This window comes from Marinomonas communis (assembly GCF_004363305.1).
GTDB lineage: Bacteria > Pseudomonadota > Gammaproteobacteria > Pseudomonadales > Marinomonadaceae > Marinomonas > Marinomonas communis.
Genome location: NZ_SNZA01000008.1, coordinates 1 through 55,613 on the forward strand (window position 1 = coordinate 1; position 55,613 = coordinate 55,613).

62 protein-coding genes, 4 tRNA genes and 1 rRNA gene (1 of these 67 running past the window's edge) are annotated in these 55,613 nt (G+C 46.8%); 62 read left to right on the forward strand and 5 right to left on the reverse strand.

Features of this window, described 5'->3' with window-relative positions:
• Both rrf and C8D85_RS17435 read left to right on the forward strand, forming a co-directional pair.
• Nucleotides 1-93, forward strand: a 5S ribosomal RNA gene (gene rrf / locus C8D85_RS17430); the annotation flags it as partial.
• 186 nt (nt 94-279) lie between these two features.
• Nucleotides 280-1,932 carry an OpgD/OpgG family glucan biosynthesis protein gene (locus C8D85_RS17435; protein WP_133565162.1) on the forward strand — a complete coding sequence of 551 codons (1,653 nt, stop codon included), beginning with the start codon at nt 280-282 and terminating at the stop codon, nt 1,930-1,932.
• Between the two features lie 22 nt (nt 1,933-1,954).
• Here C8D85_RS17435 and C8D85_RS17440 read toward each other — a convergent pair whose 3' ends face one another.
• Complete coding sequence (locus C8D85_RS17440; RefSeq protein ID WP_133565163.1) at nt 1,955-2,398, reverse strand: GNAT family N-acetyltransferase; 444 nt, start codon at nt 2,396-2,398, stop codon at nt 1,955-1,957.
• Nucleotides 2,399-2,470: 72 nt separating this feature from the next.
• On the opposite strand from C8D85_RS17440, the gene C8D85_RS17445 reads away from it, so the two are divergent.
• The 48 genes from C8D85_RS17445 (at nt 2,471) to rplQ (ending at nt 36,826) form a co-directional block, all read left to right on the forward strand.
• Nucleotides 2,471-3,655, forward strand: a complete 1,185-nt coding sequence (locus C8D85_RS17445) for an alpha/beta hydrolase (protein ID WP_244937049.1) — start codon at nt 2,471-2,473, stop codon at nt 3,653-3,655.
• Between the two features lie 20 nt (nt 3,656-3,675).
• On the forward strand, nt 3,676-4,629 hold the full coding sequence (locus C8D85_RS17450; RefSeq protein WP_133565165.1) for a biotin--[acetyl-CoA-carboxylase] ligase: 954 nt from the start codon (nt 3,676-3,678) through the stop codon (nt 4,627-4,629).
• The gene (locus C8D85_RS17455; protein WP_162847622.1) at nt 4,613-5,353 is read left to right on the forward strand and encodes a type III pantothenate kinase; all 741 of its coding nucleotides are present in this window, start codon (nt 4,613-4,615) and stop codon (nt 5,351-5,353) included. Before C8D85_RS17450 ends, C8D85_RS17455 begins: the two co-directional genes overlap by 17 nt.
• Nucleotides 5,350-6,066, forward strand: a complete 717-nt coding sequence (locus C8D85_RS17460; RefSeq protein WP_162847623.1) for an SPOR domain-containing protein — start codon at nt 5,350-5,352, stop codon at nt 6,064-6,066. Before C8D85_RS17455 ends, C8D85_RS17460 begins: the two co-directional genes overlap by 4 nt.
• A 74-nt stretch (nt 6,067-6,140) precedes the next feature.
• Nucleotides 6,141-6,224: transfer RNA gene (locus C8D85_RS17465), tRNA-Tyr, on the forward strand.
• 3 nt (nt 6,225-6,227) lie between these two features.
• Nucleotides 6,228-6,302: transfer RNA gene (locus C8D85_RS17470), tRNA-Gly, on the forward strand.
• Between the two features lie 6 nt (nt 6,303-6,308).
• Nucleotides 6,309-6,384, forward strand: a tRNA-Thr gene (locus C8D85_RS17475).
• A gap of 120 nt (nt 6,385-6,504) precedes the next feature.
• A tRNA-Trp gene (locus C8D85_RS17480) sits at nt 6,505-6,580 on the forward strand.
• 40 nt (nt 6,581-6,620) lie between these two features.
• Nucleotides 6,621-6,989 carry a preprotein translocase subunit SecE gene (gene secE / locus C8D85_RS17485; protein WP_133565170.1) on the forward strand — a complete coding sequence of 123 codons (369 nt, stop codon included), beginning with the start codon at nt 6,621-6,623 and terminating at the stop codon, nt 6,987-6,989.
• Nucleotides 6,990-6,998: 9 nt separating this feature from the next.
• A complete protein-coding gene (gene nusG, locus C8D85_RS17490) occupies nt 6,999-7,532 on the forward strand; it encodes a transcription termination/antitermination protein NusG (RefSeq protein WP_133565171.1) in 534 nt (177 codons plus the stop codon).
• Nucleotides 7,533-7,581: 49 nt separating this feature from the next.
• Entirely contained in the window at nt 7,582-8,016 is a 435-nt protein-coding gene (rplK, locus tag C8D85_RS17495) for a 50S ribosomal protein L11 (protein WP_133565172.1), read from the forward strand.
• Nucleotides 8,016-8,711, forward strand: a complete 696-nt coding sequence (rplA, locus tag C8D85_RS17500; RefSeq protein WP_133565174.1) for a 50S ribosomal protein L1 — start codon at nt 8,016-8,018, stop codon at nt 8,709-8,711. The genes rplK and rplA overlap by 1 nt, the downstream gene beginning before the upstream one ends.
• A 213-nt stretch (nt 8,712-8,924) precedes the next feature.
• Nucleotides 8,925-9,425, forward strand: a complete 501-nt coding sequence (rplJ, locus tag C8D85_RS17505) for a 50S ribosomal protein L10 (RefSeq protein ID WP_133565175.1) — start codon at nt 8,925-8,927, stop codon at nt 9,423-9,425.
• 79 nt (nt 9,426-9,504) lie between these two features.
• A complete protein-coding gene (gene rplL, locus C8D85_RS17510; protein WP_133565177.1) occupies nt 9,505-9,879 on the forward strand; it encodes a 50S ribosomal protein L7/L12 in 375 nt (124 codons plus the stop codon).
• Nucleotides 9,880-10,063: 184 nt separating this feature from the next.
• Nucleotides 10,064-14,164, forward strand: a complete 4,101-nt coding sequence (rpoB, locus tag C8D85_RS17515) for a DNA-directed RNA polymerase subunit beta (RefSeq protein WP_133565178.1) — start codon at nt 10,064-10,066, stop codon at nt 14,162-14,164.
• A 67-nt stretch (nt 14,165-14,231) separates the two neighbouring features.
• A complete protein-coding gene (gene rpoC / locus C8D85_RS17520; RefSeq protein WP_133565180.1) occupies nt 14,232-18,434 on the forward strand; it encodes a DNA-directed RNA polymerase subunit beta' in 4,203 nt (1,400 codons plus the stop codon).
• A gap of 132 nt (nt 18,435-18,566) precedes the next feature.
• Nucleotides 18,567-18,938 carry a 30S ribosomal protein S12 gene (gene rpsL, locus C8D85_RS17525; RefSeq protein ID WP_013659444.1) on the forward strand — a complete coding sequence of 124 codons (372 nt, stop codon included), beginning with the start codon at nt 18,567-18,569 and terminating at the stop codon, nt 18,936-18,938.
• Nucleotides 18,939-19,034: 96 nt separating this feature from the next.
• Nucleotides 19,035-19,508, forward strand: coding sequence for a 30S ribosomal protein S7 (rpsG, locus tag C8D85_RS17530; RefSeq protein WP_133565181.1), 474 nt, complete (start codon nt 19,035-19,037; stop codon nt 19,506-19,508).
• Nucleotides 19,509-19,526: 18 nt separating this feature from the next.
• Nucleotides 19,527-21,620, forward strand: coding sequence for an elongation factor G (gene fusA / locus C8D85_RS17535; protein ID WP_133565183.1), 2,094 nt, complete (start codon nt 19,527-19,529; stop codon nt 21,618-21,620).
• A gap of 34 nt (nt 21,621-21,654) precedes the next feature.
• On the forward strand, nt 21,655-22,878 hold the full coding sequence (tuf, locus tag C8D85_RS17540; protein WP_133565184.1) for an elongation factor Tu: 1,224 nt from the start codon (nt 21,655-21,657) through the stop codon (nt 22,876-22,878).
• 199 nt (nt 22,879-23,077) lie between these two features.
• Nucleotides 23,078-23,389 (forward strand): 30S ribosomal protein S10, encoded by a 312-nt coding sequence (gene rpsJ / locus C8D85_RS17545; protein WP_012071937.1) that lies wholly within the window; start codon nt 23,078-23,080, stop codon nt 23,387-23,389.
• Between the two features lie 127 nt (nt 23,390-23,516).
• Entirely contained in the window at nt 23,517-24,155 is a 639-nt protein-coding gene (rplC, locus tag C8D85_RS17550) for a 50S ribosomal protein L3 (protein WP_133565186.1), read from the forward strand.
• A gap of 12 nt (nt 24,156-24,167) precedes the next feature.
• A complete protein-coding gene (gene rplD, locus C8D85_RS17555; RefSeq protein ID WP_133565187.1) occupies nt 24,168-24,773 on the forward strand; it encodes a 50S ribosomal protein L4 in 606 nt (201 codons plus the stop codon).
• Nucleotides 24,770-25,066 (forward strand): 50S ribosomal protein L23, encoded by a 297-nt coding sequence (gene rplW, locus C8D85_RS17560; protein ID WP_133565188.1) that lies wholly within the window; start codon nt 24,770-24,772, stop codon nt 25,064-25,066. The genes rplD and rplW overlap by 4 nt, the downstream gene beginning before the upstream one ends.
• Nucleotides 25,067-25,080: 14 nt before the next feature.
• Nucleotides 25,081-25,905, forward strand: a complete 825-nt coding sequence (gene rplB / locus C8D85_RS17565) for a 50S ribosomal protein L2 (RefSeq protein ID WP_133565190.1) — start codon at nt 25,081-25,083, stop codon at nt 25,903-25,905.
• A 15-nt stretch (nt 25,906-25,920) separates the two neighbouring features.
• The gene (gene rpsS / locus C8D85_RS17570) at nt 25,921-26,196 is read left to right on the forward strand and encodes a 30S ribosomal protein S19 (RefSeq protein ID WP_055462806.1); all 276 of its coding nucleotides are present in this window, start codon (nt 25,921-25,923) and stop codon (nt 26,194-26,196) included.
• Between the two features lie 16 nt (nt 26,197-26,212).
• Nucleotides 26,213-26,545, forward strand: a complete 333-nt coding sequence (rplV, locus tag C8D85_RS17575; protein ID WP_055462807.1) for a 50S ribosomal protein L22 — start codon at nt 26,213-26,215, stop codon at nt 26,543-26,545.
• A 14-nt stretch (nt 26,546-26,559) separates the two neighbouring features.
• A complete protein-coding gene (gene rpsC, locus C8D85_RS17580; RefSeq protein WP_133565192.1) occupies nt 26,560-27,240 on the forward strand; it encodes a 30S ribosomal protein S3 in 681 nt (226 codons plus the stop codon).
• A gap of 10 nt (nt 27,241-27,250) precedes the next feature.
• Nucleotides 27,251-27,664 (forward strand): 50S ribosomal protein L16, encoded by a 414-nt coding sequence (rplP, locus tag C8D85_RS17585; RefSeq protein ID WP_055462809.1) that lies wholly within the window; start codon nt 27,251-27,253, stop codon nt 27,662-27,664.
• Nucleotides 27,665-27,856 (forward strand): 50S ribosomal protein L29, encoded by a 192-nt coding sequence (gene rpmC / locus C8D85_RS17590; protein WP_055462810.1) that lies wholly within the window; start codon nt 27,665-27,667, stop codon nt 27,854-27,856.
• Between the two features lies 1 nt (nt 27,857).
• Entirely contained in the window at nt 27,858-28,124 is a 267-nt protein-coding gene (gene rpsQ, locus C8D85_RS17595) for a 30S ribosomal protein S17 (RefSeq protein WP_133565194.1), read from the forward strand.
• A gap of 51 nt (nt 28,125-28,175) precedes the next feature.
• Complete coding sequence (rplN, locus tag C8D85_RS17600) at nt 28,176-28,544, forward strand: 50S ribosomal protein L14 (RefSeq protein WP_055462812.1); 369 nt, start codon at nt 28,176-28,178, stop codon at nt 28,542-28,544.
• Nucleotides 28,545-28,561: 17 nt separating this feature from the next.
• Nucleotides 28,562-28,879 carry a 50S ribosomal protein L24 gene (gene rplX / locus C8D85_RS17605; RefSeq protein ID WP_133565196.1) on the forward strand — a complete coding sequence of 106 codons (318 nt, stop codon included), beginning with the start codon at nt 28,562-28,564 and terminating at the stop codon, nt 28,877-28,879.
• A 17-nt stretch (nt 28,880-28,896) separates the two neighbouring features.
• On the forward strand, nt 28,897-29,436 hold the full coding sequence (gene rplE / locus C8D85_RS17610; protein WP_133565199.1) for a 50S ribosomal protein L5: 540 nt from the start codon (nt 28,897-28,899) through the stop codon (nt 29,434-29,436).
• 12 nt (nt 29,437-29,448) lie between these two features.
• Nucleotides 29,449-29,754, forward strand: a complete 306-nt coding sequence (gene rpsN / locus C8D85_RS17615) for a 30S ribosomal protein S14 (RefSeq protein WP_055462815.1) — start codon at nt 29,449-29,451, stop codon at nt 29,752-29,754.
• 129 nt (nt 29,755-29,883) lie between these two features.
• Nucleotides 29,884-30,276: a 30S ribosomal protein S8 gene (rpsH, locus tag C8D85_RS17620; protein ID WP_133565201.1), complete on the forward strand. Its 393-nt coding sequence runs from the start codon at nt 29,884-29,886 to the stop codon at nt 30,274-30,276.
• Nucleotides 30,277-30,284: 8 nt separating this feature from the next.
• Nucleotides 30,285-30,818, forward strand: coding sequence for a 50S ribosomal protein L6 (gene rplF, locus C8D85_RS17625; RefSeq protein ID WP_133565203.1), 534 nt, complete (start codon nt 30,285-30,287; stop codon nt 30,816-30,818).
• A 13-nt stretch (nt 30,819-30,831) separates the two neighbouring features.
• Nucleotides 30,832-31,182, forward strand: a complete 351-nt coding sequence (gene rplR / locus C8D85_RS17630) for a 50S ribosomal protein L18 (protein ID WP_133565205.1) — start codon at nt 30,832-30,834, stop codon at nt 31,180-31,182.
• Between the two features lie 10 nt (nt 31,183-31,192).
• Nucleotides 31,193-31,693 (forward strand): 30S ribosomal protein S5, encoded by a 501-nt coding sequence (gene rpsE / locus C8D85_RS17635; protein WP_133565208.1) that lies wholly within the window; start codon nt 31,193-31,195, stop codon nt 31,691-31,693.
• Nucleotides 31,694-31,699: 6 nt separating this feature from the next.
• Nucleotides 31,700-31,885: a 50S ribosomal protein L30 gene (gene rpmD / locus C8D85_RS17640; protein ID WP_055462820.1), complete on the forward strand. Its 186-nt coding sequence runs from the start codon at nt 31,700-31,702 to the stop codon at nt 31,883-31,885.
• Nucleotide 31,886: 1 nt separating this feature from the next.
• Entirely contained in the window at nt 31,887-32,321 is a 435-nt protein-coding gene (gene rplO / locus C8D85_RS17645) for a 50S ribosomal protein L15 (protein WP_133565210.1), read from the forward strand.
• The gene (gene secY, locus C8D85_RS17650) at nt 32,322-33,653 is read left to right on the forward strand and encodes a preprotein translocase subunit SecY (RefSeq protein ID WP_133565212.1); all 1,332 of its coding nucleotides are present in this window, start codon (nt 32,322-32,324) and stop codon (nt 33,651-33,653) included. It abuts the gene before it with no gap.
• A gap of 19 nt (nt 33,654-33,672) precedes the next feature.
• Nucleotides 33,673-33,786 carry a 50S ribosomal protein L36 gene (gene rpmJ, locus C8D85_RS17655; RefSeq protein ID WP_055462823.1) on the forward strand — a complete coding sequence of 38 codons (114 nt, stop codon included), beginning with the start codon at nt 33,673-33,675 and terminating at the stop codon, nt 33,784-33,786.
• A 120-nt stretch (nt 33,787-33,906) separates the two neighbouring features.
• Complete coding sequence (rpsM, locus tag C8D85_RS17660; RefSeq protein ID WP_133565214.1) at nt 33,907-34,263, forward strand: 30S ribosomal protein S13; 357 nt, start codon at nt 33,907-33,909, stop codon at nt 34,261-34,263.
• Between the two features lie 68 nt (nt 34,264-34,331).
• Nucleotides 34,332-34,724, forward strand: coding sequence for a 30S ribosomal protein S11 (rpsK, locus tag C8D85_RS17665; RefSeq protein ID WP_133565216.1), 393 nt, complete (start codon nt 34,332-34,334; stop codon nt 34,722-34,724).
• Between the two features lie 14 nt (nt 34,725-34,738).
• Complete coding sequence (gene rpsD, locus C8D85_RS17670; protein ID WP_133565217.1) at nt 34,739-35,359, forward strand: 30S ribosomal protein S4; 621 nt, start codon at nt 34,739-34,741, stop codon at nt 35,357-35,359.
• A 36-nt stretch (nt 35,360-35,395) separates the two neighbouring features.
• Complete coding sequence (locus C8D85_RS17675; protein ID WP_133565219.1) at nt 35,396-36,400, forward strand: DNA-directed RNA polymerase subunit alpha; 1,005 nt, start codon at nt 35,396-35,398, stop codon at nt 36,398-36,400.
• Between the two features lie 42 nt (nt 36,401-36,442).
• Nucleotides 36,443-36,826, forward strand: coding sequence for a 50S ribosomal protein L17 (gene rplQ, locus C8D85_RS17680; RefSeq protein ID WP_055462827.1), 384 nt, complete (start codon nt 36,443-36,445; stop codon nt 36,824-36,826).
• Nucleotides 36,827-36,953: 127 nt separating this feature from the next.
• Here rplQ and uvrA read toward each other — a convergent pair whose 3' ends face one another.
• Complete coding sequence (gene uvrA, locus C8D85_RS17685) at nt 36,954-39,773, reverse strand: excinuclease ABC subunit UvrA (protein ID WP_133565220.1); 2,820 nt, start codon at nt 39,771-39,773, stop codon at nt 36,954-36,956.
• A 154-nt stretch (nt 39,774-39,927) separates the two neighbouring features.
• Here uvrA and C8D85_RS17690 point away from each other — a divergent pair, with 154 nt between their 5' ends.
• The 7 genes from C8D85_RS17690 to C8D85_RS17720 all read left to right on the forward strand — a co-directional run bounded on the left by C8D85_RS17690 (nt 39,928) and on the right by C8D85_RS17720 (nt 48,310).
• The gene (locus tag C8D85_RS17690; protein ID WP_133565221.1) at nt 39,928-41,283 is read left to right on the forward strand and encodes an MFS transporter; all 1,356 of its coding nucleotides are present in this window, start codon (nt 39,928-39,930) and stop codon (nt 41,281-41,283) included.
• Nucleotides 41,284-41,325: 42 nt separating this feature from the next.
• Nucleotides 41,326-42,000, forward strand: coding sequence for a single-stranded DNA-binding protein (ssb, locus tag C8D85_RS17695; RefSeq protein ID WP_133565223.1), 675 nt, complete (start codon nt 41,326-41,328; stop codon nt 41,998-42,000).
• 145 nt (nt 42,001-42,145) lie between these two features.
• A complete protein-coding gene (locus C8D85_RS17700) occupies nt 42,146-42,583 on the forward strand; it encodes an MgtC/SapB family protein (RefSeq protein ID WP_133565225.1) in 438 nt (145 codons plus the stop codon).
• A gap of 191 nt (nt 42,584-42,774) precedes the next feature.
• On the forward strand, nt 42,775-43,356 hold the full coding sequence (gene smrA / locus C8D85_RS17705; protein ID WP_133565227.1) for a DNA endonuclease SmrA: 582 nt from the start codon (nt 42,775-42,777) through the stop codon (nt 43,354-43,356).
• A gap of 129 nt (nt 43,357-43,485) precedes the next feature.
• Nucleotides 43,486-46,407: an insulinase family protein gene (locus tag C8D85_RS17710; protein WP_133565229.1), complete on the forward strand. Its 2,922-nt coding sequence runs from the start codon at nt 43,486-43,488 to the stop codon at nt 46,405-46,407.
• A 35-nt stretch (nt 46,408-46,442) separates the two neighbouring features.
• A complete protein-coding gene (locus tag C8D85_RS17715) occupies nt 46,443-47,555 on the forward strand; it encodes a 1-acyl-sn-glycerol-3-phosphate acyltransferase (protein ID WP_133565231.1) in 1,113 nt (370 codons plus the stop codon).
• A gap of 20 nt (nt 47,556-47,575) precedes the next feature.
• A complete protein-coding gene (locus tag C8D85_RS17720) occupies nt 47,576-48,310 on the forward strand; it encodes a lysophospholipid acyltransferase family protein (protein WP_133565233.1) in 735 nt (244 codons plus the stop codon).
• A gap of 74 nt (nt 48,311-48,384) precedes the next feature.
• Here the strand turns inward: C8D85_RS17720 and fabB are convergent, their stop codons facing one another.
• Entirely contained in the window at nt 48,385-49,599 is a 1,215-nt protein-coding gene (gene fabB / locus C8D85_RS17725) for a beta-ketoacyl-ACP synthase I (protein WP_133565235.1), read from the reverse strand.
• Nucleotides 49,600-49,634: 35 nt separating this feature from the next.
• A complete protein-coding gene (fabA, locus tag C8D85_RS17730; protein ID WP_133565237.1) occupies nt 49,635-50,150 on the reverse strand; it encodes a 3-hydroxyacyl-[acyl-carrier-protein] dehydratase FabA in 516 nt (171 codons plus the stop codon).
• 282 nt (nt 50,151-50,432) lie between these two features.
• On the opposite strand from fabA, the gene C8D85_RS17735 reads away from it, so the two are divergent.
• On the forward strand, nt 50,433-51,371 hold the full coding sequence (locus C8D85_RS17735; protein WP_162847624.1) for an alpha/beta fold hydrolase: 939 nt from the start codon (nt 50,433-50,435) through the stop codon (nt 51,369-51,371).
• On the opposite strand, the gene ispB is transcribed toward C8D85_RS17735, so the two are convergent.
• A complete protein-coding gene (ispB, locus tag C8D85_RS17740) occupies nt 51,355-52,344 on the reverse strand; it encodes an octaprenyl diphosphate synthase (RefSeq protein ID WP_133565241.1) in 990 nt (329 codons plus the stop codon). The two genes, C8D85_RS17735 and ispB, sit on opposite strands and share 17 nt — an antisense overlap.
• Before the next feature lie 283 nt (nt 52,345-52,627).
• Here ispB and rplU point away from each other — a divergent pair, with 283 nt between their 5' ends.
• The 4 genes from rplU to proB all read left to right on the forward strand — a co-directional run.
• Nucleotides 52,628-52,936, forward strand: a complete 309-nt coding sequence (gene rplU / locus C8D85_RS17745; protein WP_133565243.1) for a 50S ribosomal protein L21 — start codon at nt 52,628-52,630, stop codon at nt 52,934-52,936.
• A gap of 37 nt (nt 52,937-52,973) precedes the next feature.
• A complete protein-coding gene (rpmA, locus tag C8D85_RS17750) occupies nt 52,974-53,234 on the forward strand; it encodes a 50S ribosomal protein L27 (protein ID WP_055462841.1) in 261 nt (86 codons plus the stop codon).
• Nucleotides 53,235-53,342: 108 nt separating this feature from the next.
• Complete coding sequence (gene cgtA / locus C8D85_RS17755; protein WP_133565245.1) at nt 53,343-54,533, forward strand: Obg family GTPase CgtA; 1,191 nt, start codon at nt 53,343-53,345, stop codon at nt 54,531-54,533.
• A gap of 22 nt (nt 54,534-54,555) precedes the next feature.
• On the forward strand, nt 54,556-55,613 hold the 5' portion of the coding sequence (proB, locus tag C8D85_RS17760) for a glutamate 5-kinase (RefSeq protein WP_133565247.1). The gene runs 67 nt beyond the window's last position; 1,058 of the gene's 1,125 nt are visible here — the first part of the coding sequence; its start codon is at nt 54,556-54,558; the stop codon falls past the right edge of the window.

Sequence of the window (55,613 nt, forward strand, 5' to 3'; positions counted from 1 at the left end):
AACCACCTGATCCCATCCCGAACTCAGAAGTGAAAAGCGCCATCGCCGATGGTAGTGTGGGAGATCCCATGTGAGAGTAGGTCGTCGTCAAGCTTTTAATTAAGAAGCCCTGATCGCTAACGCGGTCAGGGCTTTTTTGCGTCCGTCGAAAATGCCTCGACTTTTATTGTGTATATGAGTACGCAGTTCTTTGAAATTCTTTACCGCTTGTCAAGTATTCGTCTGCGTCGAAGCTAGGTAGCATTCCAGCTAATATTAGAAAACTACAGGATATATACGATGCGTAGAAGCTTGTCTTTCCAAACATTGGAACATCAAGGCTTGCAAGCGTTGCTAAAGAGTAGCATGCGTCTGGTAAGCAGATTGGCACTCACGGTGAGTGCTTTGGTAAGTGTTACCGCGTGTGCGGTCACACAGCCTACTGTGAACCCTGAGAAGGGAGAAGCGTTCAGCTATGCATGGCTGAAGGGGCACGCAAGAAGTCTCTCAGAAAAGCCTTTTGTGAGTCATGAAGGTGACGTGCCAAGTGTTCTTTCCGATCTAGATTGGGATGAGTATCAGCAGCTCCACTTTAAGCGCGACCAAAGTCTTTGGCAGAAAGACGATACCGCTTATCGTGCCACTTTCTTTCATCTAGGGCAGGGCTTCATTACGCCTGTGCATATCAATGTCGTCGAGGATGGCAAGTCAACGCCAGTAGATTATTCATCAAAAATGTTCGACTACGGCGACTCTCATGTAAATGGTAAATCGTTACCAGAGGATCTTGGTTTTGCTGGTTTTCGTATGCAATATGGTACGGACTGGGAGCGGGACATTGTTGCCTTTCTAGGTGCAAGTTACTTTCGTGCCGTAGGCGCTGAAATGCAGTACGGATTGTCTGCTCGAGGCCTTGCCATTGATACGGCGATGAATAAGCCCGAAGAGTTTCCTGTGTTTACAAATTTCTGGTTTGAAAAACCAAAGCCTAACTCTGATGAAGTGACGATTTATGCTTTGTTAGACTCGGACAGCGTGACGGGTGCCTACCGTTTTGATATCAAGGCAGGTGAGCCGCTGAAAATGCGTGTTGATGTGGCTTTATACCCACGTAAAGAAATCGAGCGCCTAGGTGTTGCTCCGCTTACCAGTATGTACATGATTGGTGAAAATGACCGCCGTACCAACTACGACTGGCGTCCAGAGATTCACGACTCAGATGGTTTGGAAATGCTTACTGGCAACGGTGAGTGGATTTGGCGTCCATTGGGTAACCCAGAGCAACTTCGCTTCAATGCTTACATGGATAATAACCCTAAAGGTTTTGGCCTAATGCAGCGTGATCGTAACTTTGATCATTATTTAGATGATGGTGTGTTTTATGAGAAGCGTCCACATCTTTGGATTGAGCCAATTGGTGATTGGGGTAAAGGCTCAGTGCAGTTAGTTGAGATTCCAACGCTAGATGAAACATTTGATAATATTGTGGCTTACTGGAATCCGGCGCAAGAAATTGTTCCAGGGCAAGAGCTGTTGTACAGCTACAATATGTACTGGGGCAGTGACGCACCTGTTAAGTCAGGTAAAGCAACGGTTCAGAGCACCTACACTGGTATTGGTGGTGTGGTTGGTAAAAAGCGAGATTACTACAGTAAACGCTTTGCGATTGACTTCGAAGGCGATATTTTTCAAATGTTAGGTCAAAAGGCGGAAGTGAGGCCTGTGATTGAAACGTCTCGTGGTCGAGTGGAAATTACATCGGCGCGTCCACAACATCATATTGGCGGTTACCGAGCAATGTTTGACTTGGTACCGGATGACTCTGTTGAGCCAATTAACATTAAGGTTCATCTAGAAGCTAATGGCCAGCCAATCTCTGAAACGTGGGTTTATCAATGGAACCCTCCGGCTCCAGATAAACGTGAGCTGCATAATGCAGGTCACTTAAAATAGAATAATTCCATAAAAGAACGCCCTATGTGGGCGTTTTTTTATGGTACTGCATGGCTATCAAGCGAGGCTGTTTGATGCGATAGCGTTGCAAGCGACTGCGGAGCTCACTGGGTAAGAGTGCTTCATCAGTGACCTCTATAAAGCCGTGGCGTGTATAGAAGGGGGTAAGCTCAGGGGTATTTAAGCAATAGCTAGGCTGCCGAGTGAGTTGCTCGCTAATTGTCTGAAGTAGCTGTCCAGCGATGCCTTGGTTTCTGTGACGAGGGTGGGTAACAAGCCCAGTTAACAATAAGCATTGGTCGAGAGGTTTTAAACGCACGGCACAAAGAATATTTGCCCCATCCTTTATTACCCATAAGGGTTCTGCTTTGTTAGGTTTTCCACTGGGATAGAATGCTTGATAGAACTTCTTTACTAGCGGGAACCATATTGGGTCGACAGGGATGGCGTTAATAACGGATTTCATGCTCTGTAGTTAGTGATTTGCGTTGTTTCCGTTATGATAAGCTTTTTTAGTGAATGCTCAATGGGAGTATGTATGGCTTTAGTGCGTTTGGCTTGGGTTCTGCTCGTAGGGACTGTTTCCTCATCTGTTCTGGCAAATGCTTGGGTGCAGACCTCGGGAGAACCGTTTGCAGCATACCGCGAGCGTATGGCGATGCATTTCATGGAAAATAAGCTTTGGGTCAGTGCGGAAGCTAAACAACAAGAGTTAGAGGCTGTATTGCCATTTGAATATCGTCCAAATGACACCTGCTCTTCGCATTCTGTTGGTGTGTTAATGTTTCACGGTTTGTCTGATTCTCCCTTTTCGCTAAGAGATCCAGCGCAGGCGTTGGCAGATCAATGTATTCATGTGCGAGTGATGGTTTTACCCGGCCACGGTACTCGTGCAGAGGATTTACTTGAAGTGTCGCGGCAGGATTGGCGTGCGGCGGTAAAGTCTGCGGTAGCAAACTTCTCTTCTGAGGTTGATATGATGTATCTGGCGGGCTTTTCCACTGGTGGGGCTTTAGTAACGGAGTATGCATGGCAGCAGCCAGAGGAGGTGCAGGGAGTAGTGTTATTTTCACCTCTCTTTAAGATCAATAGTACGATTGATTGGTTGTCCCCTTGGTTGGCTCCTATGATCGATTGGTTAGATCATTACGACTCAGATGATTACAGTAAGTACGCCTCGATTCCTGTGCCAGCAATAGCTGAGGCTTACTCTTTGGCAAAAGAAGTCAAGGCAACGGTTCTGGCGGAGCCTGGCAAGGTACCAGTCTTTGTTGCCCTGTCTGAGGAGGATGCTACGGTCGATTCGGCTGTCACTATTGATGTCTTTGAGCATTCATTTGTGGCTCATATGCAAAGTGAGATGATTCTCTACAGTGCGTCTCGTCCAACAAATGATGCCCCTCCTGTTCATGTAGTTAACACGGATTTACCAGAACAGCGTATTTTTGGCTTATCGCATATGTCTGTTCATGGGGCGCCTCATAACCCTTATTACGGTGAGCAAGGGGCTTATCGAATATGTTCTTGGTATCAGAGTGATCCTGATCGTTATCAGGAATGCCGCGAGGCGGAGCAGAACTGGTATGGTGAGCGCTCGAAAGTGTTGCAGGCTAAGAGTGATGTTGCTGCCAGACTGTCATGGAATCCCTATTTCCAAGATCTCATGAAGCACATCAATAGCTTCATTCATAAGACACAGCAGAGCACCGTCGTGTCTAACTAAAGAATTCGCAGGAAATTAAGATGAGAGAAGTGTTGAAGTTGCTGAGTGATAGCAAATTCCATTCAGGAGAGGCGCTGGGTGAGGCGCTGGGCATTACGCGAGCGGCTGTTTGGAAACGCTTAAAGAAAATAGAGGCGGCTGGCATTGCGGTGCATTCGGTGAAAGGGCGTGGCTATCGAATCCCTGAGCCTCTCGTTTTGTTGGAGGAGAGCCGTCTTCGTGCAGCGGGATTGCCGGATAACGTTGCCGTGGATATTCCGTTTGATACACCTTCAACGAATGATGTATTGAAAAAGAAAATATCATTGGGCGCAAAGTTGCCTGCCTTGGTTATTACGGAGCATCAAACACAAGGTAAAGGCCGTCGTGGCCGAGTGTGGGAAAGTGGCGTCGCAAAAAATATCACCATGTCATTTGCATGGCAGTTCGAACAGGGTCCTAGTGTTGTCGAAGGCTTGAGCCTTGCGGTAGGCGTTGTGATTGCAAAAGTGCTGCGCGATATGGGAGTAACCAATCCTGGTCTCAAGTGGCCAAATGATATTCATGTCGATAACCATAAAATTTGTGGGATTTTGCTCGAGCTGGTGGCTGATCAGGATGTTTGTCGAGTCATTATTGGAATTGGCTTAAATGTTGAGTCAACTCCAGAACAGAGAGCAAAGGTTGATCAGCCGTGGACGGATTTGACTTCGCGTTTGGCTTATACGCCTGATCGCAATGAAGTTATTGCAAACATTACCAAGGGGTTGGTGGATGTTTGTGAGGCGTTTGCAAGTGGGGAAGGTATCGCAAAATATCATGCGCAATGGCAAGCCTTTGATGTGTTGTTCAATCAACCGGTTACGGTGTATATGGGCAATAGGCAGCAATCAGGTATTGCTAGAGGGATTGATATGAATGGGGCGCTTAGGCTTGAAACAGAGCAGGGGATAGAGCTGCTTCATGGAGGAGAAATTAGTGTCCGCAAGCAATAGGGTATTGGTGATTGATGCTGGGAATACGCAGGTAAAATGCACTCTGTTTCATGCTAATACGATAGTGGATAAATGGTTTTTTGATGATCAGCTGTCCAATCGAGGCCAAGAGGCAGAGTTCATTGTGATTGCTAGTGTGCGCTCAAACGAGTTTACCTCCTCCTTGTTAGAAAAATGCGCCTCATGCATGCCAAACGCTGAGCAGATGTTGTTGCGCTCGGAGCGTTCATCATGTGGTGTGCAGAATTCCTATGAAGAACCAGAGCGTTTGGGGGTTGATCGTTGGCTAGCGGCGATTGCCGCGTTTCATCATTATGGTGGGCCTTCTGTTGTACTAGACGCCGGTACAGCAATTAAAGCGGAGTTTATTAATGCTGAAGGGGTTCATCTAGGGGGTTATATTGTTCCTGGGCTTGAATTAATGGCTTCGAGTTTAATTGATAAAACAGCAAAGATTCGCTATCACAGTGGCGAGGCGAGTGTTTGCGACACGATTCCAGCGAGTACTGCCGATGCGGTAACTCAAGGTGCGACAGAGATGGCTTTGGGTTTTATCCAGCGTTTATACGGCAAGCACTCGGATGCTACTTGGTTGGTAACAGGTGGAACCAGTCAAGCGCTAATGGCTGCTTTGTCAGTTCCGCATGTATACGATGAGTCTTTAGTGGCTAAGGGCGCGTATTTAGTATGGCAAGAGCGTCTAGAAAAGAGGGGGCTGAAATGAAGTGGTTGTTTTTAGTCATGGTGCTGGGCAACGCAGGCTTTGTGGCTTGGCAGGGGTTCTCGGCGGCTGATGCTGGCGTGCTTCAGCAGCCCGTGTATGCTCCGCCAGTAAGTGAGCGTATATATCTAGTTGGCGAGGTTCGACCAGATGAGTCTGATGACGTGGTTACCCCAGTAGAGCAGCAACCTCTAACAGAGGCTGATAAGGTACTGGCATCGCTACAACGAGAAGTTGATAAGGTCTCGACCGAAGACGATCTGCTCTGTCCAATAGTGACACTAGAGCGAAATGCTGACACGTTGACAGTGATGGATGTTTTGCGTCAACAAGGTCTGGCTTTTAGCGAGCGTAAAGCAACGGGTAAACGTGACAAATATTGGCTGTATATATCTGCACCAGCGACAGCGGAAAAAGCCCAAGATATTGTTGCTGCGTTGAAGCTAAAGCGAATCGACAGTTATGTCATATCTAGGGGGGATATGAAGAACCGCATATCGTTAGGTTTGTTCTCCTCTAAGGATCGGGCAGAACAGGCCCAGGCAAGCATCTCAGAGCAATCAGGTATGGATGTGAATATTTATGCGCATCAACGTGAAGTCGGGCTTACAGAGCTTTTGTTAGCAGAGCCAATCACCAGCGAACGCTGGGAGAGTGTGATGATGGCATTGGACTTTTCCAAGCTATTAATAAAAATAGAAAAAAATCCTTGCTAGTGCTTGCAATTAAAAAAACGATTCATATAATGGCATCCACCTTTTGGGGCGTTGTGAGCAATGCTTAAATTTGTGGAGGGGTTCCCGAGTGGCCAAAGGGAGCAGATTGTAAATCTGCCACGAAAGTTTCGGTGGTTCGAATCCACCTCCCTCCACCATTTGCGGGCATGGTATAGTGGCTATTACCTCAGCCTTCCAAGCTGAAGAGGCGGGTTCGATTCCCGCTGCCCGCTCCAGATCTTGCTCATGTAGCTCAGTTGGTAGAGCACACCCTTGGTAAGGGTGAGGTCGGCAGTTCAAGTCTGCTCATGAGCTCCAGCATTTCTTCAATGCTAAAACAGGCGATTCTAAAGCGCCTTTTTTATTGTCTGAATTTTGGGCAAATACCACTTGCTAAATTTTAAACAAGTCGGTATCATCCTCCGCCCATACGAATGTAGGCCAGTAGTTCAGCTGGTAGAGCGTCGGTCTCCAAAACCGAATGTCGGGGGTTCGAATCCCTCCTGGCCTGCCATCTTTCGTATCCAATTTCTTAGCTAGGGATCACCTGAAGTATGAGTTCGAGTGCTGAAACTCAAGAGTCTCGCGGAGACGTATTAAAGTGGGCGGTTGTTGTCCTTCTTGTAGCCGTAGCGGTTGTAGGGAACAACTATTTTTCTGCTGAGTCATTGCTGTATCGCTTGATTGCTGTATTGGTTCTTGCTGGTGTTGCTGGTTTTGTTGCGCTCAATACAGCCAAAGGTCGTTCTTTCGCCAAATTGGCGCGAGAAGCGAAGACCGAAATTCGTCGAGTTGTATGGCCAACAAGACAGGAAACGGTTCAAACAACGTTGATCGTTTTGGCGGTTGTTATTTTTATGTCTCTCGTACTGTGGGGAGTTGATTCGCTCCTTGGTTGGATCGTTTCCGCAGTAATAGGTTAGGAGTTGCTCGTGGCGAAACGATGGTATGTGGTACAAGCGTACTCAGGTTATGAAAAGCACGTAATGCGCTCGCTCAAAGAGCGTGTTGGCATTATGGGCATGGAAGATTTATTTGGCGATATCCTAGTTCCTACTGAGGAAGTGGTTGAGATTCGCGATGGCAAGAAGCGCAAGAGTGAGCGTAAGTTCTATCCTGGCTATGTGCTAGTTCAGATGGATATGAACGACGACTCTTGGCACCTTGTTAAAGGTACTGCGCGTGTGCTTGGCTTTATTGGCGGCACAGCGGATAAGCCGTCACCAATCACTGATCGTGAAGCGGATGCGATTCTGCAACGTGTCAATGATGGTGTGGATAAACCTCGTCCTAAGACGTTGTTTGAAGTGGGTGAAGTGGTTCGTGTTAACGAAGGTCCATTTGCTGACTTTAACGGTGTTGTCGAAGAGGTTGATTACGATAAAAGCCGAATCAAAGTGGCTGTCCTTATCTTTGGACGTTCTACGCCGGTTGATTTGGAATTTAGTCAGGTTGAGAAGACCTGATTGTAATTAAACGGGTAGCCTTCGGGCGGTGACCCATTTGGAGTAAAAAATGGCTAAAAAAGTCCAAGCTTACATCAAGCTACAAGTTAAAGCGGGTCAAGCGAACCCAAGTCCACCAGTTGGTCCAGCTCTTGGTCAACACGGTGTGAACATCATGGAATTCTGTAAAGCGTTCAACGCCAAAACTCAAGGTGTAGAGCCAGGTCTTCCAACACCAGTTATCATCACTGTATACAGTGACCGTAGCTTCACATTCGAAACGAAATCTACTCCTGCTGCAGTTCTGCTTAAGAAAGCTGCTGGCATCAAGAGTGGTTCACCACGTCCAAACACTCAGAAAGTTGGTACAGTAACTCGTGCGCAACTAGAAGAGATCGTTAACGCTAAGCAGGCTGATTTGACTGCAGCAGATATGGATGCTGCCGTACGTACTATCGCAGGTAGTGCACGTGCAATGGGTCTAGAAGTTGAGGGTGTGAACTAATGGCTAAGCTAACTAAACGCGCTCGCTTGATCGCTGAAAAAGTAGACGCAACTAAACTGTACTCTGTAGAAGAAGCTGTAGCTCTTCTATCTGAACTTTCTACTGTTAAGTTCAAAGAGTCTGTAGACGTATCTGTTAACCTAGGCGTTGACCCACGTAAATCTGATCAGGTTGTTCGTGGTTCTACAGTACTTCCTAACGGTACAGGTAAAGACGTTCGCGTTGCTGTATTCGCACAAGGTGCAAACGCTGAAGCGGCTAAAGAAGCTGGTGCAGACGTTGTAGGTTTTGAAGACCTTGCTGAGCAAGTTAAAGCTGGCAACCTAGACTTCGACGTAGTAATCGCTTCTCCTGATGCGATGCGTATCGTTGGTCAACTAGGTCAGGTGCTTGGTCCACGTGGTCTTATGCCAAATCCTAAAGTTGGTACTGTAACTCCAGACGTTGCGACTGCTGTTAAGAACGCAAAATCTGGTCAAGCACGTTACCGTACTGACAAAAATGGTATCATCCACGCTGGCGTTGGTTCTATCGACTTCGCAGCTGATGCTATCAAAGGCAACCTAGAAGCGCTTCTAGCCGACCTACGTCGTGCTAAGCCTGCTTCTGCTAAAGGTGTCTACATGAAGAAAGTGACTTTGTCCTCTACAATGGGACCAGGTCTACAAATTGATTTAGGTGCTCTAAGCTTCTAAGTCAGAGCTTTGGGGTCTGTACAGCTTGCTGTATAGGCCGTCAAAGACCGCAGGAATCTTTCGATTTAATCAGAACGTTGCGAAACGTTTGTCCTGCGCAGATGGTGTGGCCCGATTCAGATTAAACTGGATCCAACTCACCAGTAAGTACTCCGAATATTCGGAGAGTTGGTAAATTTGGGGATTTATCCCTGCTAATCCAGGAGAAAACCAGTGGCATTAGGTCTAGAAGACAAAAAAGCCATTGTCGCCGAAGTTAGCGAAGCTGCCCAAGGCGCTTTGTCTGCTGTAGTAGCTGACTCTCGCGGTGTTACCGTGACTGACATGACAGCTCTTCGCAAACAAGCACGTGAAGCTGGCGTTTACGTACGTGTTGTACGTAACACTCTAGCTCGCCGCGCTGTTGAAGGCACAGACTTCGAATGCTTAAAAGATAGCTTCGTTGGTCCAACTCTTATCGCATTCTCTAACGAGCACCCAGGTGCGGCGGCTCGTTTGTTGAAAACTTTTGCGAAAGAGAACGACAAATTTGAAGTTAAAGCATTGGCGTTCAACGGTGAGTTGATCCCAGCTGGCGACATTGATCGTTTGGCAACATTGCCAACATACGACGAAGCAATCGCGAAACTAATGAGCGTTATCCAAGGTGCGACAAGCAAACTTGCTCGTACATTGGCGGCGATTCGCGATCAGAAAGAACAAGAAGCAGCGTAATTTTAAAACGCACTTACTTGAATTCAATTGGTTTTTGTTGCCACTTATGGCAACCACAAAATGTTAGGAAATCTGAGTCATGGCTCTAACTAAAGAAGATATCATCAATGCAGTAGCAGAAATGTCTGTAATGGACGTTGTTGAACTGATCGAAGCAATGGAAGAAAAATTCGGCGTAACTGCAGCTGCTGCTGTTGCTGCTGGTCCAGCTGCTGGCGATGCTGGTGCAGCTGCTGCTGAACAAACTGAATTTGACGTTGTTCTTACTGCTGCAGGCGATAAGAAAGTTAACGTTATCAAAGCGGTACGTGGCGCAACTGGTCTAGGCCTTAAAGAAGCGAAAGCAATGGTTGACGGCGCTCCAGCTACAGTTAAAGAAGGCGCTTCTAAAGAAGAAGCTGAAGAGCTTAAGAAAGCTCTTGAAGAAGCAGGTGCTTCTGTCGAAATCAAGTAATGTTACTTGTTTCTCAAAAGTTCGGCATCTAGTCGAAATGGCTGGTGGTGTTTTGCCACCGGCCTTTTTGGGTTTCTAAAACCCTATTAAAAATTTATTCTTTTTTTGAGAGAATACTCTCTCAATTTCGGTAGGCCTGATTAAGAGGCCTTTTGCGTCAATGTGCACAAGCTGGGGAATGCTGATGGCTTACTCATACACTGAGAAAAAACGTATCCGTAAGGATTTCGGTAAACTGCCGCCCGTTTTGGATGTGCCATACTTGCTGGCAATTCAGCTTGAATCCTACCGTAACTTCTTGCAGGAAGGTAAAGCTCCTGCAGAGCGTGGGGAACTGGGTCTGCATGGGGCCTTTAAATCTGTCTTTCCAATGGTCAGCTTTTCCGGCAATGCGGCGCTAGAATACGTCGATTACCGATTGGGCAAGCCAGTATTTGATGTAAAAGAGTGTCAGCTACGTGGTGTAACGTATGCCGCTCCTTTACGTGTTCGTGTACGTCTTATCATTTATGATAAAGAGTCAGCGAACAAGGCAATCAAAGACATTCGCGAGCAAGAAGTCTACATGGGCGAAATCCCATTAATGACTGAAAATGGTACGTTCGTAATCAACGGTACTGAGCGTGTTATCGTATCTCAGTTACACCGTTCACCTGGTGTGTTCTTCGACCACGATCGTGGTAAGACTCACTCATCAGGTAAACTACTACACTCTGCTCGTGTTATTCCTTACCGTGGTTCATGGTTGGACTTCGAGTTTGATCCAAAAGACTGCGTGTTCGTTCGTATCGACCGTCGTCGTAAGCTGCCTGTATCAATTTTGTTACGCGCGCTTGGTTTTGATACTGAACAAATTCTAGATACATTCTTCGATACGACTCGTTTCTTCTTGAGCCGTGATGGCGTAGAAATGGAACTGATCGCAAACCGCCTACGTGGTGAGACAGCTCTGTTTGACATTACAGATCAGGATGGCAACGTTATCGTTGAAGAAACTCGCCGTATTACTGCGAAACATATCCGTCAGATGGAAAAAGTAGGTCTAGAGCGTCTCTCTGTTCCTCTTGAGTACCTATTGGGTAAAGTAACGGCTAAAAACCTTGTGCATCCAGGCACAGGTGAGTTGATCGCTGAAGCGAACACAGAAATGTCTGTTGATCTTCTAGAGGCACTTGTTGCCGCTGGTATCAAAGAGATTGATGTTCTTTACACGAACGATCTAGATCACGGTCCGTTTATCTCTGATACATTGCGTATCGACCCTACAAATAACCAGTTAGAAGCATTGGTAGAAATCTACCGTATGATGCGCCCTGGTGAGCCACCAACCAAAGAGTCTGCTGAGGCGTTGTTCCAAAGCTTGTTCTTCTCAGAAGATCGCTATGATCTATCTGGTGTTGGTCGTATGAAATTTAACCGTCGTTTGGGACGTGATGAAGACGAAGGTCTAGGTATTCTAGACAACGACGACATCATTGATGTTCTGAAGACATTGCTAGATATCCGTAACGGTAACGGTATGGTCGATGATATCGACCACCTTGGTAACCGTCGTATTCGTTCTGTCGGCGAAATGGCCGAGAACCAATTCCGTGTTGGTTTAGTACGTGTAGAGCGTGCCGTGAAAGAGCGTCTGTCTATGGCAGAAGCGGATGGCCTAATGCCACAAGATCTATTGAACGCTAAACCCGTTGCGGCAGCGATCAAAGAATTCTTCGGTTCTAGCCAATTGTCACAGTTCATGGACCAAAACAACCCGCTTTCTGAGGTAACTCACAAGCGTCGTGTTTCTGCGTTAGGCCCTGGTGGTCTGACTCGTGAGCGCGCAGGCTTCGAGGTTCGAGACGTTCACGCTACTCACTACGGTCGTGTATGTCCAATCGAAACGCCTGAAGGTCCAAACATCGGTTTGATCAACTCGCTATCGACTTACGCGCGTACTAACAGCTACGGCTTCCTAGAAACGCCTTACCGTAAAGTTATCGATGGCAAAATGACTGACGAAACGGTTTACGTTTCGGCAATCGATGAAGCGAAATACGTTATCGCACAAGCGTCTGTGAACGTTGATGAAGAAGGTCGCCTAGTAGATGAACTTGTTCAGGTTCGTCACATGCATGACACGACTCTACTACCGAAAGAAAAAGTAAACCTAATGGACGTGTCGCCACGTCAGGTTGTATCTGTAGCTGCGTCGCTTATCCCGTTCCTTGAGCACGATGACGCCAACCGTGCCTTGATGGGATCGAACATGCAACGTCAGGCTGTACCAACTCTAATCGCTGAAAAACCAGTGGTTGGTACGGGTATGGAGAAGAACGTAGCAAAAGACTCTGGTGTATGTATCGTTGCCCGTCGTGGCGGTGAAATCGAGTCCGTTGATGCGAGCCGTATCGTTGTACGTGTAAATTCTGAAGAGACTGAAGCGGGTGAAGCGGGTGTAGATATCTACAACCTGACGAAATACGTTCGTTCGAACCAGAACACATGTATCAACCAACGTACTTTGGTGCTGAAAGGTGACAAAGTAGCACGCGGTGACATCATGGCTGACGGTCCTTCTGTTGACATGGGTGACCTAGCGCTTGGTCAAAACATGCGTATTGCCTTCATGCCTTGGAACGGTTTCAACTTCGAGGACTCGATCCTAGTATCTGAGCGCGTAGTAGAAGAAGATCGCTTCACTTCGATCCACATTCAAGAGCTGACTTGTGTGGCTCGTGATACGAAGCTTGGGCCTGAAGAAATCACTTCAGATATCCCGAACGTAGGCGAAGGCGCGCTATCTAAACTTGATAACGCTGGTGTGGTTTACATCGGTGCAGAAGTTGAGCCAGGTGATATCCTAGTTGGTAAAGTGACGCCTAAAGGTGAAACTCAACTAACACCTGAGGAAAAACTTCTACGCGCAATCTTTGGTGAAAAAGCGTCTGACGTTAAAGATACGTCTCTACGCGTGAAAACCGGTACTCGCGGTACAGTTATCGACGTACAAGTGTTCACTCGTGACGGCATCGAGAAAGACGAGCGTGCGAAGTCTATTGAGAAATCTCAACTAGACCAAGTTCGTAAAGACTTGAACGAAGAATTCCGCATTGTTGAAAAAGCAACGTTTGAGCGTTTAGCTGAAGCATTGGTTGGCCAGCAAGCAGAAGGCGGTCCTGGTCTTGCACGCAACGCTGTGATCACTGAGGAGTACCTAGCGAACCTTGATCACCCAGAGTGGTTCAAGATCCGTGTAGCGAACGAAGAAGCGAGTGAACAGCTTGAAAAAGCACAGGCTGCTTTGATCGAACGCCGCAAAGAGCTAGACGCGAAATTTGAAGATAAAAAGCGCAAGCTACAAACAGGCGATGACTTGGCACCAGGCGTGTTGAAGATCGTTAAAGTTTACGTAGCTGTGAAACGTCGTATCCAGCCAGGTGATAAGATGGCGGGTCGTCACGGTAACAAGGGTGTAATCTCTAAGATCATGCCTGTTGAAGACATGCCGTACGACGAAAACGGCGATCCAGTCGATATCGTACTAAACCCACTGGGTGTACCGTCGCGTATGAACGTTGGTCAGGTACTAGAGACTCACTTGGGTGCAGCGGCGAAAGGCTTGGGTCGTAAGATCGACGAAATGCTTAAGGTTGAGCGTGAGAAAGCAGAAGCCGTTAAAGAGCTTCGTGTTTTCCTAAATGAAATCTATAACGGTTACGAAGGCGATCTTCGTCCAGCTCGTACAGAAGACCTAGACAGCTTCTCTGATGAAGAGATTCTAGTGTTGGCATCTAACCTTAAGAAAGGTGTGCCAATGGCGTCTGGTGCCTTTGACGGTGCTAAAGAAGCTGAGATTAAGCGCATGCTGCGTCTAGCTGGCATCAACGAGAGTGGTCAGATCAAGCTATTCAACGGCCGTACTGGTGAAGCATTTGAGCGTCCTGTAACCGTAGGTTACATGTACATGCTTAAGTTGAACCACTTGGTAGATGATAAGATGCACGCTCGTTCTACTGGCTCTTACAGCCTTGTTACTCAGCAGCCGCTGGGTGGTAAAGCACAATTCGGTGGTCAGCGTTTTGGTGAGATGGAGGTATGGGCACTAGAAGCATACGGTGCAGCATACACGCTACAAGAAATGTTGACTGTTAAGTCGGACGACGTGAACGGCCGTACTAAGATGTACAAAAACATCGTAGATGGTGATCACCGTATGGAGCCAGGCATGCCTGAATCCTTCAACGTATTGGTGAAAGAAATCCGTTCTCTTGGTATCGACATCGAGCTAGAAAACGAATAAGCACGAATCACATTTGACCTGCTGGGAGGGGTAGCCCCTCCCAGCCTTACGAGTGGGGCGAATATCCATGAAAGACTTATTAGGTCTTCTAAAAACACAGGGACAATCAGAAGAGTTTGATGCGATTCGCATTGGCTTAGCTTCTCCAGATATGATTCGTTCATGGTCTTATGGTGAAGTTAAAAAGCCAGAAACCATCAACTACCGTACGTTCAAACCTGAGCGTGACGGTCTGTTCTGTGCCAAAATCTTTGGTCCTATCAAGGACTACGAATGTTTGTGTGGTAAATACAAGCGTTTAAAACATCGTGGTGTCATTTGTGAGAAGTGTGGCGTTGAAGTTGCGTTGTCGAAAGTGCGTCGTGAGCGCATGGGACACATCGAGCTTGCTTCACCGGTTGCTCACATCTGGTTCCTTAAGTCTCTACCATCTCGTATCGGTCTTATCATGGATATGACCCTACGTGATATTGAGCGTGTTCTTTACTTCGAATCATTCATTGTGATTGACCCAGGCATGACGACGCTTGAAAAAGGTCAGCTACTGAACGATGAGCAGTACTTCGAAGCACTAGAAGAATTCGGTGACGAATTCGACGCTCGTATGGGTGCTGAGGCGATTCAGTGCTTGCTACGTGACATGGATCTTGCTGAAGAAATCAGCACCATGCGCGAAGAGCTAAACGCTACTAACTCTGAGACTCGTATTAAGAAGCTATCTAAGCGTCTTAAACTGATCGAAGCGTTCCATCATTCTGGTAACAACCCAGAGTGGATGGTATTAGACGTACTTCCAGTGTTGCCACCAGATCTTCGCCCTCTAGTTCCACTAGAAGGTGGTCGTTTCGCAACATCTGATTTGAACGATCTATACCGTCGCGTTATTAACCGTAACAACCGTCTAAAACGTCTTCTTGAGCTAGCTGCTCCAGACATTATCGTGCGCAACGAAAAGCGTATGTTGCAAGAGTCTGTTGATGCGCTACTAGACAACGGTCGTCGCGGTCGTGCGATCACAGGTTCTAACAAGCGTCCTCTGAAATCTTTGGCAGACATGATCAAAGGTAAGCAAGGTCGTTTCCGTCAGAACCTTTTGGGTAAACGTGTAGACTACTCTGGCCGTTCTGTAATCACAGTAGGTCCGTCTCTACGCTTGCACCAGTGTGGTCTGCCGAAGAAGATGGCTCTTGAGCTATTCAAGCCATTCATCTTCTCGAAACTAGAGCTTCGTGGCATGGCAACAACCATCAAAGCTGCGAAGAAAATGGTTGAGCGTGAAACACCTGAGGTTTGGGATATTCTTGATGAAGTTATCCGCGAACACCCAGTAATGCTTAACCGTGCACCAACGCTTCACCGTTTGGGTATCCAAGCGTTTGAACCGATTCTAATCGAAGGTAAAGCGATCCAGTTGCACCCACTTGTGTGTGCGGCTTACAACGCCGACTTCGACGGTGACCAGATGGCGGTACACGTACCATTGACAATCGAAGCTCAGCTTGAAGCTCGTGCGTTGATGATGTCTACCAACAACATTCTGTCGCCAGCAAACGGTGAGCCGATCATCGTTCCTTCTCAGGACGTTGTATTGGGTCTGTACTACATGACGCGTGAGAAAATCAACGCGAAAGGTGAGGGCATGGCCTTCGCTGATATCAAAGAAGTACATCGTGCATATGGTGCAAAACAAGTTGAACTACACGCGAAAATTAAAGTGCGTGTAAATCAAGTTGATACAACGCTTGAAGGTGAAAAAGTTCCTTCAACGTTCATCGTTGACACAACTGTTGGTCGTGCATTGTTGTTTGATGTAGTGCCTGATGGCCTACCATTCTCGGTTATCAACCAACCGATGAAGAAGAAAGCAATCTCGAACCTAATCAACGAGTGTTACCGTAAAGTAGGTCTAAAAGAGACTTGTATTTTCGCTGACCAGTTGATGTACACAGGTTTCCAATACGCAACGGCGTCTGGTTCATCTGTAGGTGTTGATGACTTCGTAATTCCGCCTGAAAAAGCAGAGATCATATCTCGTGCGGAAGAAGAAGTTAAAGAAATCGAATACCAATTCGCCGACGGTCTTGTAACGGCTGGTGAGAAATACAACAAGGTTATCGACTTGTGGTCTCGTACCAACGAAACCGTTACTGAAGCCATGATGAAAAACTTGGCGAAAGAAACCGTTATCGACAAAGAAGGTAACGAAGTTGAGCAGCAATCATTTAACTCAGTTTACATGATGGCCGACTCTGGTGCCCGTGGTAGTGTGGCTCAGATGCGTCAGCTAGGTGGTATGCGTGGTCTGATGGCGAAACCGGATGGTTCCATCATCGAGACACCGATCACTGCGAACTTCCGTGAAGGTCTATCGGTACTTCAGTACTTTACTTCTACACACGGTGCTCGTAAAGGTCTTGCCGATACCGCCTTGAAGACAGCGAACTCTGGTTACCTAACGCGTCGTCTAGTAGACGTTGCACAAGACTTGGTAATCACAGAAGTTGACTGTGGTGCTGAAAACGGTCTTCTAGTGAGTGCATTGATTGAAGGTGGTGACGTAGTTGTTCCACTAGGTCAGCGTGTACTAGGTCGTGTGGTAGCGCAGGACGTACTGGATTCTAAAGGTGATGTGGTTGTAGAACGTGGCGTTCTAATTGATGAGCACAATGTTCGTGCAATCGAAGCAGCTGGTGTGGATGAGATGATTGTTCGCTCTGTAATCAGCTGTGAAACTAAGCACGGTGTGTGTGCGAGCTGTTACGGTCGTGACCTAGCACGTGGTCACTTGGTGAACATTGGTGAGGCTGTAGGTGTCGTTGCCGCTCAGTCAATCGGTGAGCCGGGTACACAGCTGACAATGCGTACCTTCCACATCGGTGGTGCAGCATCTCGAGCGTCTGCTGTAGACAGTGTTCAGATCAAGAGTGCGGGTACTGTACGTTTCCACAAGATGAAGAGCATCGAGCGTGAAACTGGCCAATTGGTTGTTGCATCGCGTTCTTCTGAGTTGGCAATCGCAGACGAAGCGGGTCGTGAGAAAGAGCGTTACAAGCTTCCTTACGGTGCTGTGTTGAGTGTTCGCGAAGGTGATCAAGTTTCTGCTGGTCAAGTGTTGGCTAACTGGGACCCACACACTCACCCAATCGTTTCTGAGATGCAGGGTAAACTTGAATTCTCTGGTATGGATGAGGGCGTAACAATTCGCCGTCAGTCTGATGAGCTAACTGGCTTGACGACAATCGAAGTACTAGAAATGAAAGATCGTCCTTCTTCTGGTAAAGACATTCGTCCAACGATCTCTGTTGTCGATGACAACGGTGCGCCTGTGATGATTCCAGGTACTGAGATGCCTGTACAATACATGCTTCCTGAGAAGGCTCTATTGAGCTTGGATCACGGTGCAACCATCAAGTCTGGTGAAGTATTAGCACGTATCCCTCAAGAGTCTCAAGGTAACAAGGACATCACCGGTGGTCTGCCACGCGTAGCTGACTTGTTCGAAGCACGTCGTCCGAAAGATCCAGCTGTGATGGCGGAAGCGACGGGTGTAGTAAGTTTCGGTAAAGAGACGAAAGGTAAGATCCGTTTGGTGATCACGCCACAAGATGGTGGTGACCCAATCGAAACTCTGATTCCTAAATGGCGTCAAATCAACATCTTCGACGGTGAAGAAGTTGAGAAGGGTGAGATCATTGCCGACGGTCCTCTAAACCCACATGACATCTTGCGTCTTCAGGGTGTAGCAGCGCTTGCTGATTACATCACTAACGAGATTCAAGAGGTTTACCGTCTACAGGGTGTAGGCATCAACGATAAGCACATCGAAGTTATTGTGCGTCAGATGCTACGCAAAGTAGACATCACTGAATCAGGTGATACTAACCTAATTCAGGGTGACCAAGTTGAATACACGCAAATGCAAGAAGCAAACGAAGCTGCGGAAGCAGAAGGTCGTTTCCCTTCTAAATACGAGCGTGTCCTACTTGGTATTACTAAAGCTTCTTTGGCGACTGAGTCATTTATCTCTGCGGCATCGTTCCAAGAGACGACTCGTGTCCTAACTGAAGGTGCGGTAACTGGTAAGAAAGACCACCTACGTGGTCTGAAAGAAAACGTTGTAGTAGGTCGTCTGATCCCAGCGGGTACAGGTTTGGCATACCACAGCGGTCGCAAAGCTAAGAAAGAGCTTGCGCAAGCAACGACTGAAGGCAGTGCAACAGTAAGTGCTTCTGATGTAGAAGAAGCATTAAGTGCGGCATTGAAAGACTAGAAGTCATTGTATACGTAAGGGAGGCGAAATTTTGTTCGCCTCCCTATTGACTGTTTTATAGGCGCAAATTACACTTGCGCCTCCTTATTTTTGGCGATTTCCGCCAATAGAATTGGATGTGGAGCTTGTTAAATGGCAACCGTTAACCAGTTGGTTCGTAAACCACGTAAACGTAAAGTGGCAAAAAGTGACGTTCCTGCGTTACAAGCTTGTCCGCAACGCCGCGGCGTCTGCACACGTGTATACACTACTACGCCTAAGAAGCCTAACTCGGCTTTGCGTAAAGTATGTCGTGTTCGCTTGACGAACGGCTTCGAAGTTACTTCCTACATCGGTGGTGAAGGTCACAACCTGCAAGAACACAGCGTAGTGCTGATTCGTGGCGGTCGTGTAAAAGACCTTCCAGGTGTTCGTTACCACACAGTACGTGGTAGCTTGGATACTTCTGGCGTACAAAATCGTAAGCAAGGCCGTTCTAAGTACGGTACTAAGCGTCCTAAGTAAGCAATTACGCTACTTTAATCGTTTAGACATAATTTTTTAATACAGTAAGGCCGAGCACAGAAATGGTCTCGGACTCACCTGAAGAGGATAATATCCATGCCTAGAAGACGCGTCGTCGCTAAGCGTGAAGTGCTTCCAGATCCTAAACACGGAAGCCAACTTCTTGCAAAGTTCATTAACCACGTAATGGTTAGTGGCAAGAAATCTGTAGCTGAAAGCATCGTTTACAATGCACTTGACACAGTTGCAGAACGCACTAAATCAGAAGAGCCAATGGCTATCTTCGAAAAAGCACTAGAATCTATCCAGCCAATGGTTGAGGTTAAATCTCGCCGTGTTGGTGGTGCAACTTACCAAGTACCTGTTGAAGTACGTCCAGCTCGTCGTTCAGCGCTATCTATGCGTTGGTTGGTTGAAGCTGCACGTAAGCGTGGCGAAAAATCTATGGCGCTACGTCTTGCAGGCGAAATTCTAGATGCGTCTGAGAACAAAGGTTCAGCTGTTAAGAAACGTGAAGACGTTCACCGTATGGCTGAAGCGAACAAAGCGTTCTCTCACTACCGTTTCTAATCATCCGGAGAAGCTTAAGTGGCACGTAAGACACCCATCAATCGTTACCGCAATATTGGTATTTGTGCGCACGTTGATGCGGGTAAGACGACAACTACTGAGCGTGTTCTGTTCTACACCGGTCTTTCTCATAAGATCGGTGAGGTCCATGATGGTGCAGCCACCATGGACTGGATGGAACAGGAGCAAGAGCGTGGAATCACGATCACTTCAGCGGCAACAACTTGCTTCTGGAGTGGGATGAGTCAGCAGTTTGATCAACACCGTATTAATATTATCGACACCCCTGGGCACGTAGACTTTACCATCGAGGTAGAGCGTTCTTTGCGTGTGCTAGATGGTGCTGTTGTAGTTCTGTGTGGATCTTCTGGTGTGCAGCCTCAAACAGAGACTGTTTGGCGTCAGGCAAACAAATACGAAGTGCCTCGCATGGTATTCGTCAATAAAATGGACCGTACGGGTGCAGATTATTTTCATGTTGTTCATCAACTTGGAGATCGTCTGAATGCTAATGCTGTTCCAATTCAGATTAACATCGGTACAGAAGAGAACTTCGCTGGCGTTGTTGATCTAATCTTGATGAAAGCCATCATGTGGAATGAAGAAGACCAGGGTATGACTTATACTTTGGAAGACATTCCTGCGGACTTGGTGGATGTTGCTGAAGAATGGCGTGAAAAAATGGTCGAGGCGGCCGCTGAAGCAAATGAAGAGTTAATGGATAAGTACCTTGAAGAAGGTGAATTGTCCGTTGAAGACATCAAGGCAGGCTTGCGCGCGCGAACACTCGCGAACGAAGTAGTATTGGTAACTTGTGGTTCTGCATTTAAGAACAAAGGTGTCCAAGCTGTACTTGATGCGGTTGTCGAATATCTTCCTTCACCCCTTGAAGTAAAAGCGATCGAAGGCACCCTTGAGGATGCTGAAACCGTTGTTACTCGTGAAGCGGATGACAACGCACCATTTGCGGCACTAGCATTTAAAATTGCTACTGACCCATTTGTGGGTACGCTTACTTTCGTGCGTGTGTATTCTGGCTCGTTAAATTCTGGTGATGCAGTGTATAACTCTGTAAAACACAAGAAAGAACGTGTTGGACGTATGGTTCAAATGCATGCCAATAACCGTGAGGAAATCAAAGAAGTTCTTGCGGGTGATATTGCGGCATTGATCGGCATGAAAGATGTCACCACAGGCGATACGCTGTGTGATAACAAAGATATTGTTGTCTTAGAGCGTATGGAGTTCCCTGAGCCAGTAATTTCTGTCGCTGTAGAGCCTAAGTCTCAAGCGGATCAAGATAAAATGGCTGTGGCTCTTGGTAAGTTAGCACAGGAAGACCCTTCTTTCCGTGTTGAAACTCACGAAGAGACAGGTCAAACCATTATCTCTGGTATGGGTGAGCTTCACCTAGATATACTTGTGGACCGAATGAAGCGTGAATTTAAAGTTGACGCAAATATTGGTAAGCCACAGGTATCTTACCGAGAGAAAATTCGCAAAGAAGTGGAAGTTAACCACAAATTTGTACGACAGTCTGGTGGCCGAGGACAGTACGGTCACGTTGTTATGAAGCTGATTCCAACCGAACAAGAAGGCTTGGAATTCGTGAATGAGATTGTCGGTGGTGTTATTCCTAAGGAATACATCCCTGCTGTCGAGAAGGGCGTTTCAGAGCAAATGAAGAATGGTGTTATTGCTGGATACCCGTTATTGGGTTTGAAAGTTGTGCTGTTCGATGGATCCTTCCATGATGTTGACTCTAACGAAATGGCCTTTAAAATTGCAGCTTCTCAAGGCTTAAAGAAAGGTGCTGCGGACGCAGATCCTTGTGTTCTTGAGCCTGTGATGAAGGTAGAAGTTGTAACTCCTGAAGAGTACATGGGTGATGTGATGGGTGACCTGAATCGTCGTCGTGGACTTGTACAGGGGATGGAAGACTCCCCATCTGGTAAGATTATTCGAGCAGAAGTGCCGTTAGGCGAGATGTTTGGGTATGCAACAGATGTGCGTAGCTTGTCGCAAGGGCGTGCGAGTTATGCAATGGAGTTTCTGAAATACGCTGAAGCGCCAGCTAGTGTGGCAGACGCGATCATCAAAAATGAAATTTAATCATCATACTTACTATTTATAAGGTGTATGTATCATGGCAAAAGAAAAGTTCGAACGTAGTAAACCACACGTTAACGTTGGTACTATCGGTCACGTTGACCACGGTAAAACTACTCTAACAGCAGCACTTACTCGTGTATGTGCAGAAGTATTCGGCGGTACAGCGGTTGCTTTTGACGGTATCGACAACGCTCCAGAAGAGCGTGAGCGTGGTATCACGATCGCAACTTCTCACGTAGAGTACGATTCTCCAACTCGTCACTACGCACACGTAGACTGTCCTGGACACGCCGATTATGTTAAAAACATGATCACTGGTGCTGCTCAAATGGACGGCGCGATCCTAGTGTGTGGTGCGACTGACGGCCCAATGCCTCAGACTCGTGAGCACATCCTTCTTTCTCGTCAGGTAGGTGTACCTTACATCGTAGTTTTCCTAAACAAAGCAGACCTTCTAGCTGAAGACTGTGGCGGTGCTGACTCTGAAGAATACGCAGAAATGCTTGAGCTTGTAGAGATGGAACTACGTGACCTTCTTTCTGAGTACGACTTCCCAGGTGATGACACTCCAATCATCCCAGGTTCTGCCCTAATGGCATTGAACGGCGAAGACGGCAACGAAATGGGTACTACTGCAGTTAAGAAACTAGTAGAAACTCTAGACGAGTACATCCCTGAGCCAGAGCGTGCAATCGACGGTGCATTCATCATGCCTATCGAGGACGTATTCTCTATCCAAGGTCGTGGTACTGTAGTAACTGGCCGTGTAGAGCGTGGTATCATCAAAGTTGGTGAAGAAGTTGAAATCGTTGGTATCAAAGATACTACTAAAACAACTTGTACTGGCGTTGAGATGTTCCGTAAGCTTCTAGACGAAGGTCGTGCTGGTGAGAACTGTGGTATCCTTCTACGTGGTACTAAGCGTGACGAAGTTCAGCGTGGTCAAGTACTAGCTAAGCCTGGTTCTATCAACCCACACACTGAATTCGAAGCAGAAGTATACGTTCTGTCTAAAGATGAAGGTGGTCGTCACACTCCATTCTTCAAAGGTTACCGTCCACAGTTCTACTTCCGTACAACTGACGTAACTGGTTCTTGTGAACTACCTGAAGGCGTGGAAATGGTTATGCCTGGTGACAACATTCAAATGACTGTTACTCTAATTCACCCAATCGCGATGGACGAAGGTCTACGTTTCGCGATCCGTGAAGGTGGTCGTACAGTAGGTGCTGGTGTTGTTGCTAAGGTTCTTAAATAATATCTAGTTAATCTAGATAGGTTTAAGAAACCCAACAGAAAAGGTCGCTCCTTGAGCGGCCTTTTTTTATGAGTGCTGTTTTTAAACTGGTTACTTGACAACCAATTTTAAAGCGGCTAACATTCGCCGTCCTTAAATAAGGATGGTAGATCAAATTTTGTACAAAAGATCTATCTGAACATAGTATTTGGAGTTGGAAATGCAAAGCCAAAAAATCCGTATTCGTTTGAAAGCATTCGATCACCGTCTGATCGACGCTTCAACGCAAGAGATTGTGGACACTGCTAAGCGCACAGGCGCTCAAGTACGTGGTCCAATTCCACTTCCTACTCGCAAAGAACGTTACACTGTACTGATTTCTCCACACGTAAACAAAGATGCGCGTGATCAATACGAAATCCGTACACACAAACGTGTTCTAGACATCGTTGAGCCAACAGAAAAAACTGTTGATGCTCTAATGAAGCTAGATCTTGCGGCAGGCGTGGAAGTACAAATTTCTTTGGGCTAATCCCCAAAGTTTTAGGGGTGCGATAACCAACAAGTATTTGTTGGCCTAAGCACATTAGTGGAACGATCTGGAATGGTCGGCCGTAGCGGGTGATAGCCCCGTACACAACTGGCAATTGAGGTAAAAAATGGCTATTCAATTAGTCGGACGTAAAGCCGGAATGACACGTATCTTCAACGAAGATGGTGTATCCGTGCCAGTAACCGTTATCGAGGTTGAACCGAACCGTGTAACACAGGTGAAAAACGCAGAAACTGACGGCTACGCAGCTGTTCAAGTAACTGTAGGTACTCGCCGTGCTAGCCGTGTAAACAAAGCTGCTGCAGGTCACTTTGCAAAAGCGAACGTTGAAGCGGGTCGTGGTTTGTGGGAGTTCCGCCTTTCAGGTGACGAAAAAGAAATCAATGTTGGCGACGAGCTAACAGTAGCGGATTTTGAAGCTATTACTTCTGTTGACGTAACTGGTCAATCAAAAGGTAAAGGTTTCCAAGGTGGCGTTAAGCGTCACAACTTCCGTACGCAAGATGCTACACACGGTAACTCATTGTCTCACCGTGCTCCTGGTTCCATCGGTCAATGTCAAACACCTGGTCGTGTTTGGAAAGGCAAAAAGATGGCTGGTCACATGGGCGCAGCTCAAGTAACAACTCAGTCTTTAGAAGTTGTTCGCGTTGATGCTGAGCGTAACCTTATCCTTGTTAAAGGTGCGGTTCCTGGCGCTGTAAATGGTGACGTAATCGTTCAACCAGCAGTTAAAGCTCGCTAAGAGGGGTAGACAATGAACTTGAATCTAACAGGTGCTGAAGGAACTGTAGAAGTTTCTGACGTGACCTTTGCGCGTGAATACAACGAAGCGCTAGTTCACCAGGTTGTTACTGCTTACCTGGCTGGTGCTCGTCAAGGCTCTCGTGCTCAGAAAACTCGCTCTGAAGTAGCCGGTGGCGGTAAAAAGCCATGGCGTCAAAAAGGTTCTGGCCGCGCACGTGCTGGTACAATCCGTAGTCCTCTATGGCGTACTGGTGGCGTAACTTTCGCTGCTAAACCTCAAGACCACTCTCAGAAAGTAAACAAGAAGATGTATCGTGCAGCAATGCGCACCATCTGGTCTGAGCTTGCTCGTCAAGACCGTCTTGTTGTAGTTGAAGAGCTTTCAATCGAAGCTCCAAAAACTAAGCTTTTCAAAGCTAAAATGGCTGAATTGAATGTTGAGAACGCGCTAGTTGTAGCGCAAGAGCTAGATGCAAATCTGTTCCTAGCTGCTCGCAACATTCCGAACGTTGACGTTCGTGATGCAGCGTCTGTTGACCCTGTTAGCTTGATTGCATACGACAAAGTGTTGGTGACAGTTGGTGCTCTGAAACAAGTTGAGGAGGCACTAGCATGATCGGCGAACGCATTTATAAAGTGTTGTTAGGTCCACACATCTCTGAGAAAGCGACTATCGTTGCCGAAGGTAATGGTCAGTACGTATTCCGCGTAGTAAAAGACGCGACTAAGCCAGAGATTAAACAAGCAATCGAAGCGTTGTTTGAAGTCAAAGTTGAATCTGTTCGCACGTTGAACCAAAAAGGTAAAACGAAGCGCACTGTTCGTGGTCTAGGCAAGCGTAACGACGTGAAAAAAGCGTACGTACGTTTGGCAGAAGGCCAAGAAATTGATTTCTTGGGCGCTGAATAAGGGGAGATAGGTCAATGGCTGTTGTAAAAAGTAAGCCAACGTCTGCAGGCCGTCGTCACGTTGTTAAAGTTGTTAACACTGACTTGCATAAAGGTGCGCCTTACGCGCCTTTGCTAGACAAAAAAAGCAAGTCTGGTGGTCGTAACAACAACGGACGCATCACTACGCGTCACGTAGGTGGTGGTCACAAGCAGCATTACCGTGTTGTAGATTTCCGTCGTAACAAAGATGGTATCCCTGCGGTAGTTGAGCGTTTGGAATATGATCCAAACCGTTCTGCACACATTGCATTAGTAAAATATGCTGATGGTGAGCGTCGTTACATCATCGCTTCTAAAGGTCTAGAAGCTGGTGCTGTCGTTTCTAGCGGTGCTGATGCGCCTATCAAAGCTGGTAATACTTTGCCTCTGCAAAACATTCCAGTAGGTAGCATTGTTCACTGTATCGAGCTTAAGCCAGGTAAAGGTGCACAAATTGCACGTTCTGCTGGTGCTTCTGCTCAGCTTGTTGCTCGTGAAGGTCGTTACGTAACTCTACGTCTACGTTCTGGTGAGATGCGTAAAGTTCTAACTGAATGTCGCGCAACTCTTGGTGAAGTATCTAACTCTGAGCACACTCTACGTGTTCTAGGTAAAGCTGGTGCTAAGCGCTGGCGTGGTGTTCGCCCAACAGTTCGTGGTGCGGCAATGAACCCGGTTGATCACCCACACGGTGGTGGTGAAGGTCGTAGCTCTGGTGGTCGTCACCCAGTTACTCCTTGGGGCGTGCCTACTAAAGGTTACAAAACGCGCAAGAACAAGCGTACTGATAAACTTATTGTACGTCGTCGTACTAAGTAATAAGAGGAAACGACTGTGCCACGTTCACTAAAAAAAGGTCCTTTTATCGACCTTCATTTGTTGAAAAAGGTAGAGGCTGCGGTAGAAAAGAATGACCGTCGTCCAATTAAAACTTGGTCGCGCCGTTCTACAATCTTCCCTGAATTCGTAGGGTTGACTATCGCTGTCCATAATGGTCGCCAACACGTCCCAGTTCTAGTATCTGAGGATATGGTCGGTCATAAATTGGGTGAGTTCGCTCCGACCCGTACCTACAAGGGTCACGCTGCGGACAAAAAGGCCAAACGGTAATTAAGGGGTATTAATCATGAGTGAAGTAAGCGCTTCATTGAAGGGTGCTCGCCTCTCAGCGCAGAAGGCCCGTTTGGTAGCAGATCAAATCCGCGGCAAATCTGTAAGCGAAGCACTGAACATTTTGGCGTTCAGTCCTAAAAAGGCGGCAGCAATTGTCAAGAAAGTACTAGAGTCTGCTGTAGCTAACGCTGAGCATAACGAAGGTGCTGATATCGATGACTTGCGTGTTTCTACGATCTACGTTGACGAGGCTATGACTCTAAAACGTATCAAAGCTCGTGCTAAAGGCCGTGCTGATCGTATTCTAAAACGCGGTTGCCATATTACAGTTAAAGTCGCTGACTAATTAGGAGATACCCAATGGGTCAGAAGGTTCATCCAACTGGAATTCGCCTAGGGATAGTTAAAGACCATACTTCTACTTGGTATGCGAACAACCAAAACTACTCTAAGCAACTTTTAAACGATCTTCAGGTACGTAAATACCTAGAAGAGAAACTTGTACAGGCTTCTGTTTCTCGCATCGAGATCCAGCGTCCTGCACAAACAGCTCGTATTACTATCCACACTGCTCGTCCGGGCATCGTGATTGGTAAGAAAGGCGAAGATGTTGAGAAACTACGTAACGCTGTATCAGCAATGATGGGTGTTCCAGTTCACATCAACATCGAAGAAATTCGTAAACCAGAACTAGATGCTAAATTGGTTGCGCAAAACATTGCTGGCCAGCTTGAGCGTCGTGTTATGTTCCGTCGTGCAATGAAGCGTGCAGTACAAAACGCTATGCGTGCCGGCGCGAAAGGTATCAAGGTTCAGGTAAGTGGTCGTCTGGGCGGTGCTGAAATCGCACGTGCAGAATGGTACCGTGAAGGTCGTGTGCCTCTACACACTCTACGTGCTGACATCGACTACGCTACTTATGAAGCTCTAACAACTTACGGCATCATCGGTGTTAAAGTTTGGATCTTCAAAGGCGAAATCTTGGGCGGTATTGAACAAGTGCGTGCTGAAAAAGGCGCACAGAAGAAGAAGTCTAAGTAGGGGGTAGTCAATGTTACAGCCGAAACGTACTAAGTTCCGTAAGATGCAAAAAGGCCGTAACCGCGGTCTAGCACTTCGCGGTAACCAAGTTAGCTTTGGTGAATTCGGATTGAAGTCGACTGAACGTGGTCGAATCACCGCTCGTCAAATTGAAGCGGCGCGTCGTGCAATGACTCGTCACATCAAGCGTGGTGGTAAAATTTGGATCCGTGTATTCCCAGATAAGCCTATTACTCAGAAGCCTCTTGAAGTGCGTCAGGGTAAAGGTAAAGGTAGCGTAGAATACTGGGTGGCTCAAATCCAACCAGGTAAGATGCTTTATGAAGTTGAGGGCGTATCTGAATCTCTAGCTCGCGAAGCTTTCGCGCTAGCAGCAGCTAAGCTTCCTCTAGCTACAACTTTCGTAACGCGTACGGTGATGTAGATGAAAGCAAAAGAATTGCAAGAAAAGTCTGTAGCTGAGCTACAGCAGACCTTGATCGAACTACTACGTGAGCAATTTACTCTGCGTATGCAGAAAGCCACTGGTCAGTTGGCTCAAACGCATTTGCTCTCGCAAGTTCGCCGCAATATCGCACGTGTTAAAACCGTGCTAAATGATAAGGCAGGTAACTAAGATGGCAAGTGTAGAAACTCAAGCTCGTACAGCTACTGGTAAAGTAGTAAGCGATAAGATGGATAAGTCCATCGTGGTACTAGTTGAGCGTACTGAACGTCACCCTCTATACGGTAAGTTCGTTCGTCGTTCTACTAAACTACACGCTCATGATGAAAACAACGAGTGTCAAGTTGGTGATACAGTTAAGGTTGTTGAAACACGTCCTTACTCTAAAACTAAAACTTGGAAACTGGTTCAGGTTGTTGAGAAAGCAGCTGCTGTATAAGCAGCTCCTTCCTTCATGAGACTTGTTATCTAATTTGATTGGAGAGCAGAAATGATTCAAACAGAATCGATGCTTGATGTAGCAGATAACAGCGGCGCAAAGCGCGTTCAGTGTATTAAAGTACTGGGTGGCTCTCATCGTCGTTATGCTACTATTGGTGACGTAATTAAAGTCACAGTTAAAGAAGCGATCCCTCGTGGTCGTGTTAAGAAAGGCCAAGTTATGAACGCAGTTGTCGTTCGAACTAAGAAAGGTGTGCGTCGCCCTGATGGCTCAGTGATCCGTTTTGATGTAAACTCTGCGGTTCTATTGAACGCATCTGGCGCGCCAATTGGTACACGTATCTTTGGCCCTGTGACACGTGAGTTGCGTACAGAGCAATTCATGAAAATTGTTTCTCTTGCGCCAGAAGTGCTGTAAGAGGTAGGGGACCGAATATGCGTAAAATCAAACGTGACGATGAAGTCGTAGTAATTGCTGGTAAAGACAAAGGCAAACGCGGCAAAGTTGTTAAAGTAGTAGACGAAAACCGCGTGATTGTTTCTGGTATCAATATGGTCAAGAAACATGAGAAGCCAAACCCAATGAAGGGTACGACTGGCGGTATCGTTGAAAAAGAAGCACCTATCCAGGTTTCTAACGTAGCCATTTTTAACAATGCTACTGGTAAAGCGGATCGCGTCGGCTTTAAAGTGAATGAAGACGGTACTAAAGTACGTGTTTTCAAATCAAACAGTGAAGCGATCGACGCCTAAGAGCGAGAATTATAGCCATGGCGAGACTTAAGCAAGTTTATAAAGATCAAGTAGTAGCTCAACTGACTGAACAGTTCAGCTACAAAAACGTAATGGAAGTGCCTAAGATCACTAAAATTACGTTGAACATGGGTGTTGGTGAAGCTATCGCAGACAAGAAACTTCTTGAAAATGCGGTAAATGATCTTACAGCACTTAGCGGCCAAAAAGTTGTAGTAACAAAAGCACGCAAATCTGTTGCGGGCTTCAAAATCCGTGACGGTTACCCGATCGGTTGTAAAGTTACTCTTCGTGGCGACCGTATGTGGGATTTCTTCGACCGTTTGGTTGACGTTGCAATCCCACGTATCCGTGACTTCCGTGGTTTGAACCCGAAGTCATTTGACGGACGCGGTAACTACAGCATGGGTGTTAAAGAGCAGATCATCTTCCCAGAAATCGATTACGATAAAGTTGATCGTGTACGTGGTCTTGATATCACTATCACAACAACTGCTCGTACCGACGAAGAAGGTCGTGCTTTGCTAGCCGCCTTTAGTTTCCCTTTCAAGAAATAAGAGGTAGGAATCATGGCTAAAGTATCAATGATTCAACGCGAAGCTAAGCGCACAAAATTAGTAGCAAAGTACGCTGAAAAGCGTGCTGCTCTAAAAGCGATCATTAACGACGTTAATGCATCGGACGATGAAAAGTGGGAAGCAACGCTTAAACTGCAAGCGCTTCCACGCGATTCATCTTCTTCTCGCCAGCGTAACCGTTGTCAGGTTACTGGTCGTCCACACGGCGTATTCCGTCGCTTCGGCTTGTCTCGTATCAAGCTACGTGAAGCAGCGATGCGCGGTGATGTACCAGGCTTGAAGAAAGCTAGTTGGTAAGCAAGTAGAGCGCGATCATAATACATTGCAGTGAGGGGGTGTCCAAATACTGGACATTCCGCTCGCTGCTGTGTACTATGCGCGAGCTCTATTTGCTGCACAATGGTTTTTTCTATTAGGAGCTCTTAAATGAGTATGCAAGATACACTTGCGGATATGATCACTCGTATCCGTAACGCACAGTTGGCTGCAAAAACAACTGTGTCTATGCCTTCATCAAAAATGAAGGTGTCTGTTGCTAACGTTCTTCGTGAAGAAGGTTACGTAAGCGGCGTTAGCGTTGAAGAAGGTGCTAAACCTACTCTTACTATCGAACTTAAATACTTCGAAGGTAAGCCAGTAATCGAAGAGATCAAGCGCGTCTCTCGTCCAAGTTTGCGTCAATACAAAGCATCAGCAGAACTACCAAAAGTAGAAGCAGGCCTAGGCGTTGCTATCATCTCTACTTCAAAAGGTGTTATGACTGATCGTGCAGCTCGTGCTGCTGGTATTGGTGGCGAAGTTATCTGCACAGTATTCTAGGAGTTAGTATGTCTCGAGTTGCGAAAAGCCCTGTGACGCTTCCTAGTGGTGTAGAAGTTACTCTAAATGGCCAAGCTATTGCTGTAAAAGGCGGTAAAGGCACTCTAGAGTTTAACGTCCACGCAAGCGTTGAAGTTAAGCAAGAAGAAAACGTTCTTACTTTTGCTCCACGTGATGGTGCAAAACAAAGCCGTGCACTAGCTGGTACTACTCGTGCCCTAGTTAACAACATGGTTACTGGTGTTAGCCAAGGCTTTGAAAAACGTCTACTACTACAAGGTGTAGGTTACCGTGCTGCTGTTAAAGGCAACGTACTTAACCTTGCACTAGGTTTCTCTCACCCAGTAGATTACGAATTGCCAGAAGGCATCACTGCTGAGTGTGCATCACAAACAGAAGTTATTCTTCGCGGTATCGACAAGCAAGCGCTAGGTCAAGCAGCTGCTGAAGTTCGCGGCTTCCGTCCACCAGAGCCATACAAAGGCAAAGGTGTTCGCTACGCTGACGAAGTTGTTCGCCGTAAAGAAGCTAAGAAAAAGTAGTAGGTAAGCATTCATGAACACTAAGAAACAATCTCGAATTCGTCGTGCTCGCCGCACGCGTTTGCATATTCGTGACCTAGGTGCGAACCGTCTTACTGTAAATCGCACGCCTCGTCACATGTATGCACAAGTTATTTCGCCATGTGGTAGCAAAGTGCTAGCAAGCGCTTCTACTCTAGACGCGAGCCTACGTTCTACTGCGACTGGTAACAAAGATGCAGCGGCTAAAGTGGGTGCATTAATTGCTGAACGTGCTAAAGAAGCTGGCATTACTGCTGTAGCTTTCGATCGTTCTGGCTTCAAATACCACGGTCGCGTTCAAGCGCTAGCTGATGCTGCGCGTGAAGCTGGTCTAGAGTTCTAAGGGGTAGCAAATGGCAGTTAACGAACAACAAACTAGTGATCTTCAAGAGAAGCTAGTACAAGTAAACCGCGTTGCTAAAGTAGTTAAGGGTGGTCGTATCTTCTCTTTCACTGCTTTAACAGTAGTTGGTGATGGTAACGGTAAAGTAGGTTACGGTCGTGGTAAAGCACGTGAAGTACCTCAGGCTATCCAAAAAGCGATGGAACAAGCTCGCCGCAACATGGTTTCTGTTGCGCTAGATGGCGACACTCTACAGTACCCAGTTAAAGCGGTTCACGGTGCATCTAAAGTGTACATGCAGCCAGCTTCTCAAGGTACTGGTGTTATCGCTGGTGGTGCGATGCGTGCGGTTCTTGAAATTGCAGGCGTACACAACGTATTAGCAAAATGCTACGGTTCAACTAACCCTGTTAACGTTGTACAAGCAACGATTAAAGGTTTGGCTGACATGCGTGCACCTGAGCAAATCGCTGCAAAACGCGGTAAGTCTGTCGATCAAATTTTGGGGTAATGTGAAATGGCTAACAAAACCATCTCAGTTCAACTGACTCGTAGCCCAATCGGTCGTCTTCCAAAGCACCGTGAAACAGTTAAAGGCTTGGGTCTTAAAAAGATCGGTCAAGTTCGTGAACTAGAAGATACTCCTTCTGTTCGTGGCATGATCAATAAAGTTTATTACATGGTTAAAGTGGTAGGAGAATAACATGTTCCTAAATACTATTCGCCCTGGCGAAGGTAGCAAGCATGCTCCTAAACGTGTAGGCCGCGGTATTGGTAGCGGTTTGGGCAAAACAGGCGGACGTGGTCATAAAGGTCTTAAGTCTCGCTCTGGTGGCTCAGTTAAGCCAGGTTTTGAAGGCGGTCAAATGCCATTGCAGCGTCGTCTGCCAAAATTTGGTTTCACTTCACGTCAGGCTCAGTATGTAGCTGAAGTTCGTCTAAACGAACTAGCCGCAGTGAATGCAGAAGTTGTAGATTTGGCTGCTCTTAAAGCTGCCGACATCCTAGGTGACAAAATTAAGACTGCTAAAGTTATTCTTTCTGGTTCAATCGAGAAAGCTGTAACTGTACGTGGCCTAAAAGTTACTAAAGGTGCTCGTGCTGCTATCGAAGCAGCTGGCGGAAAAGTTGAGGAATAGATGACAAAGCGTGGCTCACTACCAGCAGGTATGCAAAGCGGACTTGGCGAGCTTTGGGCTCGTATCCGTTTTGTTTTCTTAGCAATTATTGTATATCGAATTGGTGCACACATTCCGGTGCCTGGTATTAACCCAGACCGTCTGTCTGCATTGTTCGACCAGAACGAAGGCACAATCCTGAGTCTCTTTAATGTGTTCTCAGGCGGCGCATTGGAACGAATGAGTATTTTTGCTCTTGGTATCCTGCCCTATATTTCTGCTTCGATCATTATGCAGTTATTGACCGTAGTGAGTCCGCAGCTAGAGCAGCTTAAGAAGGAAGGTGAAGCGGGTCGTCGTAAGATTACTCAATACACTCGTTATGGTACGGTTCTTCTTGCTCTTGTTCAGTCTGCTTCTATGGCAGTCGGCCTAGCAAGCCAAGGTATTTCGTTCAGCTCAGGTTTAGAGTTTTACGCTGTTGCAGTGGTAACTCTTGTAGCTGGTACGGTTTTCTTGATGTGGCTAGGTGAGCAAGTAACAGAGAAAGGCATTGGTAATGGTATTTCGATCCTTATCTTTGCTGGTATCGTGGCTGGTCTTCCTTCAGCTCTAGGTCGTTCTTTTGAATCAGCCCGTCAAGGTGATATCAATATCCTTGCACTGCTTTTGATTGGCGTATTGGCTGTTGCGACAGTCGCGTTCGTTGTTTTCATCGAGCGTGGCCAGCGTCGTATAACAGTTAACTATGCTAAACGTCAGCAGGGCAAAAAGGTGTTTGCCGCACAAAAGAGTCATTTGCCACTAAAAGTAAACATGGCTGGTGTGATTCCGCCTATCTTTGCTTCTAGTATTCTTCTGTTCCCTGCATCGATTGGACAATGGTTCGGTCAAGGTGAGGGCATGGAATGGTTGCAAAATATATCTTTGGCTCTAGCTCCTGGGCAACCGCTATATGTGCTGTTGTTTGCGATAGCAATTGTTTTCTTTTGCTTCTTTTATACAGCGCTGGTGTTCAACCCTAAAGATGTGGCAGATAACTTGAAAAAGTCCGGTGCGTTTTTGCCGGGCATTCGTCCAGGCGACCATACAGCTCGATATATCGACGGTGTTATGACTCGTTTGACGCTATTCGGTGCATTGTATATCACGCTAGTGTCATTGATGCCTCAGTTCTTTGTTGTGGCATGGAATGTTCCTTTCTACTTCGGCGGTACTTCGATGTTAATCGTTGTTGTCGTTGTGATGGACTTCATGTCTCAAGTACAAAGTCACTTAATGAGTCATCAATACGAATCATTAATGAAAAAGTCTAATCTGACTGGATATGGTCCAAATGGCCTAATGCGTTAAGCATAGGTTGGAGTTGAACATGAAAGTACGTGCATCTGTAAAGAAAATCTGTCGTAACTGTAAAATCGTTCGTCGTAACGGTTCAGTTCGAGTGATCTGCTCTGAGCCTCGTCACAAACAGCGTCAAGGTTAATAGCTCGATTATTCGATGATGGGAGGGTGGTTGATTTTTGTCCGCTACGCTGGCATAATCATCCGCCCTCATGAAAGCAAAGTGATGAAGAGATTCATCCATAACAACGGAGTAAAGTGAATGGCCCGTATAGCCGGTGTCAATATTCCTGACAATAAACATGCGGTCATTTCTCTAACTTACATCTTCGGGATCGGTCGCACACGCTCACAAGAAATCTGCCAAGCTGCAGGTATCGCAGAAACTGATAAAATCGGTTCTCTAAGTGATGAAGTGCTAGACCGTCTACGTGGCGAAGTTGCTAAGTTTACTGTAGAGGGTGACCTCCGCCGTGAAGTCAGCATGTCTATCAAGCGTTTGATGGACTTAGGCTGTAACCGTGGCATCCGTCACCGCCGCAGCTTACCTGTTCGTGGTCAACGTACCAAAACGAACGCTCGTACGCGAAAAGGCCCTCGTAAGCCAATTCGTAAGTAATTCAACGCGTTTCGCTCTAGTGCATTAAGTCTGCTAGAGCTGAGCATTAGATTTAGGAAAAGTGCAATATGGCTAAGCCAGCAACGCGCAATACCAAGAAAAAAGTCAAAAAGACGGTCGTCGACGGTGTTGCTCATGTACACGCGTCTTTTAACAACACGATCGTGACTATCACTGATCGCCAAGGCAATGCTTTGTCTTGGGCGACTGCAGGTGGTTCTGGTTTCCGCGGTTCTCGTAAAAGTACCCCATTTGCGGCACAGGTTGCTGCAGAACGTGCCGGAGCTGCTGCTCAAGAGTTCGGCCTAAAGAACGTTGACGTAATGATCAAGGGCCCTGGTCCTGGTCGTGAATCCGCAGTTCGTGCATTGAATGCATTGGGCCTGCGCATCAACAACATCACAGACGTGACGCCAATCCCGCACAATGGTTGCCGTCCGCCTAAGAAACGTCGCGTTTAAGAGGAGACAGACACATGGCTCGTTATTTAGGTCCTACTTGTAAATTGTCTCGTCGTGAAGGCACAGACTTACAACTTAAAAGTGGCTCACGCGCTTTAGAATCAAAATGTAAAGCAGAAACAGTTCCTGGTGTGCACGGTGCACGTCGTGGTCGTCTTTCTGATTACGGTCTACAGCTTCGTGAAAAGCAAAAAGTTCGTCGTATTTACGGCATTCTTGAAAAACAATTCCGCAACTACTACAAAGACGCGGCGCGTATCAAAGGTGCAACAGGTGAAAACCTTCTGCAACTTCTTGAGTCTCGTCTAGACAACGTAGTTTACCGTGCTGGCTTCGGTTCAACACGTGCGGAAGCTCGTCAGCTAGTAGGCCACAAGGCTATCCTAGTTAACGGCGAAGCGGTTAACATCGCATCTTACCAAGTTAAAGCTGGTGATGTTGTGTCTATCCGTGAAAAAGCTAAGAAGCAGTTGCGTGTACAAAACGCACTAGAGCTATCTAAAAATCGTGCGCCGATCCACTGGATCGAAGTTGATTCAACTAAATTGGAAGCAACTTACAAAGCTGCTCCTGAGCGTGCCGATTTATCAGCTGAAATTAATGAGAACCTAATCGTCGAGCTTTACTCTAAGTAATAGCTAGATGGTTAGGATTAAGAAATAGGTGGATCTATGCAGCGTTCAGTGAGCGAATTGTTAACCCCACGCAACATCGAAGTTCAAGAATTAGGTCAATCACGTGCCAAAGTGACACTACAACCACTAGAGCGTGGTTTTGGTCATACTTTGGGTAACGCGTTGCGCCGTATTCTTTTGTCTTCTATGCCTGGTTGTGCAATCGTTGAGGTAGAAATCGACGGTGTATTGCATGAATACAGTGCGATTGAAGGGGTAAAAGAAGACGTTATTGAAATTCTTCTTAACCTAAAAGGAGTTGCGATCGCTCTACACGGGCAAGATGAAGCAACTCTAACACTAAGTAAGAAAGGTCCTGGTGTTGTAACAGCTGGAGATATCCAACTTGTTGCTGACTCAGAGATCGCTAACCCAGATCATGTGATTTGTCACCTTGATGACACTGCTGAACTTAACATGCAGATCAAGGTAGCACGTGGTCGTGGTTATGAGCCTGCTGACGCTCGTGTTGCTAGTGACGATGAGACTCGTCCTATTGGTCGCTTGCAGCTGGATGCCTCTTTCAGTCCTGTTCGTCGTGTTGCTTACAGTGTTGAGAATGCTCGTGTAGAGCAGCGTACTGACCTAGACAAACTTGTCATTGACATTGAGTCTAACGGTACGATTGATGCTGAAGAAGCGATTCGCCGCGCAGCGACAATTCTACAACAGCAAATCGCAGTATTTGTCGCTCTTGAGAGTGAAAGCGAAGCAGTTGTAGAAGAAGAAGAGGATGAGATTGATCCGATTTTGCTACGCCCGGTTGATGATCTTGAGCTAACCGTTCGCAGTGCTAACTGTCTGAAAGCAGAAAACATCTACTACATCGGTGATTTGATTCAGCGTACAGAGGTTGAGCTACTTAAAACGCCTAACCTTGGTAAGAAATCATTAACTGAAATTAAAGATGTTTTAGCACAGCGCGGTCTGTCTTTGGGAATGCGTCTGGAAAACTGGCCACCAGCTAGTTTGAAAGACGACAGCAAAGTTCTAGCTCGCTAGATCATTGTTCCCTGACCACCGTAGTTTGGTAAGGAATGTAAAATGCGTCATCGTAAGAGTGGACGTCACTTAAACCGTACTAGCTCACATCGTAAAGCGATGTTCAAAAACATGGCTGCTTCTTTATTCGAGCACGAAGTTATTAAGACTACGTTGCCGAAAGCCAAAGAACTTCGTCGCGTTGCTGAGCCTTTGATCACATTGGCGAAAGAAGATTCCGTTGCGAATCGTCGCCTAGCCTTTGCTCGTACTCGTAGCAAAGATGCAGTAGGTAAATTGTTCTCTGAGCTTGGTCCTCGTTACCAAGGTCGTCCTGGTGGTTACGTTCGCATTCTAAAATGCGGCTTCCGCGCAGGTGACAATGCACCTATGGCTTACGTTGAACTGGTTGATCGTCCAGTTGCGGAAGCTGCAGACGCTGAGTAATACAGCATTTGCTTAAAAAAAGCCGAGCCAAAAGCTCGGCTTTTTTATGTCTGAATGTTTCTGATGCCCAACAGGGTTTCAATAAAAAAGGAGCTTTACGCTCCTTTTTTATCTTCAAATTTCTCATTTAAAGCATTGGTTTTAAGAACCTAGCTGTGTGTGAAGTCCTGTGTTCTGCAACAGCTTCAGGTGTTCCTTCGGCAATGATATAGCCTCCGCCACTACCGCCTTCAGGTCCTAAATCTACAATCCAATCAGCCGTTTTAATGACGTCTAAGTTATGCTCAATTACTACAATCGTATTGCCGTGATCGCGTAAGCGATGCAGCACTGATAGCAGAAGTTCAATGTCTGCAAAGTGAAGTCCTGTTGTCGGTTCATCTAAGATATATAAGGTTTTGCCGGTATCGCGTTTAGAGAGTTCTTTTGCAAGTTTCACTCGCTGTGCTTCACCACCAGAAAGAGTGGTTGCCGCTTGCCCTAAACGTATGTAGCCAAGGCCAACATCGATCAGTGTTTGCAGTTTGCGCGCGATGGATGGCACTGGGTCAAAAAACTCGCGAGCTTCTTCGATCGTCATTTCTAAACATTCGTGAATGTTTTTGCCTTTGTAAGTGATTTCCAGGGTCTCACGGTTGTAACGTTGTCCTTTACATACATCACATGGAACGTATACATCTGGCAAGAAGTGCATTTCTACCTTGATAACACCGTCACCCTGACAGGCTTCACAGCGGCCTCCTTTCACATTAAATGAGAAGCGACCTGGTTTGTAGCCGCGAGAGCGAGCCTCTTGCGTAGCTGAGAACAGTTCACGCATTGGCGTAAAAATCCCTGTGTAGGTCGCAGGGTTTGAACGAGGTGTTCGGCCGATTGGGCTTTGGTCAATATCGACGCATTTATCAAAATGATCTAATCCCTCGATTTTCTCGTGTGGTGCCGTGGTTAATGTGGTTGCGCCATTCAACGCTGTTGCTGCCAAGGGGAACAGTGTTCCATTTATCAAAGTTGACTTACCAGACCCCGATACACCTGTTACACAGGTCATGACGCCAACAGGAATATTCAACGTAACATCGTTTAGATTGTTCCCTTTAGCCCCATGAAGTGTAAGCTGTTTGCCCTGAGTTGCTTGATGGCGTAGGGCGGGTACTTCGATTTTTCGTTTTCCAGTTAAGTATTGACCAGTGATCGATGCATCACAGTCCATGATGTCTTGCGGTGTACCTGAGGCAATTACTTGACCGCCGTGTACACCCGCACCCGGGCCGATATCAATTAGGTGATCTGCGACGCGTATGGCGTCTTCATCGTGTTCGACTACGATGACGGTATTCCCCAAGTCTCTTAAGCGAGTTAACGTACTTATTAAGCGTTCGTTATCGCGCTGGTGCAATCCAATGGAGGGCTCATCAAGGATGTACATCACCCCAACAAGTCCAGCACCGATTTGACTGGCTAAGCGGATTCGCTGTGCTTCCCCGCCTGAAAGTGAGTCAGCCTTACGGTCTAGAGTAAGGTAATCCAGTCCTACATTCACAAGGAAGCTTAGTCGATCGCGAATTTCCTTGAGAATCTTGGCTGCGATCTCACCTTTAGCGCCCGTTAGCTGCAGCTGTTCGAAGTATTCTAGGCATTCAGCAATTGGCTTTTTGACAATATCGGGCAGAGTCTCATCGTCAATAAACACATTACGAGCCGCTTTGTTTAAGCGTGTGCCATGGCAGCTTGGGCATGGTTTGGTGCTAATGTATTGCGATAGATCGTCACGGACGCTGTCAGATTCAGTTTCGTGGTAACGTCGGTTTAAATTAGGCAATACCCCTTCAAATACATGTGAGCGTGTCATCTTGTCGCCACGTTCATTGATGTAGACAAAGTCGATCTTATCTTTTCCGGAGCCATTTAAGATTTTGTCTTGATAGGCTTTAGGGATGTCTTTGAATTTTGTATCAATATCAAAGCCATAGAAGTTAGCCAGCGCATTGAGTTGTTGGAAATAGAAAATGCTGCGGCGACCCCAACCTCGGATAGCGCCTTCACCCAGCGTTAAGTTCTCATCTTGGATAACTCGGTCTGCATCAAATGCCTGCTGTGTGCCAAGTCCGTCACAGGTCTGACAAGCACCATTAGGGTTGTTGAATGAAAACAGCCTAGGTTCAAGTTCCGTAATCGCGTAACCACAAACTGGGCAGGCAAACTTACTTGAGAAAACCAGTTCATCCTTTTCATCATCCATATTGATGACCTTCGCGATGCCATCTGAGAGAGATAAACAGGTTTCAAAAGACTCTGCTAAACGAAGCTGTAAATCAGAGCGTACTTTAAAGCGATCGATGACGACTTCTATGGTGTGCTTTTTGTTCTTCTCCAGAGCTGGAGCATCGTCCAAGTCTACAACAATGCCATCGATACGCGCTCTGACAAAACCTTTAGAGAGTAATTCACTGATGGTATGAAGGTGCTCACCTTTACGATCTTTGATGATCGGTGCGAGCATCATCATTTTGCTTTCTTCTGGCAGCGATAAAACCTTGTCGACCATCTGGCTGATGGTTTGCGCTTCCAACGGTTCACCGTGATCTGGACAGCGTGGTTGGCCAGCGCGAGCATAGAGTAAGCGCAGATAATCGTACACTTCAGTAATGGTGCCCACTGTTGAGCGCGGGTTATGTGATGTGGATTTTTGCTCAATCGAAATCGCAGGGGATAAGCCTTCAATGTGGTCGATGTCTGGCTTTTCCATCATGGACAAGAATTGACGAGCATAAGTTGAAAGTGATTCAACGTAGCGACGTTGCCCTTCCGCATACAAAGTATCGAATGCCAGTGATGATTTACCGGACCCTGATAGGCCGGTGATGACCACTAGTTTGTCGCGAGGAATGTCCAAATCGATGTTTTTAAGATTGTGGGTCCGTGCGCCGCGAAGGGTTATAGTGTCCATGAGTCTCCAAAATGTAATGCAACCAAGGAAAAAGTCATTCAAACAAGAATAACTGTCTATTTTTACAGTAGTTAAAATAGAGCTTCAACGGTATTTTTAGTAAAATCTGCGATCTTTCAATAATCGTCTCTCAATTACGCAAGCAGTCGCACTTATGGATGTTATCGAACGCCGCTCAGTTTTAGCCTTAGCAATGGTTTATTTATTCCGTATGCTTGGGCTGTTTCTAATTATGCCTGTTATCAGTGTCGCTGCGGATGGCTTAGATGGAGCGGATGCTGCATTGATTGGTGCGGCAATTGGGATTTATGGTTTTACACAAGCTTCACTGCAAATCCCAATGGGGATGTTGTCCGATAAGCTAGGACGTAAGCGGGTCATACTATTTGGATTGTTGCTGTTTGCACTAGGTAGCATCATTTGTGCTCACGCTGACAGTATTGCCACTTTGATTATCGGTCGAGCGGTACAAGGCGCTGGCGCGATTGCCAGTACATTAATGGCGTTGCTGAGCGATGTGACCAAAGAGCAAAATCGTACTAAAGCCATGGCGATGGTCGGGATCAGTATCGGTGCATCGTTTATGTTGTCCTTAATACTGGGGCCAGTTCTGTTTCAATGGGTTGGCTTAGCAGGGCTGTTCTATCTATCTTTTGCCTTCTCTATTGTGGGTATGGGATTAATCGTATGGGCTGTCCCTAATGTGACGGAACATACGTTTAAGCGTGATACGACCCCAAGTTTGGTAGCATTAAAAGATGTATTGCGTAATGGGCGCCTGCGCTTTTTAAACATCAGTGTGTTTCTACTACATGGCAGTTTAACAGCCCTGTTCGTTGCGATTCCAAGCCTATTGATTCATCGCTATGGGCTGACCCTAGGGCAACACAGTATTTTATATTTGCTGGTCATGGGCGCAGCCTTTGTGCTTATGTTACCGTTGGTCATTGCTGCGGAAGCAAAAGGCTTAATGAAGCATGTGTTAACCATTGTGATCACTATAATTGGTCTAGCGACGGTGGCGATGGAGTGGGCATCTAACGTATGGCTGTTTGGCGTTACTGTATGCTTGTTCTTTGTCGCATTTAACACGCTCGAAGCTACGTTGCCTTCTGTTGTTAGTAAATTGGCACCAGTAGGATACCGCGGTACCGCTATGGGGGTCTTTTCAACTCATCAGTTTATGGGCGCCTTTGTTGGTGGAGCAGGTGGAGGTTGGTTACTACAAAATACCTCGATGACTATGCTGTTTAGTATTATTGGCGGTATTTGGTTACTTTGGGCAGTGGTCAGCGCGTGGCAGCCAACCCCAAAGCAAGTAACCAGTATGGCTTTTAGTGTTGTTGCACACACCGAAGACGATGTGCAGCAATTAACCGAAGAAATCATGGCAATCCAAGGAGTGGAAGACATGCAAATATTTATGGATGAGCAGACCGCTTATTTGAAAGTAGACAAAAAGCAGCTTGATAAAGCTGCGTTGCAGCGCATTGTGCCGCATGTAAAGTAATCTAGTATCAATCAGTACTGAAAATATTATTGGAGTAGCGTCATGGCACGTGGAGTAAATAAAGTAATCTTGATTGGCAACGCTGGCAGCGATGCAGAAGTGCGTTTCATGCCATCAGGTGCAGCCGTTGCAAATGTTAACTTGGCAACGACAGAGAGCTGGCGCGATCGCCAAACAGGTCAAATGCAAGAGCGCACAGAATGGCACCGTGTTGCCTTTATGGACCGTGGTAATTATCGCCTGGGCCAGATTGCTGGCGACTTCATCAAGAAAGGTTCGAAAGTGTACGTCGAAGGCTCTTTGCGTACGCGCGAGTGGGAGAAAGACGGCATCAAACGTTATACCACTGAGATCGTTGCTAACGAAATGCAACTTCTGGACGGCCGAGCAGATGGCCAACAGGGTGGTTATGACAACAACATGGGCGGCGGTTACGGCGGTGGTCAGCCTCAGCAGTCAGCACCACAACAAGGTGGTTACGGCTCAGCACCTCAGCAACCAGCACAACAGCCTCAGCAGGGTGGCTACGGTCAGCAGCCTGCTCAAAGTGGCTATGGTCAGCCTCAACAAGCAGCACCCGCAGCGCAACCTCAATCATTTGGTAGCTGGGGTAATCAACCACAGCAAGCTCCTGCACAACCAAAAGCGCCAGAGCCTGCTAAGCCACAGCAGCCAGCACCAAGCTTTGACGACTTTGACGACGACATCCCGTTCTGATCAAAGACAAAATCGGTGAATGGATAAAAAGGGCCACGGAGAATGTGGCCCTTTTTCGTATATAGAGTGGAATCCGATGGCAGACCTATCCTTCGCATGAAAAAGTCTCTAGCTTAAATAGAATGTTATTTGAAGGATGGAATTTATGCTGGATTTGGACTTTGCTTTGATTTTGCATCACCTAACCCAATTGGGCTTAGCTTTTTTACTGTCTTTGCCTATCGCATTTAATCGTGAGCATCATGATCGTGGTGCTGGGTTGAGAACGTTTCCCTTGGTTACCATCGCGTCTTGCTCGTTTATGTTGGTCGGGATGAGTGTCTATGAAGGATCCGATGCGGAGGCCCGTGTCATGTATGCCGTTATTACCGGGATGGGATTTATTGGTGGCGGAGCCATTTTTAAAAGTGGTGATTCAGTTTCTGGTACAGCGACTGCCGCAGGGATCTGGAACACGGGGGCGATCGGTGTGGCGGTGGCCTACAGTCGCTACGAAATCGCCATTCTGCTTTCTTTGATGGGATTTTTAATTTTTCAGTTTTCTGGTTCGTTGAAAAAGAGCACCAGTAAAATGGCAAAATAGCAGCCATTAGTCGTTGAATGACTATGCTGATATAATGTTCAGTCTTTTAAATCGCCTTGTTGGTTGCTGTAGGCATTCACCATTTTGCGTCATAAGGGGTATTACCCGTTGCTGACAGGGCTCCTGAGGGAGCCTTTGCTGTATTAAGTTGTCTTAAAAAAGGGTAGAGGCAATGAGTGTTGAGGTAACGTATGCAAGAGGACGATGATTTCTCTTTATTCGCGGAAGAGGTCCAAGGAATCCGGCCACTAAAAAAAACGGAAGTCTACCTTGGTAAAAAGCAAGGTGGTGTGGATTATTCAGAGCGTCAGAAAGCGGCTTTGATTGCCAAAGTGGAAGACCGTAATCATTTGTCGAAAGACTACGTTGAACGAGTTGATCCAAATGACATGCTCGAATACAAAAAAGACGGTGTTCAAGACGGTGTGTTTAAGCGCTTGCGTCAAGGCAAATACCCAATTGATTCCAGGTTGGATTTGCACAGAAGAACCGTTGAACAAGCCCGTCGCGATGTATTTCAGTTTGTGGAGGATTGCATGCGCCATGACATCAGGGTTGGTGTCATTGTGCATGGTAAAGGGGATCGAACCCCTGATCCGCAGGATCAAGCAACCATTAAGAGTTTTATCAATAAGTGGCTACGCGACTTAGACGACGTTATGGCCTTTCATTCCGCCCAGCGTCATCACGGTGGTTTGGGCGCGGTTTATGTGCTGTTCAAAAAGAGTGAGAAGGCTCGATTGGAAAACTGGGAGCGTCACCAAAAGCGTTAAAGATAGGCGCTTTATATCAGTGCCGATAAAATCACAATCTTGATATAATTTACACGCTTTATTGCTTGAGATTAGGGCTAAATCGCCCAATGATTCTAGTAATAGAAAAGATTTTAACAGGGGTAATTTATGACCACGAAAAATGCACACCACCCAGCATTTACCGCGATTCGCAGTGAATTTATCGAAGCGCTGGACGTCACAGTACAGGAATACGAACATAAGGTAACGGGCGCGAAGCATTTTCATATTGCCTCTGACAACGATGAAAACGTATTTTTAGTTGGCCTAAAAACCGTGCCGACGGATTCTACCGGTGTGGCGCATATTCTTGAACACACGGTTCTTTGTGGTTCTGAGCGTTTCCCTGTGCGCGATCCATTCTTTATGATGATTCGTCGCTCATTGAATACCTTTATGAACGCTTTCACGTCATCGGATTGGACGGCTTATCCATTTGCCAGCAAGAACAAAAAAGACTTCCGTAACCTTTTGGATGTTTATCTAGATGCCGTGTTCTTCTCACGTCTAGATCCATTGGATTTTTCCCAGGAAGGGCATCGCTTAGAGTTTGCCGAGCCAACCAATGCTGAGTCAGAGTTGACCTTCAAAGGCGTTGTATTCAACGAAATGAAAGGCGCGATGAGTTCGCCAACCTCTGTGTTATGGCAAGCCCTGACCAAATATCTATGCCCAAGCAACACCTACCACTTTAACTCAGGTGGTGAGCCAACCGATATTCCTGATCTATCTTACGATGATCTGATGGCGTTCTACCGTAAGCATTACCACCCATCGAATGCAGTCTTTATGACGTTCGGTGATATCCCAGCAGAAGAGCTGCAAGCCGAATTCGAAAGCAAGGTCTTAAGCCGCTTTGAGCGTTTAGATGATCAAGTAAGTGTGCCAAACGCTAAGCGTTACTTCTCGCCAGTTCGTGTTGAAGAAGGCTATGCGATTGATGAAGCGAAGGAAGATGGCAGTCACGTTGTAGTTGGCTGGTTATTGGGTGAAAGCATCGATCTTGCTCAGCAATTTGAAGCGCAGCTACTTTCGAGTGTGCTGCTAGATAACTCGGCTTCACCACTGCGTCGTGTGCTGGAAAACTCTGAATTAGGTGCTTCGCCATCGCCAATGTGTGGCCTTGAAGACAGCAACAAAGAAATGAGCTTCATGTGTGGCCTTGAAGGTGTTAAGCGTGAAAACGCGCCGCAAGTGGAAGCTTTGATTCTACAAACCCTTGAAGACATCGCTGAAAATGGCGTTGATCAAGACATGGTAGAAGCGATGTTGCATCAGCTTGAGTTGAGTCAGCGTGAAATCGGGGGCGACAGCTACCCATATGGTTTACAGTTGATTTTGACGGCACTGTCTACCGCGGTACACCAAGGTGATGTCATCGCTCAGCTTGACCTTGATCCTGTGATTGAGAGCATGCGTGAAAAGGTCTTACACAAAGACTACATCCCAACCTTAGTGCGTGACCTATTACTGTCAAATGCACATCGTGTGACATTAACCCTGAGCCCTGACGAAGCGCTAGAAACACGCCGCAACCAAGCGGAAAAAGATCGCCTAAGCAAAATCAAAGCAGGCCTAAGCGAAGAACAGAAACAGCATATCATCGAGCGTAGCCAAGCGTTGAAAGCACGCCAAGAGCAAGTAGACGATATGAGCATCTTGCCGAAAGTCGGCCTTGAAGATGTGCCTGCGCGTTTACCGGAATATGAGAACGAAAAAGTCTCTGAAACTTTGCCAATTACCTTCTATCCACAAGGAACAAACGGTCTAGTTTATCAACAGCTTGTCACGGAATTACCGGCATTGACCGAAGAAGAAACACAGCTTCTTCCTGTATACAGCTACCTTGTGACGGAATTGGGTGTTGGTGAACAAGACTACCTAGCGATTCAATCTCGCCAAGCTCAAGTATGTGGCGGCCTAGGTGCGTCATCATCGATTCGTCCTGAATTGATCGACAAACAGCGTGTGAATGGTTACTTCGTATTGAGTTCAAAAGCCTTGGTGCCAAATGCGGCAGCGATGACAGAGCTGATGGCGCAAACCTTTAACGACGTACGTTTTGATGAAACAGGTCGTATTAAAGAGCTGATTGCTCAGCGTCGTGCCCGTCGTGAACGTTCGATCACCGGTCAAGGTCACTCGTTAGCGATGAGTGCTGCATCCAGTGGTATGTCTGGCTTATCTGCTCAGCAAGAAGCATGGGGCGGTATGAGCGGTATTCGAGATGTGATTGCCTTGGATGATGCTCTTAAAGCAGACCCTCAGGCGATGACAGACCTGTGCACAACCTTACAATCTATCCACAGCAAACTTGCTGGCGCGGCTAAGCAAGTACTCTTGGTGGCTGAGCCGCATCATAAAGACGCGCTGTTAGAAGCCATCACACCGATGTGGGCTGGTGTTGCGAACCATGAGCAGTTGTCGCATTTCTCATTGCCTGCGATAGATAAGACGATCAAGCAAGCTTGGGTAACAGCAACGCAAGTAAGCTTCTGTGCCAAAGCCTTTAAAGCGGTGTCTGGTGAGCATCCGGACGTACCTGTATTAACCGTGCTGGGTGGCTTCTTACGCAATGGTTTCCTTCACCGCGCCATTCGAGAGCAAGGTGGCGCTTACGGTGGTGGTGCAACGTTTGATGCCAGCTGTGGTGCATTCCGCTTCTATTCTTACCGTGATCCACGTTTATTAGAAACACTCGCGGATTTCGATGCATCGATTGACTGGCTACTGGCCAATGAGCACTCCCATGATGCACTGGAAGAAGCGGTATTAGGCGTGATTGGCTCGATGGATAAACCTGGCTCCCCTGCAGGTGAAGCGCAAAGCGACTTCTTCCAGCAGTTGCATCATCGTACACGTGAATACCGTGAGGCCTTCCGTGCAGGTGTTTTAGGGGTAACCGTTGACGACTTAAAACGCGTCGCAAAACTCTATTTAACAAAAGAGAATGAAAATACAGCTGTCGTAACTGCCACTTCTAACAAAGCCATGCTAGAAGAGGCCGGTTTCGAGGTTTGTACTTTATAATCATAACGATAATTTAAATCTGAATGGATAATTCAATGGATCAGTTTCATGATATACGCCCTTACAACGACGATGAGGTCGCCGGGGTGTTGCAAAATTTAGTAAATACCCCCGATTTTATCGATACGATTGTCGGCTTTAAATTTACTAAATGGCCACAGTGGACACGTGGATTCTTAGCGATGGTCGTTAAGCACGTTTTGCAAAAGGAAGTGCGTAAAATTAATGATGTGCACGCATTCCAGATGCAAGTGGCCGACTACATGGAGCGTATGATCAAAACCACTACAAGCAATGTGGAATATCGCGGTATTGAAAAGCTTGCTAAGAATGAAGGCTACCTTTTCTTATCTAATCACCGTGATATCGCCATGGATCCTGCCTTTGTGAACTACGGCTTATATCTTAATGGCTTGGATACGGTTCGCATTGCGATAGGGGACAACTTGTTACGCCGTCCATTCGTTTCGGATCTGATGCGCTTGAATAAGAGCTTTATTGTGAAGCGTTCAGTGAATGGGGTACGTGAAATGATGGCGGCTTTTGGTCAGCTATCGGATTACATCACCCACTCTCTGACCCAAGAGCATTGTAATATCTGGATCGCTCAGAAAGAAGGGCGTGCGAAAGACGGTCTTGATCAAACTGATCCTGCGATTATTAAGATGTTTTTCATGAGTCAGAAAAAGCAGAAAGTGGCATTTCCTGAAGCCATGCAAAATCTCAAAATCGTACCTGTTTCGATTTCTTATGAATACGACCCTTGTGCCTTTGATAAAGCGCGCGAGCTGCATGAGAAATCCACAACAGGCTCATATCAGAAAGCTGAATTTGAAGACATTGACAGTATTCGTAAAGGTATTGTTGGTCGCAAGGGGAAAGTGATCGTTACGTTTGGTGATGTGATCGATCATAACTGTGCAACGCCTGATGAGATGGTGGCGGAAGTTGACCGTCAAATTATCGGCTCCTATGCGATTCAGTCCACAAATGAAGCGGCATTGAAAATGTTAAATGGAGAGCCTACAGGCGACTCTGTATTTGATGAGTACATGACGACCTGTCCAGAAGAGTTAAGGGAAACAGTTCTGCGCATGTATGCAAACCCTTTAATTCAACAACAAGAGCGTGGCCTTTCATCTCACTAAAATATGGAGTTTTGCGTTTCATGAAATCTAGGAATTCGCTGAGAGCTCTGCTTGGCTCAATACTGTTTGCAATATGCTATGGGGTGCTAACAGGCTTTACTGGCTTGTTGGCACCAGTGCTTGCTTGGGTGCTACCACCTAGCTGGCGCCAACCCGTGCTAAATGTTCATAATCATATCTTGCTGTTTCTGTTTCGCGTTGTGGTTGGCGTGAAGATCGAGGTGATTGGCCGAGAAAATTTACCGGCGAAAAACCAGCCAGTGGTCTTAGCAGCCAACCATCAAAGTGAGTGGGAGACGTACTTACTGCAGGTTTTGAAAACGCCTATTTCGACGGTGCTTAAACAAGAGTTGCTGTCGATACCCTTCTTTGGCTGGGGGTTGAAAATGGTGCAGCCTATTGCGATTGACCGGTCTAAACGAGCTGGTGCTTTGAAGCAAATTCTAAAGCAAGGTAAAGAGCGTATTCAGGCTGGTCGTTCAGTGCTGATTTTTCCAGAAGGAACACGCACCATCCCAGGCAAAGAGCGTGACTTTAACAAAGGGGCGGCGATGCTTGCAGCGTCTACTAAGACGCCTATTTTACCAGTGGTGCATAATGCGGGGCATGTTTGGCCAGGGCGTACATGGCGTCGTTATCCGGGAACGATCACGGTAGTGATTGGCTCTTTGATTGATGTGGAAGGTAAAGATACCAACCAGATTCATGAAGAAATGGAGACGTGGATGCGCGAGACCATGCGCAAACACCCATAATATCGCTGTAAAAGACTATCGTAGACGAAAAAAAACCGCACATTGTGCGGTTTTTTTGGGCTTATTAAAAGCAATTAGCCTTCGTACTTCTTGAATACCAAACTCGCGTTAGTACCACCAAAACCGAAGCTGTTAGACATGATCAGTTTCAGGTCTGCATTGTCTTCACGAGATGTGACAACAGGAATGTTACCTGCTTCTGGGTCAAGCTCATCCACGTTCGCAGAAGCACAGATGAAATCGTTTTCCATCATCAGTAGGCTGTAAATCGCTTCATGAACACCGGCTGCACCTAGTGAGTGACCAGAAAGAGACTTAGTCGAACTCACTTTAGGAATGTCGTCACCGAATGTTTCACGTACAGCTTGAAGCTCTTTCATATCGCCTGCAGGTGTACTAGTACCGTGGGTGTTGATGTAGTCAATTTTGCCATCAATAGTGCTCATTGCCATCTGCATACAACGAACAGCACCTTCACCAGAAGGAGCTACCATGTCGTAACCGTCAGATGTTGCACCGTAACCAACGACTTCAGCGTAGATTTTCGCACCACGAGCTTTAGCGTGTTCTAGTTCTTCAAGGACTAGAATGCCGCCACCGCCAGCGATAACGAAGCCATCACGGTTGGCATCGTAAGCACGAGACGCTTTTTCAGGAGTCTCGTTGTATTTAGAAGACAGCGCACCCATCGCATCGAACATACAGGTTTGAGTCCAGCTTTCTTCTTCGCCGCCACCTGCGAACACAACGTCTTGCTTACCTAGTTGGATAAGCTCCATTGCATTACCGATACAGTGTGCACTAGTAGAACATGCAGAAGTGATCGAGTAGTTCACACCTTTGATTTTGAATGGTGTCGCAAGACACGCAGATACAGTACTACCCATAGTCTGAGTAACACGGTATGGGCCAACACGCTTAACGCCTTTCGCGCGTAGTGTGTCAGCAGACTCTACAAGGTTTTTCGCCGAAGCGCCGCCAGAACCAGCGATCAGGCCAGTACGGATGTTAGATACTTGATCTTCGCTTAAACCAGCATCAGCAATTGCTTGCTCCATTGATACATAAGCGTATGTTGCTGCATCGCCCATGAAACGACGAACTTTACGGTCGATACCTGAATCATCTAGGTCAATACGACCACATACGTGGCTACGGAAACCTTGTTCTTTGTAGTCTTCTGCGAAACGGATGCCTGAACGGCCTTCACGTAGTGACTCAAGAACTGTCTGTTTGTCATTGCCAAGGCAGCTAACAATGCCTAGGCCAGTTACAACTACACGACGCATAACTAATGTTGCCTCTTATACTCTTTATAATCTGTTTAGAAGTTATCAGTTGATGTGAATAAGCCTACACGAAGATCTTTCGCAGTGTAGATTTCACGACCATCAACAGAAACACTTCCGTCCGCAATACCCATCACAAGCTTGCGTTCGATTACACGCTTCAGGTTAATTCGGAACGTTACTTTTTTAGCCGTTGGCAGGATTTGTCCAGTGAATTTCACCTCGCCAGATCCCAGTGCACGACCGCGACCTTTGTTGCCCTTCCAACCCAGGAAGAAGCCGACTAGTTGCCACATTGCATCAAGACCTAAGCAGCCTGGCATGACTGGGTCGCCAGGGAAGTGGCACTCAAAGAACCAAAGGTCTGGATTGATATCCAATTCAGCAATGATTTCGCCTTTACCGAATTCTCCGCCTTCTGTAGAGATGCGAGTGATTCGGTCAAGCATGAGCATGTTACCAACAGGAAGCTGAGCGTTTCCTGCACCAAACATTTCGCCGTAGCCGCACTTTAAAAGTTCGTCTTTTTCAAACGATGAAGCTGTAGTCATTATAGTCCTATATCCAACACCCCAAGTTTACGATCATGGCGTAATTGAGTGTGTGGTCCAGTTAGCAGTATGAAAATCCATGGGATTATATCGGTTCAGGCCAGTAATATGAATGTTTGTGCGGAAAAAAACCAATTTCGAGTCGGTAAAAGTGCGTTTTTTTTGTGTATTTACGTGACGCATGAGCAAAATTTACATGCGCTAGTGACAACGATTACTATTGATTAGGGAGTGACGCCCCTCGAATATATGGCCATTAGAATATTTGTTATAGGAGTTAAAGTGGGGCAATTATCGTATTCGCAGCAAGTTTACCCTGTCGATAGCGGCCAGCTTTCGGTGCAAACGAGGGCGCTGGATGGGGCAGAGCAGGTATTGCATTTTTTACATGGTAATGGATTTGCAGTACGCACTTACAGTGCTTTGCTCGAGTCACTAGCCGAACAAAGTGGAATGATTTTGCAGGACGCGGCGGGGCATGGCTTATCTCCTGCTGGGGAAGATTTTGTTGGTTGGGAGGCTTCCTCAAAACGATTTCAGTCTGTCTTGGAGCAGCTAGTTCAGCCTCAATGGCGCTCGTTGGTGGGGGTAGGGCATAGTTTTGGTGGCTGCATGACTTTGCTTATGAGTATCCGAAACCCTCAACTCTTCGAGCAAACGGTTTTGTTAGATCCAGCTTTGTATCCTGAAGAAATGATTGAGCAATTAATGCATGCCAATGAACAGGAAAAGCGGCAACAATCAATGTTGGTTAGACAAACAGAGCGACGTCGAACAACTTGGCCTTCGATGCAGGATGCCTGTGAGCAATTAAGAGGACGTGGTACGTTTGTTGGCTGGGAAGAGCGTTGTTTAGAAGACTATGTGAACTTTTCTACCTATGAAACCCAGACAGGGGAGCGCCATCTATGTTGCCCGCCTTGGTTAGAGGCCGCCGTATTTGGTAGTGCGCCCGAAATGCTATGGCGCGACATTCCGAAGTTAAAAACGCCAACTTATATTGTTTGGGGAACTCAGACCCTTGATGTATTCCAGCAGTCTTATCAACGTATTCGGCAAGAGGGTTCGGATATTCGCTTCGTAGAAGTGCGAGGTGGACATTGCTTTATGATGCAATATCCAACGCAAAGCGCACGCTTAGTGCGTGCGCTGATCGATCAAAATGTCGATGAGATTCGAGCGCTGCAGCACTCGGGCTTTGTTATTAATTTCGACGATTGACGGCGGCTTGCGCTAGAGTTTCGAGCGCGGACTTGTACTCACTCTCTGGTAGGTTGGCGATCGCTTGGATGGCCAGCTCAGATTGCTCGACGGCTTTGTCTTCTGTGTACTGGATCGCGCCACATGCTCTTACATCTGCCAAAATCGCATCTAGGTTTTCCAAACCACCGCTTTCGATAGCCGCGCGCACACGCTGTGCTGCCTCTTCAGTGCCATGTTTCATAGTATAGATAAGCGGTAGGGTTGGCTTGCCTTCTGCAAGGTCGTCTCCCACGCTTTTGCCCATCTCTTCAGCGGTGGATACGTAATCCATCACGTCATCGATTAACTGAAAGGCTGTGCCGACATACATACCATATTGGCGCAGGGCTTCTTGGTGTTCATGGCTGGCTTCAGCGACTACTGCGCCGCAAAGTGCCGCACCTTCAAACAGTTTCGCGGTTTTGTATTGGATGACTTTGATGTAGCTTTCTTCGGTTGTGTCGGGATCGCCACAGTTAATTAACTGCTGTACTTCGCCTTCGGAAATAATGTTGGTGGTGCCGGACAGGATTTCCATACATTGGAAACTGCCAACATCTACCATGATTTGGAATGCGCGAGTGTATAGGAAGTCACCCACTAGCACGCTTGGTGCATTGCCCCATTCTTCATTGGCTGTTTTTTTGCCGCGGCGCATATCGGATTCATCCACCACATCATCGTGAAGCAGCGTTGCGGTATGAATAAATTCGATGATAGAGGCCATTTTCACCGCGTTGCTAAGCGTCGATTCGGTCAGGCCGCTAGCTGGCTGAGCGGCGCGGGCCGCCAACAGAACCATTAAAGGGCGTAAACGTTTACCGCCATTGCTGATAATGTAGTAACCAATCTGTTCGATTAGAGGGATTTCGCTCTTAAGTTGCGAAAGGATGTAATCATTTACCTGACCGAACTCATCGGCCACCACGTCATGAAAATTAGTAGGTTGCATGGAACTTCCGAAGCTAAAATATAGTCAAGCTGAGCAGCAAGAGGCGTCCATGCTAGGTAAGCTCCTACACGGGGTCAACCCAAAACCGTAAAAATACTGATCACAGCGCGAATTAGGTTGTGTTTGCTGGTTCTCTTTTGTACAATTCGGCGTCCGATTTGCCCACATTTTTGCTCCCTATCATATGGTGAAGTGTAACTCCTTGAAGGGATTACATTTATGAGCCACTAGAAGTAGGTCAAATACAATCCAGTAGCCGGGCAAATTCATTTGGAGATAGAAAATGTTTGCAGTGATCAAAACAGGCGGTAAGCAATACCGTGTACAAGAAGGTCAAACGCTTAAAGTAGAAAAACTAGCAATCGAAGCTGGTTCTGCTGTTGAGTTCGACGAAGTTCTTCTTGTAAGCAACGGCGACGACGTTAAAGTTGGCGCGCCAGTTGTTGAAGGCGCTAAAGTAACAGCTGAAGTTGTTGCTCACGGCCGTGGTGACAAGGTTAAGATCTTGAAATTCCGTCGTCGTAAGCACTCTATGAAACGCGCGGGTCACCGTCAGTGGTTCACAGAAGTTAAAATTACTGGTATCAAGTAATTTAAGCGTTTAAAGATTCAATATTTAGGAGTAAATCATGGCTCACAAAAAAGCTGGTGGTAGTACTAAAAACGGTCGCGACAGTCAGTCGAAACGCTTAGGTGTTAAACGCTTTGGCGGCCAAGTTGTTGTACCAGGTAACATTCTAGTTCGTCAACGTGGTACTGAATTCCACGCTGGTGAAGGCGTACGTGTTGGTAAAGACCACACTCTATTCGCAGTTGCTGAAGGTCAAGTGAAATTCGAAGTTAAAGGTAAGTTCAAGCGTCGTACAGTTTCTGTCGTAGCTGCTGCTTAATCGCTTCGCGAATCACAAAAAAGAGCTCCGCAATGCGGGGCTTTTTTTTTGGAAAAATTCTATAATCAGAGCCACTGAGTTCTGATAACGCACCTAAGAGGTGATTTTGTGAAATTTGTTGATGAAGCCACGATTTACGTTCGCGCAGGTAAAGGTGGTAACGGCGCTTTAAGCTTCTGGCGTGAAAAGTTTGTTGCGAAAGGCGGTCCGGACGGCGGTGACGGTGGTGACGGTGGTAGTGTGTATTTGGTGGCAGATGAGTCGCTTAATACCTTGATTGACTTCCGTTTTACCAAGAAGTACATCGCAGAGAACGGTCAAGGCGGCATGGGTCGTGATATGACAGGTTCTAAAGGTGCAGATCTAGAGGTCAAAGTGCCAGTGGGTACGACAGTGATCGATGAAGACACTGGCGAAACACTAGGTGACTTGGTTTCTATTGGTCAGCGCTTGAAAGTGGCACAAGGTGGTCACAAAGGTTTAGGTAATACGCGCTTTAAGTCGAGTACTAACCGTGCCCCTCGTCAGACGACAAAAGGTACTGTGGGTGAAGAGCGTAACCTTAAGCTTGAAATGAAAGTGTTGGCAGATGTTGGTTTGTTAGGCTTGCCAAACGCGGGTAAATCGACGTTTATTCGTTCAGTATCGTCTGCCAAGCCAAAAGTGGCGGATTACCCGTTCACGACTTTGGTGCCAAACCTTGGTGTAGTAAAAGTTAAGAAGCACCAAAGCTTCGTCATTGCTGATATTCCGGGGATTATCGAAGGGGCAGCAGAAGGCGCGGGTCTAGGTATCCGTTTCTTGAAGCACTTGGTGCGTAACCGTATCTTGTTGCACATTGTTGATATGGCGCCTTGGGACGAAATTACTCCAGATCAAGCAGCCGTTATCGCTGTGAACGAACTGCATGAGTTCTCACCTACTTTGGCTGAGAAGCGTGATCGTTGGTTGGTGCTTAACAAGCTGGATATGGTGCCTGAAGATGAGCGCGAAGAGCGTTGCCAAGCGGTGATCGATGCGTTGGGCTGGGAAGGTAAAACGTACCGTATTTCAGCGATCTCTGGCGAAGGCACAGAGGTGCTATGTCTTGACCTAATGACTGCGCTAGAAGAAATGCGTGAGAACTTGGCGAACGACGAAAATGCGCAAGCCGAAGAGAGGGCTGTTCGTGATCTGATTGATGAAGAGGGTCGTGAGCGTATTCGTCTATTGCGTGCCAACCGCCGTAATGCTGCGCAAGAAGATGACGATGACTTCGATGATGACGATTACGATGTGGACGTAGAGTACGTTCGTTAATTTATAGTGAGATAAGCAGTAAATGGACATGAGAGAGAAGATTGCATCCGCTCAGCGAGTGGTTGTGAAAATAGGCAGTGCTTTATTGACGAACGATGGCCAAGGTCTTGATGTCGGCAATATTGGCCTATGGGTGGCCCAAATTGCACAGCTTCGTGCACAGGGTAAAGAGGTGGTATTGGTATCTTCGGGTTCTATTGCTGCTGGTATGAAACGCCTAGGCTTCTCCTCACGACCGACCCAGGTAAACGAATTGCAAGCAGCAGCGGCCGTTGGCCAAATGGAGCTTGTAGGCGTTTACGAATCTCACTTTGAAGTACATGGGTTGTGTACCGCCCAAATCCTATTAACTCATGAGGATTTGTCTAATCGCCGCCGTTATCTAAACGCTCGATCTTCATTGCGGACGCTACTAAACCTCGGTGTTGTACCCATTGTTAATGAAAATGACACGGTTGTAACCGATGAAATTCGCTTTGGTGATAACGATACCTTAGGGGCGTTGGTGGCAAACCTCGTTGAAGCCGATGCGTTGATTATTTTAACCGACCAAAAGGGTTTGTTTGATAAAAACCCTCGTGATCATAAAGATGCAACATTAATCTCGCATGCTTCAGCTAGCGATGAAAGTTTGGATGCGATGGCTAGTGGTGGTGCAGGGGTTCTTGGGACCGGTGGCATGTTAACGAAAGTACGTGCAGCGCGACTTGCCGCACGATCCGGTGCTCATACGGTGATTGCATCAGGTCGAGAAGGCAGTGTTATCTTGCGAGTGGCCAATGGCGAAGATCTTGGTACATGGCTGCAGCCTGAGCATGACCGTTTGTCGGCTCGCAAACAGTGGTTGGCCGGTCACCTTAAGAGCCGTGGTACCTTGATCCTGGATGATGGTGCTGTGCGTGCACTGCGTCAGTCGGGAACAAGCCTGTTGCCAGTTGGAGTCAAAGATGCTGAGGGTTCGTTTTCCCGTGGTGATATGGTGATGTGTGTTGACCAACAAGGTCATATTGTCGCCCGCGGCCTGATTAACTACAGCATTGCAGAAACGCTAAAACTGCTGGGTAAGCCGTCGACGGAGCG

Excerpts from the sequence above, each read along its gene's own strand:
- C8D85_RS17435 (WP_133565162.1), top strand. The coding sequence starts at position 280 with ATGCGTAGAAGCTTGTCTTTCCAAACATTGGAACATCAAGGCTTGCAA.
- C8D85_RS17440 (WP_133565163.1), bottom strand. The coding sequence starts at position 2,398 with ATGAAATCCGTTATTAACGCCATCCCTGTCGACCCAATATGGTTCCCG.
- C8D85_RS17445 (WP_244937049.1), top strand. The coding sequence starts at position 2,471 with ATGGCTTTAGTGCGTTTGGCTTGGGTTCTGCTCGTAGGGACTGTTTCC.
- C8D85_RS17450 (WP_133565165.1), top strand. The coding sequence starts at position 3,676 with ATGAGAGAAGTGTTGAAGTTGCTGAGTGATAGCAAATTCCATTCAGGA.
- C8D85_RS17460 (WP_162847623.1), top strand. The coding sequence starts at position 5,350 with ATGAAGTGGTTGTTTTTAGTCATGGTGCTGGGCAACGCAGGCTTTGTG.
- secE (WP_133565170.1), top strand. The coding sequence starts at position 6,621 with ATGAGTTCGAGTGCTGAAACTCAAGAGTCTCGCGGAGACGTATTAAAG.
- rplK (WP_133565172.1), top strand. The coding sequence starts at position 7,582 with ATGGCTAAAAAAGTCCAAGCTTACATCAAGCTACAAGTTAAAGCGGGT.
- rplA (WP_133565174.1), top strand. The coding sequence starts at position 8,016 with ATGGCTAAGCTAACTAAACGCGCTCGCTTGATCGCTGAAAAAGTAGAC.
- rplL (WP_133565177.1), top strand. The coding sequence starts at position 9,505 with ATGGCTCTAACTAAAGAAGATATCATCAATGCAGTAGCAGAAATGTCT.
- rpoB (WP_133565178.1), top strand. The coding sequence starts at position 10,064 with ATGGCTTACTCATACACTGAGAAAAAACGTATCCGTAAGGATTTCGGT.
- rpoC (WP_133565180.1), top strand. The coding sequence starts at position 14,232 with ATGAAAGACTTATTAGGTCTTCTAAAAACACAGGGACAATCAGAAGAG.
- rpsL (WP_013659444.1), top strand. The coding sequence starts at position 18,567 with ATGGCAACCGTTAACCAGTTGGTTCGTAAACCACGTAAACGTAAAGTG.
- rpsG (WP_133565181.1), top strand. The coding sequence starts at position 19,035 with ATGCCTAGAAGACGCGTCGTCGCTAAGCGTGAAGTGCTTCCAGATCCT.
- tuf (WP_133565184.1), top strand. The coding sequence starts at position 21,655 with ATGGCAAAAGAAAAGTTCGAACGTAGTAAACCACACGTTAACGTTGGT.
- rpsJ (WP_012071937.1), top strand. The coding sequence starts at position 23,078 with ATGCAAAGCCAAAAAATCCGTATTCGTTTGAAAGCATTCGATCACCGT.
- rplC (WP_133565186.1), top strand. The coding sequence starts at position 23,517 with ATGGCTATTCAATTAGTCGGACGTAAAGCCGGAATGACACGTATCTTC.
- rplD (WP_133565187.1), top strand. The coding sequence starts at position 24,168 with ATGAACTTGAATCTAACAGGTGCTGAAGGAACTGTAGAAGTTTCTGAC.
- rplW (WP_133565188.1), top strand. The coding sequence starts at position 24,770 with ATGATCGGCGAACGCATTTATAAAGTGTTGTTAGGTCCACACATCTCT.
- rplB (WP_133565190.1), top strand. The coding sequence starts at position 25,081 with ATGGCTGTTGTAAAAAGTAAGCCAACGTCTGCAGGCCGTCGTCACGTT.
- rplV (WP_055462807.1), top strand. The coding sequence starts at position 26,213 with ATGAGTGAAGTAAGCGCTTCATTGAAGGGTGCTCGCCTCTCAGCGCAG.
- rpsC (WP_133565192.1), top strand. The coding sequence starts at position 26,560 with ATGGGTCAGAAGGTTCATCCAACTGGAATTCGCCTAGGGATAGTTAAA.
- rplP (WP_055462809.1), top strand. The coding sequence starts at position 27,251 with ATGTTACAGCCGAAACGTACTAAGTTCCGTAAGATGCAAAAAGGCCGT.
- rpmC (WP_055462810.1), top strand. The coding sequence starts at position 27,665 with ATGAAAGCAAAAGAATTGCAAGAAAAGTCTGTAGCTGAGCTACAGCAG.
- rpsQ (WP_133565194.1), top strand. The coding sequence starts at position 27,858 with ATGGCAAGTGTAGAAACTCAAGCTCGTACAGCTACTGGTAAAGTAGTA.
- rplN (WP_055462812.1), top strand. The coding sequence starts at position 28,176 with ATGATTCAAACAGAATCGATGCTTGATGTAGCAGATAACAGCGGCGCA.
- rplX (WP_133565196.1), top strand. The coding sequence starts at position 28,562 with ATGCGTAAAATCAAACGTGACGATGAAGTCGTAGTAATTGCTGGTAAA.
- rplE (WP_133565199.1), top strand. The coding sequence starts at position 28,897 with ATGGCGAGACTTAAGCAAGTTTATAAAGATCAAGTAGTAGCTCAACTG.
- rpsN (WP_055462815.1), top strand. The coding sequence starts at position 29,449 with ATGGCTAAAGTATCAATGATTCAACGCGAAGCTAAGCGCACAAAATTA.
- rpsH (WP_133565201.1), top strand. The coding sequence starts at position 29,884 with ATGAGTATGCAAGATACACTTGCGGATATGATCACTCGTATCCGTAAC.
- rplF (WP_133565203.1), top strand. The coding sequence starts at position 30,285 with ATGTCTCGAGTTGCGAAAAGCCCTGTGACGCTTCCTAGTGGTGTAGAA.
- rplR (WP_133565205.1), top strand. The coding sequence starts at position 30,832 with ATGAACACTAAGAAACAATCTCGAATTCGTCGTGCTCGCCGCACGCGT.
- rpsE (WP_133565208.1), top strand. The coding sequence starts at position 31,193 with ATGGCAGTTAACGAACAACAAACTAGTGATCTTCAAGAGAAGCTAGTA.
- rpmD (WP_055462820.1), top strand. The coding sequence starts at position 31,700 with ATGGCTAACAAAACCATCTCAGTTCAACTGACTCGTAGCCCAATCGGT.
- rplO (WP_133565210.1), top strand. The coding sequence starts at position 31,887 with ATGTTCCTAAATACTATTCGCCCTGGCGAAGGTAGCAAGCATGCTCCT.
- secY (WP_133565212.1), top strand. The coding sequence starts at position 32,322 with ATGACAAAGCGTGGCTCACTACCAGCAGGTATGCAAAGCGGACTTGGC.
- rpmJ (WP_055462823.1), top strand. The coding sequence starts at position 33,673 with ATGAAAGTACGTGCATCTGTAAAGAAAATCTGTCGTAACTGTAAAATC.
- rpsM (WP_133565214.1), top strand. The coding sequence starts at position 33,907 with ATGGCCCGTATAGCCGGTGTCAATATTCCTGACAATAAACATGCGGTC.
- rpsK (WP_133565216.1), top strand. The coding sequence starts at position 34,332 with ATGGCTAAGCCAGCAACGCGCAATACCAAGAAAAAAGTCAAAAAGACG.
- rpsD (WP_133565217.1), top strand. The coding sequence starts at position 34,739 with ATGGCTCGTTATTTAGGTCCTACTTGTAAATTGTCTCGTCGTGAAGGC.
- C8D85_RS17675 (WP_133565219.1), top strand. The coding sequence starts at position 35,396 with ATGCAGCGTTCAGTGAGCGAATTGTTAACCCCACGCAACATCGAAGTT.
- rplQ (WP_055462827.1), top strand. The coding sequence starts at position 36,443 with ATGCGTCATCGTAAGAGTGGACGTCACTTAAACCGTACTAGCTCACAT.
- uvrA (WP_133565220.1), bottom strand. The coding sequence starts at position 39,773 with ATGGACACTATAACCCTTCGCGGCGCACGGACCCACAATCTTAAAAAC.
- C8D85_RS17690 (WP_133565221.1), top strand. The coding sequence starts at position 39,928 with ATGGATGTTATCGAACGCCGCTCAGTTTTAGCCTTAGCAATGGTTTAT.
- ssb (WP_133565223.1), top strand. The coding sequence starts at position 41,326 with ATGGCACGTGGAGTAAATAAAGTAATCTTGATTGGCAACGCTGGCAGC.
- C8D85_RS17700 (WP_133565225.1), top strand. The coding sequence starts at position 42,146 with ATGCTGGATTTGGACTTTGCTTTGATTTTGCATCACCTAACCCAATTG.
- smrA (WP_133565227.1), top strand. The coding sequence starts at position 42,775 with ATGCAAGAGGACGATGATTTCTCTTTATTCGCGGAAGAGGTCCAAGGA.
- C8D85_RS17710 (WP_133565229.1), top strand. The coding sequence starts at position 43,486 with ATGACCACGAAAAATGCACACCACCCAGCATTTACCGCGATTCGCAGT.
- C8D85_RS17715 (WP_133565231.1), top strand. The coding sequence starts at position 46,443 with ATGGATCAGTTTCATGATATACGCCCTTACAACGACGATGAGGTCGCC.
- C8D85_RS17720 (WP_133565233.1), top strand. The coding sequence starts at position 47,576 with ATGAAATCTAGGAATTCGCTGAGAGCTCTGCTTGGCTCAATACTGTTT.
- fabB (WP_133565235.1), bottom strand. The coding sequence starts at position 49,599 with ATGCGTCGTGTAGTTGTAACTGGCCTAGGCATTGTTAGCTGCCTTGGC.
- fabA (WP_133565237.1), bottom strand. The coding sequence starts at position 50,150 with ATGACTACAGCTTCATCGTTTGAAAAAGACGAACTTTTAAAGTGCGGC.
- ispB (WP_133565241.1), bottom strand. The coding sequence starts at position 52,344 with ATGCAACCTACTAATTTTCATGACGTGGTGGCCGATGAGTTCGGTCAG.
- rplU (WP_133565243.1), top strand. The coding sequence starts at position 52,628 with ATGTTTGCAGTGATCAAAACAGGCGGTAAGCAATACCGTGTACAAGAA.
- rpmA (WP_055462841.1), top strand. The coding sequence starts at position 52,974 with ATGGCTCACAAAAAAGCTGGTGGTAGTACTAAAAACGGTCGCGACAGT.